Annotated in this window: 49 protein-coding genes (2 of these 49 only partly in view); 23 read left to right on the forward strand and 26 right to left on the reverse strand. The window is 34.2% G+C overall.

The genetic code is table 11. The features are described 5' to 3' along the window. The 7 genes from HQN62_RS10095 to HQN62_RS10125 form a co-directional block, all read right to left on the reverse strand. Window positions 1-790: the 5' portion of an ammonium transporter gene (locus HQN62_RS10095; RefSeq protein ID WP_173504272.1), read on the reverse strand. 527 nt of this gene lie to the left of the window's left edge; 790 of the gene's 1,317 nt are visible here — the first part of the coding sequence; it begins with the start codon at window positions 788-790; its stop codon lies off the left edge, out of view. Window positions 791-1,133: 343 nt separating this feature from the next. After that, window positions 1,134-2,204, reverse strand: a complete 1,071-nt coding sequence (locus HQN62_RS10100) for an aminotransferase class I/II-fold pyridoxal phosphate-dependent enzyme (protein WP_173504273.1) — start codon at window positions 2,202-2,204, stop codon at window positions 1,134-1,136. A gap of 4 nt (window positions 2,205-2,208) precedes the next feature. Then, window positions 2,209-3,225 (reverse strand): dipeptide epimerase, encoded by a 1,017-nt coding sequence (locus HQN62_RS10105; RefSeq protein WP_173504274.1) that lies wholly within the window; start codon window positions 3,223-3,225, stop codon window positions 2,209-2,211. Between the two features lie 102 nt (window positions 3,226-3,327). After that, complete coding sequence (locus tag HQN62_RS10110; protein ID WP_173504275.1) at window positions 3,328-3,705, reverse strand: PH domain-containing protein; 378 nt, start codon at window positions 3,703-3,705, stop codon at window positions 3,328-3,330. Between the two features lie 309 nt (window positions 3,706-4,014). Further along, entirely contained in the window at window positions 4,015-4,446 is a 432-nt protein-coding gene (locus HQN62_RS10115) for a hypothetical protein (RefSeq protein ID WP_173504276.1), read from the reverse strand. Next, window positions 4,443-4,943: a GNAT family N-acetyltransferase gene (locus HQN62_RS10120; RefSeq protein ID WP_173504277.1), complete on the reverse strand. Its 501-nt coding sequence runs from the start codon at window positions 4,941-4,943 to the stop codon at window positions 4,443-4,445. Before HQN62_RS10120 ends, HQN62_RS10115 begins: the two co-directional genes overlap by 4 nt. 131 nt (window positions 4,944-5,074) lie before the next feature. After that, a complete protein-coding gene (locus HQN62_RS10125; protein WP_173504278.1) occupies window positions 5,075-5,695 on the reverse strand; it encodes a hypothetical protein in 621 nt (206 codons plus the stop codon). An 88-nt stretch (window positions 5,696-5,783) separates the two neighbouring features. Here HQN62_RS10125 and HQN62_RS10130 point away from each other — a divergent pair, with 88 nt between their 5' ends. From HQN62_RS10130 to HQN62_RS10145, 4 genes are all read left to right on the forward strand, one after another. Continuing rightward, window positions 5,784-6,347, forward strand: coding sequence for a CPBP family intramembrane glutamic endopeptidase (locus tag HQN62_RS10130; RefSeq protein WP_173504279.1), 564 nt, complete (start codon window positions 5,784-5,786; stop codon window positions 6,345-6,347). A 12-nt stretch (window positions 6,348-6,359) separates the two neighbouring features. After that, window positions 6,360-6,503: a hypothetical protein gene (locus tag HQN62_RS10135; protein WP_173502860.1), complete on the forward strand. Its 144-nt coding sequence runs from the start codon at window positions 6,360-6,362 to the stop codon at window positions 6,501-6,503. A 164-nt stretch (window positions 6,504-6,667) separates the two neighbouring features. Then, window positions 6,668-7,645: a Gfo/Idh/MocA family protein gene (locus HQN62_RS10140; RefSeq protein WP_173504280.1), complete on the forward strand. Its 978-nt coding sequence runs from the start codon at window positions 6,668-6,670 to the stop codon at window positions 7,643-7,645. 102 nt (window positions 7,646-7,747) lie between these two features. Beyond that, window positions 7,748-9,283, forward strand: coding sequence for a YifB family Mg chelatase-like AAA ATPase (locus HQN62_RS10145; protein WP_173504281.1), 1,536 nt, complete (start codon window positions 7,748-7,750; stop codon window positions 9,281-9,283). A gap of 260 nt (window positions 9,284-9,543) precedes the next feature. Here the strand turns inward: HQN62_RS10145 and HQN62_RS10150 are convergent, their stop codons facing one another. The 8 genes from HQN62_RS10150 to panB form a co-directional block, all read right to left on the reverse strand. Further along, entirely contained in the window at window positions 9,544-10,653 is a 1,110-nt protein-coding gene (locus tag HQN62_RS10150; protein WP_173504282.1) for a hypothetical protein, read from the reverse strand. A 462-nt stretch (window positions 10,654-11,115) separates the two neighbouring features. Continuing rightward, window positions 11,116-12,405, reverse strand: coding sequence for a DEAD/DEAH box helicase (locus HQN62_RS10155; RefSeq protein WP_173504283.1), 1,290 nt, complete (start codon window positions 12,403-12,405; stop codon window positions 11,116-11,118). 377 nt (window positions 12,406-12,782) lie between these two features. Next, window positions 12,783-13,643, reverse strand: coding sequence for a KPN_02809 family neutral zinc metallopeptidase (gene ypfJ, locus HQN62_RS10160; RefSeq protein WP_173504284.1), 861 nt, complete (start codon window positions 13,641-13,643; stop codon window positions 12,783-12,785). Between the two features lie 77 nt (window positions 13,644-13,720). Beyond that, complete coding sequence (locus HQN62_RS10165; protein WP_165818077.1) at window positions 13,721-17,113, reverse strand: PAS domain S-box protein; 3,393 nt, start codon at window positions 17,111-17,113, stop codon at window positions 13,721-13,723. Between the two features lie 745 nt (window positions 17,114-17,858). Continuing rightward, on the reverse strand, window positions 17,859-18,626 hold the full coding sequence (locus HQN62_RS10170; protein WP_173504285.1) for a hypothetical protein: 768 nt from the start codon (window positions 18,624-18,626) through the stop codon (window positions 17,859-17,861). A 561-nt stretch (window positions 18,627-19,187) separates the two neighbouring features. Next, on the reverse strand, window positions 19,188-20,516 hold the full coding sequence (locus HQN62_RS10175) for an aldehyde dehydrogenase (RefSeq protein WP_116795352.1): 1,329 nt from the start codon (window positions 20,514-20,516) through the stop codon (window positions 19,188-19,190). Between the two features lie 72 nt (window positions 20,517-20,588). After that, window positions 20,589-21,284, reverse strand: coding sequence for an RluA family pseudouridine synthase (locus HQN62_RS10180; protein WP_173504286.1), 696 nt, complete (start codon window positions 21,282-21,284; stop codon window positions 20,589-20,591). 39 nt (window positions 21,285-21,323) lie between these two features. Beyond that, window positions 21,324-22,142 carry a 3-methyl-2-oxobutanoate hydroxymethyltransferase gene (gene panB / locus HQN62_RS10185; protein WP_116795350.1) on the reverse strand — a complete coding sequence of 273 codons (819 nt, stop codon included), beginning with the start codon at window positions 22,140-22,142 and terminating at the stop codon, window positions 21,324-21,326. Window positions 22,143-22,359: 217 nt separating this feature from the next. Here panB and HQN62_RS10190 point away from each other — a divergent pair, with 217 nt between their 5' ends. Continuing rightward, window positions 22,360-23,703 (forward strand): sigma-54-dependent transcriptional regulator, encoded by a 1,344-nt coding sequence (locus tag HQN62_RS10190; protein ID WP_173505559.1) that lies wholly within the window; start codon window positions 22,360-22,362, stop codon window positions 23,701-23,703. Window positions 23,704-23,798: 95 nt separating this feature from the next. On the opposite strand, the gene HQN62_RS10195 is transcribed toward HQN62_RS10190, so the two are convergent. Then, window positions 23,799-24,332 (reverse strand): hypothetical protein, encoded by a 534-nt coding sequence (locus tag HQN62_RS10195; RefSeq protein ID WP_173504287.1) that lies wholly within the window; start codon window positions 24,330-24,332, stop codon window positions 23,799-23,801. Between the two features lie 349 nt (window positions 24,333-24,681). Here HQN62_RS10195 and HQN62_RS10200 point away from each other — a divergent pair, with 349 nt between their 5' ends. The 11 genes from HQN62_RS10200 to HQN62_RS10250 all read left to right on the forward strand — a co-directional run bounded on the left by HQN62_RS10200 (window position 24,682) and on the right by HQN62_RS10250 (window position 38,091). Further along, on the forward strand, window positions 24,682-24,963 hold the full coding sequence (locus tag HQN62_RS10200; RefSeq protein ID WP_173504288.1) for a DUF7674 family protein: 282 nt from the start codon (window positions 24,682-24,684) through the stop codon (window positions 24,961-24,963). Window positions 24,964-25,076: 113 nt separating this feature from the next. Next, window positions 25,077-25,154 (forward strand): K(+)-transporting ATPase subunit F, encoded by a 78-nt coding sequence (gene kdpF, locus HQN62_RS10205; RefSeq protein WP_111410498.1) that lies wholly within the window; start codon window positions 25,077-25,079, stop codon window positions 25,152-25,154. Window positions 25,155-25,270: 116 nt separating this feature from the next. After that, window positions 25,271-26,992 (forward strand): potassium-transporting ATPase subunit KdpA, encoded by a 1,722-nt coding sequence (gene kdpA, locus HQN62_RS10210; protein ID WP_173504289.1) that lies wholly within the window; start codon window positions 25,271-25,273, stop codon window positions 26,990-26,992. Window positions 26,993-27,004: 12 nt separating this feature from the next. Further along, the gene (gene kdpB, locus HQN62_RS10215) at window positions 27,005-29,038 is read left to right on the forward strand and encodes a potassium-transporting ATPase subunit KdpB (protein WP_173504290.1); all 2,034 of its coding nucleotides are present in this window, start codon (window positions 27,005-27,007) and stop codon (window positions 29,036-29,038) included. A gap of 273 nt (window positions 29,039-29,311) precedes the next feature. After that, window positions 29,312-29,866, forward strand: coding sequence for a K(+)-transporting ATPase subunit C (locus HQN62_RS10220; RefSeq protein ID WP_173504291.1), 555 nt, complete (start codon window positions 29,312-29,314; stop codon window positions 29,864-29,866). A 78-nt stretch (window positions 29,867-29,944) separates the two neighbouring features. After that, entirely contained in the window at window positions 29,945-31,021 is a 1,077-nt protein-coding gene (locus HQN62_RS10225; RefSeq protein WP_173504292.1) for a porin, read from the forward strand. Window positions 31,022-31,148: 127 nt separating this feature from the next. Further along, window positions 31,149-32,276, forward strand: coding sequence for a sensor protein KdpD (locus HQN62_RS10230; RefSeq protein ID WP_173504293.1), 1,128 nt, complete (start codon window positions 31,149-31,151; stop codon window positions 32,274-32,276). Window positions 32,277-32,359: 83 nt separating this feature from the next. Next, window positions 32,360-34,096, forward strand: a complete 1,737-nt coding sequence (locus tag HQN62_RS10235) for a HAMP domain-containing sensor histidine kinase (RefSeq protein WP_173504294.1) — start codon at window positions 32,360-32,362, stop codon at window positions 34,094-34,096. Between the two features lie 149 nt (window positions 34,097-34,245). After that, window positions 34,246-35,358, forward strand: a complete 1,113-nt coding sequence (locus HQN62_RS10240; protein WP_173504295.1) for a sensor histidine kinase — start codon at window positions 34,246-34,248, stop codon at window positions 35,356-35,358. Continuing rightward, window positions 35,351-36,037, forward strand: a complete 687-nt coding sequence (locus tag HQN62_RS10245) for a response regulator (RefSeq protein ID WP_173504296.1) — start codon at window positions 35,351-35,353, stop codon at window positions 36,035-36,037. The genes HQN62_RS10240 and HQN62_RS10245 overlap by 8 nt, the downstream gene beginning before the upstream one ends. Before the next feature lie 110 nt (window positions 36,038-36,147). Next, on the forward strand, window positions 36,148-38,091 hold the full coding sequence (locus HQN62_RS10250) for a KUP/HAK/KT family potassium transporter (RefSeq protein ID WP_173504297.1): 1,944 nt from the start codon (window positions 36,148-36,150) through the stop codon (window positions 38,089-38,091). Between the two features lie 227 nt (window positions 38,092-38,318). Here the strand turns inward: HQN62_RS10250 and HQN62_RS10255 are convergent, their stop codons facing one another. Then, on the reverse strand, window positions 38,319-39,746 hold the full coding sequence (locus tag HQN62_RS10255) for an L-serine ammonia-lyase (RefSeq protein ID WP_173504298.1): 1,428 nt from the start codon (window positions 39,744-39,746) through the stop codon (window positions 38,319-38,321). A gap of 212 nt (window positions 39,747-39,958) precedes the next feature. After that, window positions 39,959-40,366, reverse strand: coding sequence for a hypothetical protein (locus tag HQN62_RS10260; protein WP_243412020.1), 408 nt, complete (start codon window positions 40,364-40,366; stop codon window positions 39,959-39,961). A 323-nt stretch (window positions 40,367-40,689) separates the two neighbouring features. Between HQN62_RS10260 and HQN62_RS10265 the strand changes: the two genes are divergently transcribed. Beyond that, window positions 40,690-40,857: a hypothetical protein gene (locus tag HQN62_RS10265; RefSeq protein WP_116795336.1), complete on the forward strand. Its 168-nt coding sequence runs from the start codon at window positions 40,690-40,692 to the stop codon at window positions 40,855-40,857. 74 nt (window positions 40,858-40,931) lie between these two features. On the opposite strand, the gene HQN62_RS10270 is transcribed toward HQN62_RS10265, so the two are convergent. Further along, window positions 40,932-43,373 carry a TonB-dependent receptor gene (locus HQN62_RS10270; RefSeq protein ID WP_173504299.1) on the reverse strand — a complete coding sequence of 814 codons (2,442 nt, stop codon included), beginning with the start codon at window positions 43,371-43,373 and terminating at the stop codon, window positions 40,932-40,934. Between the two features lie 81 nt (window positions 43,374-43,454). Continuing rightward, on the reverse strand, window positions 43,455-43,796 hold the full coding sequence (arsC, locus tag HQN62_RS10275; protein ID WP_173504300.1) for an arsenate reductase (glutaredoxin): 342 nt from the start codon (window positions 43,794-43,796) through the stop codon (window positions 43,455-43,457). Window positions 43,797-43,902: 106 nt separating this feature from the next. Here arsC and HQN62_RS10280 point away from each other — a divergent pair, with 106 nt between their 5' ends. Further along, on the forward strand, window positions 43,903-44,820 hold the full coding sequence (locus HQN62_RS10280; protein WP_173504301.1) for a CPBP family intramembrane glutamic endopeptidase: 918 nt from the start codon (window positions 43,903-43,905) through the stop codon (window positions 44,818-44,820). A 36-nt stretch (window positions 44,821-44,856) separates the two neighbouring features. Continuing rightward, a complete protein-coding gene (locus HQN62_RS10285; RefSeq protein WP_173504302.1) occupies window positions 44,857-45,909 on the forward strand; it encodes an AMP-binding protein in 1,053 nt (350 codons plus the stop codon). 81 nt (window positions 45,910-45,990) lie between these two features. Here HQN62_RS10285 and HQN62_RS10290 read toward each other — a convergent pair whose 3' ends face one another. The 3 genes from HQN62_RS10290 to glgP form a co-directional block, all read right to left on the reverse strand. Further along, window positions 45,991-46,422, reverse strand: a complete 432-nt coding sequence (locus HQN62_RS10290) for a DoxX family protein (RefSeq protein ID WP_173504303.1) — start codon at window positions 46,420-46,422, stop codon at window positions 45,991-45,993. Window positions 46,423-46,709: 287 nt separating this feature from the next. After that, window positions 46,710-48,338 carry an acyl-CoA carboxylase subunit beta gene (locus HQN62_RS10295; RefSeq protein ID WP_173504304.1) on the reverse strand — a complete coding sequence of 543 codons (1,629 nt, stop codon included), beginning with the start codon at window positions 48,336-48,338 and terminating at the stop codon, window positions 46,710-46,712. A 184-nt stretch (window positions 48,339-48,522) separates the two neighbouring features. Continuing rightward, the gene (glgP, locus tag HQN62_RS10300) at window positions 48,523-50,187 is read right to left on the reverse strand and encodes an alpha-glucan family phosphorylase (protein WP_173504305.1); all 1,665 of its coding nucleotides are present in this window, start codon (window positions 50,185-50,187) and stop codon (window positions 48,523-48,525) included. A gap of 324 nt (window positions 50,188-50,511) precedes the next feature. Here glgP and HQN62_RS10305 point away from each other — a divergent pair, with 324 nt between their 5' ends. Further along, complete coding sequence (locus tag HQN62_RS10305) at window positions 50,512-51,414, forward strand: phospholipase A (RefSeq protein WP_254454427.1); 903 nt, start codon at window positions 50,512-50,514, stop codon at window positions 51,412-51,414. Window positions 51,415-51,510: 96 nt separating this feature from the next. On the opposite strand, the gene prfB is transcribed toward HQN62_RS10305, so the two are convergent. Next, window positions 51,511-52,609 (reverse strand): peptide chain release factor 2 gene (gene prfB / locus HQN62_RS10310; RefSeq protein WP_116795328.1). Its coding sequence is split into 2 segments (ribosomal slippage): window positions 51,511-52,545 and window positions 52,547-52,609, totalling 1,098 coding nucleotides; the frame shifts between segments, so codons are not numbered across the junction. A 174-nt stretch (window positions 52,610-52,783) separates the two neighbouring features. Here prfB and HQN62_RS10315 point away from each other — a divergent pair. Further along, entirely contained in the window at window positions 52,784-53,809 is a 1,026-nt protein-coding gene (locus tag HQN62_RS10315) for a threonine aldolase family protein (protein WP_173504306.1), read from the forward strand. Here HQN62_RS10315 and HQN62_RS10320 read toward each other — a convergent pair. Further along, window positions 53,806-54,243: a GNAT family N-acetyltransferase gene (locus HQN62_RS10320; protein WP_173504307.1), complete on the reverse strand. Its 438-nt coding sequence runs from the start codon at window positions 54,241-54,243 to the stop codon at window positions 53,806-53,808. The genes HQN62_RS10315 and HQN62_RS10320 overlap by 4 nt on opposite strands. A 92-nt stretch (window positions 54,244-54,335) precedes the next feature. After that, entirely contained in the window at window positions 54,336-54,656 is a 321-nt protein-coding gene (locus HQN62_RS10325) for a YbaB/EbfC family nucleoid-associated protein (protein ID WP_116795325.1), read from the reverse strand. 139 nt (window positions 54,657-54,795) lie between these two features. Between HQN62_RS10325 and HQN62_RS10330 the strand changes: the two genes are divergently transcribed. After that, complete coding sequence (locus HQN62_RS10330; RefSeq protein ID WP_173504308.1) at window positions 54,796-56,856, forward strand: S9 family peptidase; 2,061 nt, start codon at window positions 54,796-54,798, stop codon at window positions 56,854-56,856. 73 nt (window positions 56,857-56,929) lie between these two features. Beyond that, on the forward strand, window positions 56,930-57,671 hold the 5' portion of the coding sequence (gene capA / locus HQN62_RS10335; protein WP_116795323.1) for a cysteate synthase. The gene runs 299 nt beyond the window's last position; 742 of the gene's 1,041 nt are visible here — the first part of the coding sequence; it begins with the start codon at window positions 56,930-56,932; its stop codon lies beyond the right edge, outside the window.

The raw sequence follows: 57,671 nt of genomic DNA on the forward strand, positions 1-57,671 counted from the left end.
CTTGTGCGGCAAGACCATTTGCACCCATGGCGGATCCTGCATTGAATCCAAACCAGCCAAACCATAATAAACCAGTTCCTAATAATACATAAGTGATACGTGCTGGATTTGCTTTTGGTACTTTGCGTTTTCCAAGAAACATAGCGCCGGCAAGAGCTGCCCATCCTGCACTCATGTGTACAACTGTTCCTCCTGCGAAATCCAGTACTCCTAAGTTGTATAGTAATCCGTCAGGATGCCAAGTCATGTGAGCCAATGGTGTATAAACGAATAAAATGAATAAGACCATGAATAAAAGGTACGCCCAAAAACGAATGCGTTCGGCAAAAGCTCCTGTTACAATGGCGGGAGTTATAATGGCAAATTTAGCCTGAAATAATGCGAATAATAAAAAAGGTATTGTTGGTGCCAATTTCCATGAGGTACCGATACCTACGCCTTGAAAAAAGAGATTAGGTAGAGGATTTCCAATTATGCCTCCTATAGATGGACCAAATGATAGGCCAAAAGCAATCAGTACCCATAAAACAGTCACTATAATCATTGCCATAAAACTTTGAAGCATAGTGCTGATGACATTTTTTTTGCCGACCATACCACCATAAAAGAAACCTAATCCGGGAGTCATTAATAATACCAATGCCGAAGCTACCAGCATCCATGCAGTATCTCCAGTATCGAATTTTGAAATTTCAGAAAGCTTGGTTGGGTTTTTTGTTAAAAAGTAATTAGAGCAATAGGATAGTACCAAAATCGTGATGAGAATCACACTTAAAACTATTTTTCGCATTTTGAATTATTTTATTATTTTTTTTGATGCAAAAATAAAAAATCATTTCAATCACCCTCTTAAAATAGATGTGTGTTTGTTATTTTTATCATTTTTGTATTTTAGACCCCCTATATTTTTAGTGGGTGATGTAAAAATCATTAAAAAATAACAATAATTTAATTTTGAAGGTCTTTTTACCCTCTATGTAAAAGCTGACTTATATAAAATGTAGCTGTTTCTTTCAATTTATTGTGGGATTATCAGTTTGAAGTTATAGATCTAATAATTGTGTTGTACATTGTTATAAAAAATTACGATGCTTGTAATTAATTCCAATCTATTGGATCAGAATTATATAAAACTACAGTACAAATCTGATGTCTCCTTCAAAGCCTGAATTCATTTGCGTAAAAGTATTTAGTTGTTGCACCATTTTATCCAAGTCGGCTTTGGTATGATGGGCACTAATTACAATCCGACTCAGTTTTCCAGAAGCCGTTGGATACGGAAAGGATGTTGGAATAATATTATTGTCCAAGAGCAATTGCAGTAGTTCCTCATGGTCAAAATAAATTGCGGGGTAATTTTGGGTAAACGTAAAAGCAGCGTTGTGAATTAAATGCTTGGCAACATAATTTAAATTGTCTTTTAGTTGCTGTCTTTGCAAATGATAAAGTGTCTGTGCATTTACAAAGGTTTCCAAAAAAGCAGGATTCATTCCGGAGGCTCCCACAAAATTTTGCTGTTTTTTTATTGCGTCTATAAATTGAGAATCCCCAGCAATAATACCTCCGGAAAGCCCCATGGCTTTTCCCAAGGATGCAATAATTATTTTGCGATGAACATTTGGAAGTTCATACTGATTTAAAACACCCTGTCCTTGGTCGCCTAAAATTCCGATGCTATGAGATTCATCAAGCAGTAAAGTAATTTCTTTATCCTTAGGAATATTTTGCAGAATACTCAAATCAATGGGAGTAACTTCCAGAGACGGAATAGCATCGGCAACAATTCCTATTCTTGAAACCGTTGGATCTAAAAGAAACGGATTCAGTTTCCCGTTTTGAATTAACGGCAGTGAAAAAGGATGTAACAATGCGGGGTGTGTATTAGGGAAATGAAAGACCAAATCGGTGGTATGCTGTAGTTGTTCCAAAGCCAGTTTTCCTGCCAACATCCCTGAGGAAATTGTAACAGCTGCTTCAGTACCAATTTGTTTAGCAATTAAATCTTCTGCTGTTTTGTAAATCTCCAACTGGATGTTTGCCGAACGGGAACTTCCATAGCTCGTTCCCCATTTTTGGAGGCTAGCCAGCAGAATATTTTGAAACTCGGGTAGGGTAGTGACACCCAAATAATTGGTGCCACCAAAGTACAGAAACTCTTCTCCGTCCTTATAAAATACTCTATTCGGGATCTCTTTTACCTCCATTAAGTTATCTGTTTATTAAAGAAGCACCTATTCCATTCGAATCGGCATAATGAATAATTCCGTCTGTAATCGTAACGCCGGTGGCAATATCTTCAGATAATAACAAAGCGCCATCCATATCCACATAATCCAACTCGGGTAATAAATGAGCAATAGCCGAAATACCGACCGTGGATTCCGTCATACAACCCACCATTGTTTTCATGCCATAGTGTTTGGCTTCAGCAATCATTCTTCGGGCGGGTGTGAGACCACCACATTTTACTAGCTTTATGTTCACCCCGTGAAAATGGTTGTGACATTTGGCAACATCTTCCTCTGCAATACAACTTTCATCGGCAATAATTGGCAAGACAGAGTGCTTGAAAACCTCTTTATGCGCTGCCCATTGGTCAGCTTTCATAGGTTGTTCCAAGAATTCTACTCCCAGTTTTTTCAAGGCAATTGCATTATTAATGGTTTCAGTAACCGTCCAACCACAATTGGCATCGATCCGGAAACGCGCATCGGTATGTCTGCGCAATTCGGTAACAATGGCAATGTCGTCTTTGGTTCCTAGTTTGATTTTATAGATTGGCCAGGGCATTTCTTTTAGCTTCATCACCATTTTATCCAATTTGTCAATCCCAATCGTATAATCGGTTTTAGGATTGTGCAAAGGAGAATTCCCCCAAAGTTCATATAGTTTTTTGCCTTTTTTCTTGGCATACAAATCATTGTAAGCCATATCCAAAGCGCACAACGCAAACATATCATTCTTTAATAAAGCCGAAGCACTATCCCAGAATTCCTCAGGAGTTTCGTCATTATGTGATTCTATAAACGGAATAATAGCTTCCAAATGAGCCCTCATACTATCCACGGTAATATTATAATACGGATTTGAAGTAGCCTCGCCAAAACCCGAAAATCCCTCACTTTGCAATTCCACAATCAGTGTAGGCTGTATATCGTGCGACTCTCGCGAAATCGTGAAAGTGTGCTTTAAGTTTAGCTTAAAAGTGCGAATGATTATTTTCATAGGAGGTAGGTTTTAAAAGAGTTGAGATTAAAGAAACAAGATGAAAGAAGAAAGAGTCAAGACAAAAATCTTTATTCTTTTATCTATTTTCTTGTCTTAAAATTATTTCAAAATATGTTGACTCAGGATTTGATACACTTCATTGATGTTATTCCCGCCTTTACCAAATTGTTTAGAAATAGGAGCATCTTCACCAGCTAGCCAAATTTTCAATTCGGCATCCATGTCCAGAATTCCGGCACTTTCTTTCGAGAATTTTTTAATGGATGAATACGGAATCGAAAGATAATCCACCTTACTGCCTACCAATTGTTTTTCGACCAAAATCAGTCTTTTATTCGTAAAAACAAACATATCTTTAATCACCTTGTATCCTTTTTCGATTCTTTCGCCCTCTATCAATAAAGGTTCAAATTCCTTCGAAAGATTTTCAAGATTTACTTCCGATGCATTGCCCAAAATGGCATTAAATAGTCCCATGGTATTTTTTTATAATTATTTAAATCAAATTTAAAGAATTTACTTGTTTTAGCCTTGCAATTTGCCATAAAATCATAAATGGGTTTTAAGGCGTCAGTTCGTAAAAGCTCGTTTGGGCGTAACCCTGCGAAACAAAGGGGCTTATTTATAGTGCCGCTTATACAGCCCCTTTGTTCCGAAGGGTCGGGCTATCCATGCTACTTTGGTAGCTTATTTCTATCCCTTACGCGAGCACACAAGATCTTAGTATTGAAGAGACAAGTGAGATATTATTAAAGATAATCTTTGAGGCATCATCAAAGAGACAACCTAATTTTTAATGAATTTCACTACTGAATATATCGAATTAAAAATTAACAGAAGGATGCTAATTAAAAAAATGGTAAGAAACCCTATTGGTAAATAAACGGCTTGTAATTCGGAAACAAAGGGATGTGCAAAATAATATCCAGGAGAATAGTGCTGGGTAACTATATCATATGTCATGAAGTAAATTATGGGTAATGCAAAAAACAGTAGTTGAATCCAAAGTAATTTTTTCGAAACGAATTTTTGGAAAGTAAATGATAAAATGGCAGGAATTAAAAACAGTAACAATAAAACAATTCCAAAGTCAGAAGAACTTATTATATAATAAGTGTCATAAATATTAATTACTTGGTCTTTATGACTGATAAATGATATTAAAGCTAAAATTATTCCTAGAAAAATAAAAATTGTAATAGGGAATTGTTTTTTCATATGTTTTGTCTTAATTCGTATTCAATTTCGTCATCGTCCAAATCTGCAATTTTTCTAAAGTTAAGGTTCTCTATAAGTTTTATTGCTTTCTCGTTTTGTTTAGTTGTTATGGCATAAATTCGTTTGAACCCGATAGTATTTATTCCAAAGTCTATGGCTAATAACATAGCCGAAGTCATAAAACCTTGCCCACGGTATTGCGGTAATAAAACGCAACCAAGTTCCCCCGTTTCTTGGTCAAGTCCACGATAGTAACCACAAGTCCCGATAATTTTATTTGTTGAATTGTCTGCAATACCCCAATGAATAGAATTCCCTTCAAGATAGTCTTTGTTTATTTTATCTTGCATCTCATTCGCTTCTTGAAAGGTTGTTGCCTGAATAGCATCATAAAACGAAATTTCAATAAGGTCTTCAATATCTGTAGTTGTAATTTCTCTCAGCGAAATTTTGTCGCCAGAGATAATTGGGAAAATGGCGTATGGAGGTAGACTCATTTTGTATGTAACTAGATCTTTATATATTTTCTGCTAAACGAAAATACGAATTTAAAAAGAAAGTTATTGAACATTCTCGCAATCAAAAGTCAATGTGAAATCTTCAGGATACTTAAAAAAAATACTGTAGATCAATAATAAGTTGGAGAGAAAAGTATTTCTTCTTTATTGTTTGTTTTAGTTGAAACTCTAGTCTCTTTTAAACAAGTGCCTTTTTCATCTCTGGTTTCACAGTTTATTAAAACTTCATCAATAAGTTTATCAGTTTTGTCCTTGATTATAATTTCAGAGAGTTCCTTGTTGCTATAATAAAAAGACTGTGTGTGGAAAGGTGTAAAATTATCTACTATTTTATCAATAGTTCCATTTGTATTATAATGATAAATAGCTTCATTTTGTTTGTATTGTTTTCTAGTATAACAGCTGATGCGTTCTCGTTGTTTAGGTTTCCAACGTGTTTTACAGTAATAAGGTTCTTTATCTGGATACGATTCCACTACAAACCATAATTTCTTTTTGGTTTCTTGTAGTAGATTACCTAATGAATCAACAGTTTTGGAGTTTTTGATTCGGCCATTTCTAGTAAAGATCATATGTTTTTTATGCCAAAGCTTTTTCTGATTATTTACAACTAGATATATTTCTTCGGTTGCTGATTTTATTCCTTCTGGAAGCAGTCGTTTCTTAGTATCCTTTTTTGTAGCGCATGATTGTATTGTTAAGAGTAGAATAATAAAAAATAAAACTCTCATAATCGTAAAGTTTAATTAGATACTAAGTTATGGATTTTAAATTCGTATTTTCGTTTACCATAAAATTCGCTAACAGAAAACTAACAAGATGAATGAAGAAATAAAATTAGCGTTAATTAGAGTAGTTCCTTTTGTGATGATTTTGGGCGGTTTGTTTGTTGCCACCAAAAGAGGAAAAATTGACCGAGCAGCAGATTTAGGTTTACAAAAACCAAGTTCAATGACTCATTTTTTCTTTTGGACTTTTGGATTTCTGAGCTTTATTCTACTGATAGAATTTTTTCTTAATAAATCGGGAATTTTAGAAATAGATAAATGGAATCATCCATTCTTTTCTTCGATAATAAGAATTGTTGGTGCTGTAATTCTGGCGCCAATATCAGAGGAACTTATTTTCAGAGGTTTGCTTTTGAGTAAACTTTCCAAAAAAGTTAATATGCATCTTGCTATTTTAATACAGGCCTGTTTCTTTGTTTTACTTCATAATTTCGCCTATCAAAATACATTGACATCCAACATTGGCATTGTTCAGGCTCTAACCGATGCTTCATTATTTGGCTATGCCAGACATTACACAAAATCAATTTACACACCAATTACTATGCACGTTACAGGAAACATAATTGCGACATTGGAACGGTTTATTTTTTAAATGATGGATTGTATGTTAGTAAATAAATTTTCAGCAGCGATTAAAATAATCAGCCAAAATTCAAATAATAGGAATGAATCCATTGATAAGAATGTTTTGAGAGCCGTAAACTTTTTACTCGGAAAAGAAAGACTCATCGGTAGAGACAAACCTTAAGTTTAACCACAAAGTCCACAAATGAATCTGTAGGAACACTAAGCTTTGTGAACTTTGAGTAATTCTTTGTGAACTTTGCGGTTAATTTTTATGGTAACCATATCAAATGCAGTTTATTTTTTCTTCAAAACAATTATATTTACTGTGTTCAAAAAAAAGTTTCAATGGGAAATAATATAAAAATAAAATGGGGAATCGTAGGTTTGGGAAAGATTGCCAATCATTTTGCCAGGGAATTACAATTGGTGGAATCGGCTGAACTTTGTGGAGTAGCTTCTAGGAATCTTGACAAAGCCCAAGAATTTGCCAATAATTTCCAATGTTCAAAAGCTTACGGTTCGTATGATGAACTTTTTAAAGACGAAAATGTCGATATTCTTTATATTGCCACACCACACGATTCCCACGCTGAGCTAACCATCAAGGCGTTGCAAAACAACAAGCATGTGCTGTGCGAAAAGCCAATAGCTTTGCATTATCAAGATGCTTTGCAAATGATAACAACGGCCAAAAAGCATAACAAATTTTTCATGGAGGCGTTCTGGACTCGTTTCAATCCTTCGGTTCGGGAAGCGCTGCATCACGTTCAAAACGGAGTAATTGGTGATGTGAAATACCTTAATGCTGATTTTGCCTTTGCTGCCGAAAATCTGGAAGGCAACCGAATGACCGATATAAAACTCGGAGGTGGTTCATTGATGGATGTTGGTGTTTATCCATTGTTTTTGGCTTATTTGATGTTGGGAATTCCTAAGGAGATTGTAGCTAAATCCAATTTTCATTCCACTGGTGCCGACTTGCAAACGTCCATCATTTTGCAATATGAAACAGCGCAAGCAATATTACATTCCAGTTTTTTATCAACTTCTAATTTAAAAGCTTCGATAAGTGGTACACATGGCCGAATTAATCTTAACTCACCTTGGTATATGACGGAATCCTATACTTTGATTCAAGACGGACATAAAGAAAAATTCAAAAGACCAACACTTGGCAAAGGCTATACCTACGAAATAGAGGAATGTCATTTCTGCATTAGGACAAATAAAATAGAAAGTGAATTTTGGTCGCATCAAAATAGTTTAGAACTCATTACAATTGTAGATGAAGTGAGGAAACAAATAGGGTTGATGTATTCTTGATTTAAGTGTTACGAAGCATAAAAATGTGTATAAGTAAGAATTTGATTAAATATTTTTGGTTTGAAGTAAAATAGTATTTACATTTAAACAAAACTATTTTATATGTTAATCAAAGTTTACGGAAGTGCCGTTTTTGGAGTAGAAGCCACCACGATTACTGTTGAAGTTAATATTGATAAAGGCGTAGGCTACCACTTGGTAGGTTTACCGGATAATGCCATAAAAGAAAGCAGTTACCGCATTGCTGCTGCTTTGAAAAATAATGGGTATAATCTTCCGGTTAAAAAAATAACCATTAATATGGCTCCCGCCGATTTACGGAAGGAAGGTTCTGCCTATGATTTGACCCTTGCCATAGGGATTCTTGCCGCATCAGGACAAATCAAATCAGATGAGGTAGACAAATATCTCATTATGGGAGAACTTTCGCTTGACGGAAGTTTACAGCCTATAAAAGGAGGACTTCCCATTGCCATTAAAGCCAAAGAAGAAGGTTTTAAAGGTTTTTTTCTGCCCAAACAAAACGTAAAAGAAGCGGCTATTGTTGCCGGTCTTGACGTTTATGGTGTGGAAAATGTATTGGAAGTCATTGATTTTTTTGAAGGAAAAGGAACACTTGAGCCTACGGTTATTAATACACGGGATGAATTTTATAAAACCTTAGATTTCCCAGAATTTGATTTTTCCGAAGTACGCGGACAAGAATCCATTAAACGCTGTATGGAAATTGCGGCTGCCGGTGGACATAATATTATTTTAATAGGTCCTCCTGGTTCCGGAAAGACGATGATTGCCAAACGATTGCCGAGTATTTTGCCTCCAATGACTTTGAAAGAAGCTTTGGAAACTACAAAAATTCACAGTGTCGCCGGAAAAGTAAAAGATGTGGGATTAATGAATCAGCGTCCGTTTCGGAGCCCTCATCATACGGCTTCGAGTGTAGCACTTGTGGGCGGGGGTAGTTATCCGCAACCCGGCGAAATTTCGTTGGCACACAATGGGGTTTTGTTCTTGGATGAATTGCCCGAATTTAAACGTGAAGTGCTGGAGGTAATGCGACAACCATTGGAAGATAGGGAAGTAACCATTTCGAGGGCGAAATTTACAATAACGTATCCCTCGTCATTTATGTTGGTGGCAAGTATGAACCCGAGTCCGAGCGGATTTTTCAATGACCCAGATTCTCCCAATACTTCATCGCCTCATGAAATGACCCGCTATTTGAGTAAAATTTCCGGTCCCTTATTGGATAGAATTGATATTCATATAGAAGTGACACCTGTTCCTTTTGATAAATTAACCGAAAAAAGAAACGGGGAAAGTAGCGTAGAAATAAGAAAACGCGTTACTGCTGCACGTGAGATTCAGTCTAAGAGATTCGAAGAAATGGATTATATACATTACAATGCCCAAATGGGTTCGAAACAAATACGCGAGCATTGCGCACTTGATGATGCTTCACTACAATTATTGAAAACTGCCATGGAAAGATTGAATCTTTCGGCCCGTGCTTTTGACAGAATCCTGAAAGTCTCCAGAACCATAGCCGATTTGGAAGGAGCAGAAGTGGTTGGCTCAGGACATATTGCCGAAGCTATTCAATATAGAAGTTTGGATCGTGATGGGTGGTTGGGGTAATATCTATTGCTATTTAAACTGGAATGGGAACGGATTGCAAATCTGCGCTATCGGGTAAAAAACCTCTAAAAGCTTTTAAACTCTTAGAGGTCGCAAATTTATTACTAAAATTTGTTTCTTTTTATCTAGCCTTTTTTTTAAAAAATTTAAACATCAAATACAATAAATACAGTACAAACACATAGGCTGTAATTATTATAATTTGCCAGAAAAATAACGGCCACTCGAATTCATTAAATATCTTTTCCATAAATTATTATTTAATTTTGTCTTACTCCTGAAATAATTTTACCATTTGTATTATTTATCTGTACTACAAATGTAACATCTTTTGAATATACATTACCAATACTTTGAATCCCCGTATTATAAGACAATGTACCTATAACCGTTAAAGTTGTAGTAACACCTACAGTATTTTGAATATAAGTACTTTGACTCCAAGTATAACCAGCAGTTAGTCCCCAAGAGTTTGTTGTAACATTTTGAATAGTATATTTTGTCCCAGTATTTTGAACAATAACCATTTTAATACCAGTCCAAGGCAATAGGTTGAAACTTGCCGTTGCAATCATTTGATTTTGTTGTAAAGCATATATAATTTCATATATATTCGCACTAGTTGAATTTAAACTATTTACAAAATCTTGTTCAGCTTTACTTAAAGTTGTAGTTCTACCACCTCCACCTGCTGGGGCTACACTACTTCCTCCACCTGAACCACCACCACTTGGACCAAATGAGGAACTTATGCTGAAATCTCTACTTATAGAAAGAGAATTTGATGCTGACCCACTACTTACAATAACTTCATCTAACGGTATTGGGGCTTCTTTGCCAGTAGTACTGTGTTCTTTACTACCTCCATTTGAAATAACTCTAATTTTTATTGCTCCGACAAATTTACCGTCAATAAATTTTGAACCATTAATAAACCCTTTATTTAAATCCCAATTAATTGCATAACCATTAAAAGTATCTAAATTAGCAAATACATCCTCTTTGGTGATTTTTTTTTGGTCAGGAAATAACTCGTGTACTACAGCATTATACCCTTGATTCGATTGGTATAAATATAGCATTTTTTCGCCTTTATAATTTTTGTTTTCAGTATTTTCGGTGATAGGTAGTTTTATTAACTCAGTACCATCCTCTTGTATTACTTTTGAAGCTACTTCCCAATGATAATTAACATCTTTAAACATTGGGTCAATATAGACTTTCGTTTTATAATCATCAAACCATTTTTTGGCTTCAATAATTTTATTGTCCTGAGCTATCTGCTGAGTATCTATTGATGGATTATCCGTTTCGCAACTAAATAAACCCAATAGACAGCTAAATAATAATAATCTTGTAAATCTCTTCATAGTTTTTAATTAAAATATTATTTATCAAATATAACTTACAAATATAATTAAAAATGACAGAATAAGACAAAAAAGTATAAGAGTAAGGTATTTTTTTTACAAATAAATGATGCTGGGTATTAGTTGAAATTGTTTTCTTGTGTTATTGGTGAAGGAGTAGATGTGGTTGGTTCATCCCATATTGCAGAAGCGATTCAATATAGAAGTTTGGATCGCGATGGGTGGTTGGGGTAGACCATTACAGATTTTAGAAAATTTTAAAGAACTAAGAACCGTGTATTTTAGCCCCGATAGAAACGAAAATCCTTGTGGGGGCAGGCATTTTGCCCCCATAAGATTACTTCACTTAGTATTCATTTTCATTGGAGTTCAGTGAACTTCGTTTGTAGTGGATAGCGGGAGTTAACTTCAAAAGAAACGAAAATATTCTGCTCCTAAAAAATAACTCCCGTTTTAGATAATTTATCTATTAGAACGCCTGTCATTATTTTGACTTGGACGTCTTGGACCAAAACTATTATTTACGCTTCTATTTGGAGTATCCGTTTTTGGTTTTTTGGGAGTTGAATTGCGTTGCTGTCTCCCTTGGCCTTGTTTGATAGGCTCGGTTGATGCGTTAGGATCTGGTTCAAAACCTTTAATGTTTTCTTTGGGCAATTTCAGGCCAACCAATTTTTCTATATCGCGTAAAAAAACAGTTTCGTCAGGACTAAATAAAGAAATAGCTTCGCCACTCGCTCCGGCTCTTCCTGTTCTACCTATTCGGTGAACGTAATCTTCTGGAATATTCGGCAATTCAAAGTTGATAACATGTGGTAACAACGGAATATCCAAACCTCTAGCGGCAATATCTGTAGCGACCAAAGCGGTTAGGCTTCCGTTTTTGAAACCGGCTAAGGCTTTGGTTCGTGCCCCTTGACCTTTATTACCATGAATGGCTGCTGCTTTTATACCAGAACTAATCATACTTTCAGTCAGCTTGTTGGCGCCCTGTTTGGTGCGTGTAAACACTAAAATCTGTTTCCAGTTGCCCTCTGTAATAAGTTTAATTATCAATTCTGTTTTTTTCTCTTTGGCTACAGGATATATTTTTTGAATAATAGCATCAACAGTTGTGTTTTCGGGAGTGGCTTCAACCTGAACAGGTTTGTGCAAGATACCCATTGCCAGTTTTTTAATGTCTTTGGAGAAGGTTGCCGAAAATAACAAGTTTTGTCTTTTTGGAGGCAATACTTTCATAACGCGCTCAATGTCTCGTAAAAAGCCCATATCCAGCATGCGGTCTGCTTCATCCAAAACCAAAATTTCAACTTTTGAAAGCGAAATTAAACCTTGATTTTGCAAATCGATTAATCTACCAGGAGTAGCGACTAAAATATCCACACCCTGACGCAATTGACTAACCTGTGGATTTTGGTTTACACCGCCAAAAATTACGGTGCTGCGTAAATCTAAAAATTCACTGTATTCTTTTATATTAGCCAATATTTGTGCAGCTAGTTCTCGTGTTGGGGTTAATATTAAGGCACGAATGGGTCTGTGGCTTAAGTGTTTTCCTTGTGATAATAATTGTAATATTGGAAGTGTAAAGCCTGCTGTTTTTCCTGTTCCTGTCTGTGCAGATGCTAAAACGTCTTTACCTTCTAAAATTGGTGGAATTGCTTTTTGTTGTATTGGGGAAGGGTTTGTGTACCCTTTTTTGCTGATGGCTTTTAATAAAGCATCAGATAAGCCTAATGAGTTGAATGACATAAAAAGTGTTTATGGAGTAAACACTATATATTTAGTTTACTCCTTTAATTTGGCGCAAAGGTACTGCTAATTTATTTGATCTGCCTTTTATTGCTTTACTTGTTTAATTTGAGATAGATGGGATGTTGTTGTAAGTTGTTGGAACTTGTAGTTTGATTAATGTTATTTGGAGCAGAAACATTTGATGTTTCATCAACAGTTGTCCCGCTTTTCGTTTCAATCTTTTGTGCCGAACCCCGGCACAAAAGGATTTCTACTGCAATCGGGGCTAGGCGAGATATTTTATTTTTTTATCATCATCAAAAAGAAAACAATAATTGCACTCAGTCTATTGAATTTATATTGTCATTGCTATTGCCATTGAAATTGAATCTCTTTTAATTCATTTCTGAAAAAGTATCTCCTTTTTTGAAATCTCCTGACACAAAACCTCTTTTGAACCAATACATTCGTTGGTCGGAGGTACCGTGGGTAAAGGAATCAGGAATTACTTGACCTTGCATTTTTTTCTGGATTGCATCATCGCCAACAGCATTTGCGGCGCTCAATGCTTCCTCAATGTCGCCCTCTTCGAGCATGGCATTTTTATTTTCGTTATAATGTGTCCAAAGACCTGCATAAAAGTCAGCTTGCAATTCTAAAGCAACAGAAAGTTTATTGCCTTCTTTTTCGCTTTTGTTTTGTTGTAATTGATGCACTTTCCCGGAAGTTCCCAATAAGGTTTGTATGTGGTGTCCAAATTCGTGTGCGATTACGTATGCGACTGCAAAATCCCCTCCTTTAGCTCCGAACTTAGTTCTAAGTTCTTCAAAAAAAGACATATCCATATAAATGGTTCTGTCTCCGGGACAATAAAAAGGACCGGAAGCCGAACTGGCTCCTCCGCAAGCTGTTTCAACCTGGCCACTAAAAAGAATAAGTTTTGGGGCTTCGAATGTCAAGTTGTTTTCTTCAAATATTTGAGTCCAAACATCTTCATTATCCGCCATTAGCGTTTTGACAAATTCGCCTTCTGTCTTTTCGGCGTCGGTCAAAGTTCTACTTTCGGTTTGTGTGGTTTGCTGTTGGTTGAATTGCTCTAAAATGGGTGTTATCATTTGAGCATTTTCACCGCCAAAAACATTTACAAGTAAAATAATAATTCCGATTATTCCTCCGCCAATAACGGTTTTACCTCCAGAGGACATGCCTCTGCGGTCTTCTACATTATCGCTTTGTCTTCTGCCAATCCATTTCATATCTAGATAGTATTAGTTTTATAAGAATAAGGTATTGCCATTCTCCATCAACTTATGATTTTGGAATCAGGGCAATTTTATAATGCGTTGCTTTTATCTTTTAACCATTTTTCTAAAATATCTTCAAGTGTTTTCTTTACAATTGGTTTGGGGACATAATCATTCATGCCTACTTCTATACATTTTTCTTTCTCGCCCATAACGGTTCCCGCAGTAAGGGCGATAATAATGGTGTCTTTAAATTTTTCGATTTCTCGAATTTGTTTAGTGGCTTCATAACCATTAACTAAAGGCATTTGAATGTCCATTAAAACGATATCTGGAATGACTTCCAATGCTTTTGCAAGAGCCTTTTCGCCATCAATAGATTCATAAATTTTACATTTTGGAATAATCTGTTTGACTAATGTTTTAGTCAAAAGCATATTGATTTTGTTATCTTCAACAATCAATATTTTTGGCTCTTCATTTTCTAAGGTTAATGTACGATTTTCTGTGATACTTTTTTCTGCATCTGCCACTTTTTTTTGTTTTGATTTATTGCTGCTTTTTAGCTTTATATCAAAGAAAAAGGTACTGCCTATATTGAATTGACTGTTAATCTGTAGTTTACTATTCATTAATCCCAGTAGTTGATTGGAAATAGTCAATCCCAATCCTGTTCCCCCAAATTTTTTGGTGGTTGAACTGTCTTCCTGTGAAAAGGCCTGAAAAATTATTTTCTGGTTGTTTTTTCGAATTCCGATTCCGGTGTCTTTTACTGAAAAACGTAATACGGTTTGACTTTTTTGAATTTCTAATGCTGAAATAGTAAGGTCAATTTTTCCTTTATGGGTAAATTTGACGGCGTTGGTTAATAGATTGATAAGTACTTGTTTTAAACGGATATAATCAACCCAAATGTATTTTGGCACATTTTTCTCGATAATATAGTTTATCTCCAGATTTTTGGAATGGGCTTGATAATTGATTAATTCTTTTATTTGAAGAATTATATCGTCTACACAGTATTTTTCTATATTGAGTTCTAGTTTTCCTGATTCAATTTTTGAAAAATCCAGAATGTCATTTACCACTTCCAATAAAATATTAGCCGATTGGTTAATGGTGTTCATGTACTGTTTTTGAGTATTTTCCAGTTTAGAATTCATTAATAGATCAGTATAGCCAATGATTCCGTTTAAGGGAGTTCGTATTTCATGACTCATATTTGCAAGAAATTCCGATTTGGCTTTATTTGCAGCTTCTGCCAATTCTTTCTCCTTGACGATGGATTCATTTTTTTTCTTTTCGGTAATATCAATTAAGATACCTTCCATGAAAGCAATTTCACCATTCTTTACAATTGAATCCCCAAATTCTTCTACCCAAACTATGGAACCATTTTTATGAATAATTCGATAGATAACATGCAATGGCTTTTTTTCTTCTAAAGCAATCTTATTTTTCGATAAAACGTTTTCTAAATCTTCGGGAAGGATTAAGTCTACAAAGTATATTTTATTTTCTAAGAAATCAGATTTCGGATAACCTGTCAATTTTTCTATTTCGTCATTTAGATAAATTTTGGTGTATTTTTCATCATAATTAGATAGAAAAACAGTTCCTGGGATGTTATTGGCAAGTAATCGGAATCGTTCTTCACTCTCTTCAATAATGGCTTCATTTATGTTTCTTTCTATTGAAGAGGATATGTTTTTTACCAATAAATGTAAAATGGAAATTTCATCGCTGCTCCAAATACGTTCTTTGGTTGAATCATCAAATACAAAAAAACCATCAAATTCATTTTTGATAAAAACTGGAAATAATAGCATTGAATCTGGGTTCAAACTTTTTAAAAATGATTTTATGTTTTCATTCTGAATTTTATCCTTAATACTTTCAAAAAATTGTTGAGGGGATAAATCTTTTATATTATTGTCAAATTCAGAAAATGAAAGATTCTGTAATTTAGGATGTACCGTGTCAAAATCTTGTAGCTCATTTGTCCACATACATTTTTGGTCAAATAAATGAGTTTTTGGATCTTTCTTAAAATAGGAAATGCGTTCTGATAAAGTCACTTTTCCAAGCTCATTTATGATTCCCATAATTAGTTTGCTGGTGCTTTTTTGTAATAAAAATTCATTTGTGTTTTTATTGATAACTAAAAGCAATTCGCTTTTATAAGCAAGTCTTTGTCCTATTTCCAAGCGCATTTGAGAGGTTAATGCGATTACAATTAAATCAGAGATAGATTTGGCAAAATTAATATCCTCATTGTCCCAGTTTTTAATATTTTCTGTGGATTCATAAGAAAGAATACCTTTTAATTCTCCATCAATAAAAATAGGAGTATCAAGTGTTGAAAATACGTTATTAGTATTTACATAATTACTTTTTATCTCATTATTGAAAGCATAAGATATAATATCGGATTGAACAACTTGAAGTTTATTTTCAATTTTTTCGAAATAATCTAAATTTTCATTTCTATAAAATCGAAGCCCGCTTTCTATTGTGTTTGTTTTCGATATATAAAGTTTATCGCATATTATTTTGTCAGTGTCATATATCCAATAACTTGCTCTAGTTACTTCCAATTCTACAGATGTAATTTTTAGGATATTAATAATTGTTTGGTTAAAATCATCACCATTAGAGTGGTTAATGACTGCTAAATCTTTCAGTGTTTTACTGTATTTTTCTATTTTTTCCTGTCTTTTGTTTTTTTCTTCGTCTAAGTTTTTAAATAATGTAATATCTCTCGCAATACCCGAATATCCTGATATTTCTCCAAAACTATTTTTTCGAACAAAAACATTTTGCGATATCCAAATTGCTTCACCATTTTTTTTGATGATTGGGAACTCAAGGGTAGTATAATTCTCCTCGTAATATTGAATGTTTCTATAAAAACTCATTGTATTGGTTACATAGTCTTTATGAATAATGGATTGGAAATCTTTAGTGAGAAATTCTTCTTTGGAGTACCCCAACGTTTTTATACCATAATCATTTACGAAAGTAAAGTTTCCTTGGTAATCTGCTTCAAAAATGATGTCTACAGCAGTCTGAATTAATGTTTCATACTGGTTTCTTATTTTTATTTCATTAGTTATATCTTGGCCTATCCCGATAATGGAGTCTTCCGAAAATTGTTTGTCAATCCATTGGATAAATTTATATTCACCATTTTTGCATTTTAATTTTCTAACGTATAGTCGATTGTCTATAAAATTTGTATGATAATCAATGCCAATAAATTCAGGATCTTCTGTTAGTTTCCAAAATCCCATTCCCATTACCTCTCCAGGAGTATAACCTAAAATAGGAATAATGGTATCACTGCAAAAAGTAACTTCCCCTTTTTTGTTAGTGGCTATTGTGAGCGAGTTCCCTTTGTTTACAATTTCATTGGTAAAATTAAATTTCTCTTGGATTTTTGTTATTGAAACGTGTCTTATATGGTTTATGATAAATACCATAATACCATAATTGATTAGTATAATAGCCCTTTTGACAGGAACTAAATCAAAAGCAAAAATTAAGAACAAATAAATAAAGACAAAGCCTGAAAATACCCAATATTTTTTTATTGGTTTGATTATAATATATGAAAAGAAAAATAAAACTATAAATGCATAAGTAGGAATAATATCATTCTGTAGGAATATAATGTTGTATCCAATTAACAGCGAATATAGATAAAATAGGAAAATATAAATAGTTCTAATTCTATCATACAAGTATTTTGATTTTTCGCTTATTAAAAATAATAACAGAAAAAAACAGCCTATTGAAAAATTGTTGATTAATAGACTTTTGGGTCTGACATGAAATAATTCAAAGAAGATCTCTAAAAATGGAATTATTAACCCCAGAAATAATAAATAAAGTTGGTATTCCCTTTTGTCTGCTTCTTCTGCAGGAAGATTATCTATGTTTTTTAAAATAGAGTTTATTTTGGTGTTTGAATACAATAGTGCTATTATTAATATAACTAGTATTGCTAACAGGGTTACATTTCTAAAGCTTGTCATTATTATATGCGTTGACTCTAGACTTAATGACATAGGAATACAAACTAAACTTGGTAAAGAAAAGTTGAAGTTTGAGTAGAGCAGTATGTTACAAAATAATAACATAGATTTAGGGGGTAACTATTTGATTAAAATGTTTGCTTCTATGATTTAATTTTTAAAACTTTATTATTCGACAAATTGAAATTATTTATTCTGTTTCTTGTGCATCAATTCCAACAACTGCACTATAAATTGCATAATTCATGGAATACAGAAAGGGTAAGGTAAAAAATACACCAATACAACATCCCATAAAACCTACTAATGAACCGATAAATGCCACAATAATTAACCCGAGTATAACGAAAGGCTGCTTGAAAATAAGCAAAATACTGTATTTTATTGCTTCGATAGCTTTTAAATCACCAAAAATTACCAGTGGAGTAACAAGGAGTGTGATATAAGAAATAAAATAAGTGATTACTTTTCCGAGCAATTCAAGATGAACGTATGATAGTAAAGTAGCTTGAGCAAAACCAATTGCTGAAATTAAAAATGTGGATATAATAATTTCTTTAAGATATGGAAGTCTATAATAGCCAAATAAATCGGAAATATGGAACTCTTCATCTCGGTCTCCACAGTGTGCCATTTTTAAAAATGATGCCTGAAAAGGGCTCAAGATGCAGGATACTATAAGTGCTATACTGCCAAAAACTAAAAAATTAGATTCGGAAAGATTTTCAACGTTCAATTTTTCTGGGGAAAGTTCACGTGTCATTGCAGTGACTCCCATTACAGAGATTAATGATACTCCAATGAAGATGACAAATAAAACGCTAAAAATGAAAAGAACTAATCCAGCATACACTGCTATTTTTTTATAATTTTCGAAGGCATGATTAAATACGTTGGCAAAATCAATTTGGTATCCATTTTTTTCAATATCGTTTAATCTTTCTTTTGTTTGGTTCATTTTGAATAGGTTAATTATGTTGGTTAGTTTGAGCTATATTCTTTCAAAATAGTCTCCATAAATATTATTTTTTTCTCTGATACCAGAATCAAAAATTATTTTGATTTTGAAATCAATGGGCAAATTTACTATTTTTTATTCTTTAAGAGTTAAAATCTCACTTATGGCAAATGTCGCAGTTACTGACAGTCTAATCGTGAAATTTTGAACGGCTAGTGTTTAATTTAATTATACAACAATCCAGATTGAACTTCTTTGGTTTGTCTTTAAAATAGATTTAAATAGTCCGATAATTTAAAAAGCAAAGTACTTGATATATATCAGAATTCCTAAAAAAATAAAAATAAATAGTTGGAATAATTTTGTCTTAAAAAACGGTGGTAAATTCTTCTTCTTTGCTGTAATCAACTTCCTGTTTATGAATGTTTTTGTTTTGAAAAAAAAGTAAAAATCAATACAGAAGCCATGGGTTAAAAATTAATTATATCAACGAGTAGGACTGTTAGTTTTTTTTTTAAAATCTTCTTTATTTTATAGATTTACTAACAAATTTTTTATTTGCTAGAGCCAGTTCAGCAATTTCTTTAAGGTACCTATTTTTTTTGCATAGGGAGCATATCGTAATTCTAAATCCAACCAATTGGCTTTTTTTACAATTCCTTTTTTATGGGAAAAAGTATCAAAACTCAGTTGGCCATGATAAGCACCTATTCCACTATGGCCAACACCTCCAAATGGAAGTCTTTTGTTGGCAAAATGAATAACCGTATCGTTGACACAGCCACCTCCAAATGAAAAGGTGGTGACTATTTTTCTAGCAAATTTTCTATCGTCGCTAAAAACGTATAGTGCTAATGGTTTCTCGTATCTTGAAATGGTTTGCGCTATTTCTTTTTCGTCTCTATAGCTGATTATTGGTAATATTGGCCCAAATATTTCTTCTTCCATCAGTAAACTGTCAAGGGAATTTTCTTCGATTAGGGTTGGTGCAATGTAATGATCTTCGATGTCGGTTTCACCACCAAAAATCACCTTTTCAGGTTCAATCAAACTCATTAATCGTAGACAGTTTTTTTTGTTCACAATTCGAGCAAAATCTGGAGATTCCTTTGGGTTTTTACCATAAGCTTTTGTGATTTCTTTTTTCAAAAACTCTACAAAATGACTTTTCATATCTTCTTGAATCAAAATATAATCCGGGGCAATGCAAGTTTGTCCTGCATTTAAAAATTTTCCCCAAACAATTCTCTTGGCGGCTAACTTCAAATTGGCCGTTTCATCTATAATACAAGGATTTTTTCCACCTAATTCTAGGGTTACTGGAGTGAGGTGCTCGGCGGCTGCTTTGGCAACAATTTTTCCAACAGCAACACTTCCGGTAAAGAAAATATAATCCCAACGTTGTTCCAATAATTTTTGTGCGGTTTCAACACCACCTTCAATTACTTCTACATGCTGATGTTGGAACGCATTTTTGATAATTTTGAGTATTATTGCTGAAGTTTTGGGTGTCAATTCCGAAGGTTTTAAAACCACTTGATTACCAGCAGCAACAGCAGATACCAAAGGACAGATTGCTAATTGAAAAGGATAGTTCCAAGGTGCAATAATCAAAACTTTTCCGTAGGGTTCTTTTACGATATAATCGGTTGACGGGAAATTAAGCACTGAAGGAAATACTTTTCTAATTTTTGACCATTTCCCAATGTTTTTTATGGTGTCTTTTAATTCGGATATAACATAGCTGGTTTCGGTAGCAATCGACTCAAAAGGAGGTTTTTTGAAATCATCATATAACGCCTGAATGATTTCATTTTCATGCTTGATAATTACATCCAACAATTTAATTAAAGCTTCTTTTCTTGAACTAATGTTTAATTTGTAATTCATTGCAAAACAGGTTATTTATATACTGCAAGTTAAATTTTAAAATTCATATATAATATTTTTTTCATTAAAATATTATATAGCTTTCCAAATAACTTCGTCTGGAGTTGGGGCAATAATAGTGATTTCTTCTTTAGAAACGGGATGGATAAAGACCAGTTTCCGGGCATGAAGATGGATTCCTCCATCCGGATTACTTCGGTCAAAACCGTATTTTAGATCCCCTTTTATTGGACAGCCAATGGCAGAGAGCTGTGCTCTTATTTGATGGTGCCTGCCGGTGTGCAATTGAATTTCGAGACCGAAATAATTGTCCAATTCTTTGATGATTTTATACTCCAAACTGGCCAATTTACTATCTGGAACTTCTTTTGAGTGTGCTTTTGAAGTATTATTTTTCTCGTTTCTTTTGATGTAATGAACGAGGGTGTCTTCGTTTTTAGAAGGTCTGTTTTTGACTACCGCCCAATATGTTTTTTGGGTCTCTCTGTTGCTAAATAATTCATTCATGCGAGTCAAGGCTTTGCTGGTACGGGCAAAAACCACGATTCCTGTAGTGGGTCGGTCCAATCGATGTACCACGCCAAGAAATACCTCACCAGGTTTATTGTATTTGTCTTTAATGTATTCTTTGACAACATCGCTCAATGGTTTGTCACCTGTTTTATCTCCTTGCACAATATCACCTACACGTTTATTGACCACGATTAGATGATTGTCTTCGTGCAGGATTTGGAGATTGTTTTTATTTGAAACTATTTTATTCGACAATGGTTAATTGTTTTAGCAAATTTTAATGAATGAAAACTACTAGTATTGTTCTTTCTCGTTTGGAAAATCCTGTGATTTTACATCTTCAACATATTGACTAATCGCAGTTGTCATTCCTTCGTATAAATTCATGTAACGTCTCAAGAAACGAGGACTGAATTCATTATTCATACCCAACATATCATGAATAACCAATACTTGTCCATCTACACCGCCACCGGCACCAATTCCGATAACAGGAATAGATATACTTTTGGCTACTTTTTCAGCTAAATTTGCAGGAACTTTTTCGATAACAATTGCAAAACAACCTAATTTTTCCAGTAATATAGCATCTTCAATTAATTTTTCGGCTTCTTGTTCTTCTTTGGCGCGAACAGTATAAGTACCGAATTTATATATAGATTGTGGAGTTAATCCCAAATGTCCCATAACAGGAATTCCTGCATTCAAGATTTTTTTGATGGATTCTTTGATTTCTTTACCACCTTCCAATTTCACGGCGTGACCACCACTTTCTTTCATAATTCTAATGGAGGAGCGCAACGCTTCCTTAGAATCGGATTGGTAGCTTCCAAAAGGTAAATCAACAACTACTAAAGCTCTTTCTACAGCTCTAACTACGGATGATGCATGATAAATCATTTGATCTAACGTAATAGGTAAAGTCGTTTCATGACCAGCCATAACATTGGAGGCTGAATCTCCAACCAAAATCACATCAATTCCAGAGCTATCCACAATTTTGGCCATTGTATAATCATAAGCCGTAAGCATGGAGATTTTTTCACCATTGGATTTCATCTCGATTAAGGACTTAGTGGTAATTCTTTTGTAATCTTTTTTTATTGCAGACATTGGATTTATAATTTTATTTCCGAAAGGCTCGGTATTGATTTTATTTTGAGAGTGTAAAAGTAATAAATTGAATTTTTTTAAATTGAATTTTTATAAGGAATATCAAAAAGTAGACTGGCGAAATTATGAGATTGCTATTTAAGCAAACTATTTTGAATAATTTCTATAACAAACGGCTAAAAAAACTAATTTTGAAAAACTAAATATAGAAAGCAGAATTTTGAAAAATATCCTCATTATTGACGACGAAGAAAAATTACGGCATCTTCTGGCCCGAATTATAAAATCGGAAGGGTTTGATGTTTTTGAAGCTCCTGATTTAAAGTCAGGTTTCAAGAAATTGGAAACTAATGATATTGATGTTGTTCTATGTGATGTCAAACTTCCCGATGGTAATGGTGTTGATTTTCTTCAAAAAATTAAATCTGCATTTCCATTAACAGAAGTCATTCTCTTGACCGCTTTCGGTAAAATATCCGATGGTGTTCAGGCAATGAAAAACGGAGCTTTCGATTATATTGTAAAAGGAGATGATAATGATAAAATTATTCCTCTGTTGTACAAAGCTTTAGAAAAAGTACAATTGCAAAAGAAAGTCAAGCAACTCGAAAAACGAATTTCCGATAAATATTCTTTTGACGGCATTATAGGAAAATCAAAAGGATTGGAACAAGTAATTGATTTGGCCAAAAAAGTTTCCAAAACAGATTCAACCGTACTTTTAACTGGTGAAACAGGAACAGGAAAAGAAGTTTTTGCACAAGCGATTCACGAAAACAGTAACAGAGCAGGAAAATCGTTTGTAGCATTAAATTGCAGTACTTTCAGTAAGGAAATTTTGGAAAGTGAATTATTTGGGCACAAGCAAGGAGCTTTTACAGGAGCGATAAAAGATAAAAAAGGTTTTATAGAAGAAGCCAATGGCGGAACTTTGTTTCTTGATGAAATTGGTGAAATGCCATTAGAACTTCAAGCCAAATTGTTGAGGGTTCTAGAAACCAATGAGTATATTCAAATTGGTGATACGACTCCCAGAAAATCCAATTTCCGTTTGATAGCCGCTACCAATCGTGATTTAAAAACAGAAAGTGATGAACACCGTTTTCGTTCGGATTTGTATTTTAGATTGAATATTTTCGAAATTAAGATTCCACCGTTGAGGGAAAGAATAAAAGATATTGCGCCTTTAACCAATTATTTTGTCGAGCAATTTTCATCAAGAGGGAATAAGAAGATATTGACCATCGATCCTGATTTTCTTCATAAATTAGAAACCTATCATTGGCCAGGAAATGTCCGTGAATTGAGAAATGTGATTGAACGTTCTGTAATTCTAGTTAATGGCGATGTTTTGACACAGGATGTTTTGCCTTATGAAATACAACATCAAATAGATCATGCAAACAAAACGCTATCGGCATTTTCGATGCAAAGTGTTGAAAAACTCCATATTCAAAAAGTATTGAATTATACCAAAGGTAATAAAGCAGAAGCAGCACGCTTACTCGAAATAGGTGTTGCAACGCTTTATCGAAAATTAGACGAATACAATATTCAATAACAATCTTATTGTTTGAGAAAAGTCTAGCCTGTCATTTTTGATAGGCTTTTTTTATAACCTTGTTATTGTATAAATATCAAGGTTATACAATTTCTTTAATCTTTGCGGTACGTTTTTTTTGAAGTGGAAGTACCATTAGGTAAATTGAGCAGAAGATTAAAAGCAATCAAAAAAGAAAGTGTTCCTAAAATGGCGATGCCGAAATTGGCTTTTTCCGCAGTATGTTTGACAATATCACTTTTCTTTTTGATGGCAAACGTATTTAATTCCAAAATATGAAATATATTTTGACGAATTTGACTTTTCATAGCTTCATCATCCCAGTTTTTTTTCAAAGAAGCGAAATTATTCTGCAGAGTAAAAGTTGCTGTATCTTCACCAACTTCGGTAATATTCCCCATTTGTTTGGTTAGATTAGCTTCAAATTGGGATATTGCTTTTTCTTTATTAGAATTATTTTCGTCTAATGAAAGGAGCATATTTCTAGAATACTCAAGTGTGTTATAATTATCTTCCAAAATGTTTTCAGTATCATTTTTAATCGAAAAATTATAGTATGCACTCACTAATGAAAGTGAAATTATCATTATGAAAAGCAATCCAATTCTTAAGTTAAATTTTATTTTCATTTTCAAAAGTATTATTATGATGCTTGTTCTGTTATTATTGCTTTCTAAGGTAAAGTGTTGATTTTTATAGGTTCTAATTTACAACTCTTAAATTTCTAATCCTAATTTAGGACTATTAACTTTTGAAGTGTTAGCTGTAAGGTAATATAAGCACAATATTTTATGATGAAAAAGTCTTAAAATAAATTTATCGTTTTGAGAAAAGCCTATCATTTTGATAGGCTTTTTTTATGCCCTTTTTTGATGAGAAATAGTTAATTACATTAAAAACAATGTTTTACGATTTTTTAATTTTTTTGGAATGTTTTTTGGCATAGGGGAGAAAGAATAAAATAAACAATTACTAACAATGAAAAATAAAATAGCAACGATTTACGAAAAAGCAGAACGCTTTGCCGAAATCACAAAAATTGCAATTATTACCGGAAATATTAACCGGGCAAAAAAATGTTTGGCGCTTGCCGAACGATTGTTCGAAACAGGAAGCAACGAGACAAAGAATGCCATTTCGAATGTGTATGTTTTTTCGGTTTCTTCTTTTATGGAATTGCGTCATTGCAGTATTTCCAATCTGTTTCCAAAATCGTTGAAGGCAGAATACATCAAGCAAATTAATACCTCTGGAGTTTAAATCTAACCTTAATTTTTAATAATATGATAATCACTATTCTTTTACTCGCATTAGGAGTTTTGCTTTTTGCGATTTGTTTTAAATCCGTCGAATTTTTTGAAAAAATCTAGATCATGACAGCACTATTTATTGTTGCACTTGCCGTATTCGGTTATTTGGTTTATGTATTAATCAAACCCGAAAAGTTTTAAAAATGAAAAAGGCAGATAAAAAAATATCCGTAGTAATTATGGCTTGGGCATTAGCCTTTATAATGCTTATTATGTTTTTATAAGAGCCGAAAAAATTAATTTCTAACAAATAAAATATGAACACAGAGTTTTTTGGAGTCATCAGTATTTTTATCGTCACGATAGTTTTGGCTATTCCTGTTGGAAGGTATATAGCCAAAGTGTATTTGGGAGATAAAACAATGCTTGATGCAATTTTCAATCCAATTGAAAAATTTATTTTCAAAATCAGTGGTATCGATTCCACTGAAGAAATGAACTGGAAGCAACATCTGAAAGCGCTTTTAAGCGTAAACATGGTTTGGTTCTTTCTATGCTTTTTAGTTTTAATTTCTCAAGGAAGTTTACCGCTAAATCCAGACGGGAATCCATCGATGACACCGGATTTGGCATTCAATACCGCCATTTCATTTGTTGTGAACTGTAATTTGCAGCACTATTCAGGTGAATCAGGTCTTTCATATTTAGGTCAGCTTATGTTAATGTTCCTTCAATTTGTTTCTGCAGGTACAGGAATGGCTGCAGCCGCTATGGTTTTTGTAGCCATGAGAGAAAGAACTACTGATAAACTAGGAAATTTTTATAATTTTTTCATCAAAAGTTGTACCCGTATTTTATTGCCACTTTCTGCCATTGTTGCTGTTGTTTTATTATTCAGTGGAACACCAATGACTTTTGAAGGGAAAGATAAAATCGTGACTTTACAAGGCGATACAGTTGAAGTTTCCCGTGGTCCCGCAGCAGCTTTCATCGGAATCAAACATATTGGTACAAACGGTGGTGGTTTTTTTGGAGCCAATTCGGCACATCCATTTGAGAATCCTACTTATTTCACCAATGCAGTTGAATTGTGGGCACAGTTAATCATTCCGTTTGCAATGATTTTTGCCTTAGGTTTTTTCCTTAACAAAAGAAAATTGTCTTATATCGTTTTTGGAGTAATGACGGTTGGGTTTTTAATGCTCGTTATACCTACCATAATCAGTGAACTCAACGGAAACCCTGCCATAGAAAAAATGGGAATTGCTCAAGCAACTGGTGCAATGGAAGGTAAGGAAGTTCGTTTTGGTCCCGCTATTTCAGGATTCTGGAGTATTGCAACGACCGTTATTTCTACAGGTTCTGTCAACAGTATGCACGATAGTTCAATGCCAGTTTCTGGTTCGATGCAGTTATTGGCGATGATGGTCAATGCCTTTTATGGCGGCTGTGGAGTAGGGTGGTTGAATTTTTACATCTTTATAATTCTAGCGGTATTCATTTCAGGTTTAATGGTCGGACGAACACCAGAGTTTTTAGGCAAGAAAATTGAAGCTCGCGAAGTTAAAATCGCTGCTATTATTGCTATTCTACATCCTTTATTGATATTGGCAGGAACAGCTTTAGCTTCTTATTTTGCTGCCAATAATACAGCGATGGGCTACTGGTTTAGTGGAAACGCGACTGGTTGGTTGAATAATCCAAGTCATCACGGATTCTCGGAAATGCTATATGAATTCACATCAAGTGCGGCCAATAACGGTTCTGGTTTTGAAGGTTTAGGTGATAATAATCCATTTTGGAACATCAGTACAGGAATTGTATTGCTGTTGAGTCGTTTCATTCCAATCATTGGGCCACTAGCTATTGCAGGATTATTGGCGAACAAAAAATATATTCCAGAAAGTGCTGGGACTTTAAAAACTGATACTACCATTTTTGGTGTGATGGTTTTTGCTGTAATCGCGATTATTGCGGCGTTGTCTTTCTTTCCAGCTTTGGCACTTGGACCTTTAGCGGAGTACTTTACAATAAAATAATATAAAAAAAAAATGAGTAAAAATAAATCCACTTCATTATTTGAGAGCAAGCAGGTAAAAGAAGCATTAGTGCAGTCTTTTATGAAGCTTAATCCTAAAGTAATGTTCAAAAATCCGGTAATGTTTACCGTAGAAATAGGGACTGCCATTATGTTTGCTGTGTGTATTGCCATTTTGTTTGGTGCACAGGATCAAGGTAGTTTTATCTATAATTTCATTGTTTTCCTAATTTTGTTTGCAACTCTTTTGTTTGCCAATTTTGCCGAAGCAATTGCCGAAGCCAGAGGAAAAGCACAAGCGGACAGTTTGAGAAAAACGCGCGAGGAAACGCCTGCAAGACAACTTTTGGCCAATGGTGAAATCAGAAATGTAAGTTCATCCGCTTTGAAAAAAGGAGATGTTTTTATCTGTGAATCAGGTGATTTGATTGCCACAGATGGCGAAATCATCGAAGGATTGGCAACTATTGATGAAAGTGCCATTACTGGCGAAAGTGCTCCGGTAATACGTGAATCAGGTGGAGACAAATCTTCTGTAACGGGAGGAACCAAAGTATTGTCAGATAAAATTAAAGTCATTGTAACCTCAGAACCAGGAGAAAGTTTCCTTGACAAAATGATTGCTTTGGTAGAAGGAGCAAGCCGTCAAAAAACACCAAACGAAATTGCTTTGACGATTCTTTTGGCTGCGTTTACCTTAATATTCGTGATTGTTTGTGTGACTTTGAAACCGTTTGCTGATTATGCGAATGCACCAATTACGATTGCGGCTTTCATTTCTCTTTTCGTATGTTTAATTCCAACTACTATTGGAGGTTTACTTTCTGCAATTGGAATCGCGGGAATGGACAGAGCGTTGCGTGCTAACGTAATTACGAAGTCAGGAAAAGCAGTGGAAACTGCAGGTGATATTGATGTATTGCTTTTGGATAAAACAGGTACAATTACTATTGGAAACAGAAAAGCAACTAATTTCTATCCTGCAAAAGGAGTTATGCTAGAAGATTTTATTAAGTCTGCGGTATTAAGTTCACTAGCCGATGATACTCCGGAAGGTAAAAGTATTGTGGAATTAGCTGGACCAGATGTATCTCAAAAATTATCTATTGAAGGCGCTACTTTAATCAAATTTACTGCCGAAACCAGAACTTCTGGAGTGGTTTTAAGAGATGGAACCAATATTCGTAAAGGAGCTCAGGATGCGGCAAAAAACATTGCACTTCAAGCAGGTCATATTTTTCCCGAAGATGTTTCTGAAAGAGTTATTGCTATTTCTTCAAAAGGAGGAACGCCATTAGTAGTTATCAAAAATAATGAAGTTCAGGGTGTTATTGAATTGCAGGATATTATTAAAACTGGAATGAGAGAACGTTTTGAACGTTTGAGAAAAATGGGTGTAAAAACGGTGATGGTTACCGGAGATAATCCCTTGACGGCCAAATTTATTGCCGAAGCAGCCGGTGTTGATGATTTTATCGCCGAAGCCAAACCTGAGGATAAAATGAATTACATCAAGAATGAACAACAACTTGGTAAGCTAGTTGCGATGATGGGTGACGGTACGAATGATGCACCCGCTCTTGCTCAAGCAGATGTTGGTGTAGCAATGAACAGTGGTACTCAAGCTGCGAAAGAAGCGGGTAACATGGTCGATCTTGACAATGACCCAACTAAGTTAATTGAAATTATTGAAATCGGAAAACAGCTGTTGATGACTAGAGGAACGCTTACTACTTTCTCAATTGCGAATGACGTTGCCAAATATTTTGCTATTGTTCCTGCGCTTTTCATAGCTTCAATTCCTGCTTTACAAGGATTGAACATTATGCAATTGCACAGTCCGGAAAGTGCCATTTTATCAGCGGTGATATTTAATGCAATTATAATTCCGATATTGATTCCGCTAGCGTTGAGAGGGGTTGATTACAAGCCAATCGGTGCGAGTGCTATTTTGAAAAGAAACCTGTTAATTTATGGCTTGGGAGGAATAATTGTTCCTTTCATCGGAATCAAGTTAATTGATTTGGTAGTTGCTTTATTTATGTAGTAACAAAGGTTCTGAGGTGCTAAGATGCTAAGTTTCTGAGTTCGATTGTTGATTTTTCGGAGCAGAAAGATTAGGCATTTTTGGAAATATTGTCCCGCTATCCGCTACAATCTTGCGGACCGAACACCGGCCCACAAGGATTTTCGCTACTATCGGGGCTAAGGAGAGAGATTTTTGCTTTTTTATTTAACAAAAAGCATTTGCTTTTCAAAAATCTCAGAGACTTAGTATCTCAGCGACTTAGAAACTAAACTTAAAAAAAAAACAAACAAAATGAAAAACATATTTTCAATAGTAAAATTCACCGCATTATTGGTGGTTTTATTCTCCGTTATTTATACTATGGCAATTTTAGGAATTGCACAATTTGCTCCAAATAAGGGTAAAGGAGAAACCATTTCTGTAAATGGAAAAGTAGTGGGGTATCAAAAAATTGGTCAAAAATTTGACAAACCCAATTATTTTTGGGGACGACCATCGGCAGTGGATTACAATGCCGCGGGAAGCGCAGGTAGTAACAAAGGACCAAGCAATCCTGAGTATTTGGCTTTGGTACAAAAAAGAATTGATACGTTTTTGATAGCGCATCCGTATTTGAAAAAATCAGAGATTCCTTCGGATATGGTAACGGCTTCGGGTAGTGGTTTGGATCCAAATATATCACCGGAAGGCGCTTTGATTCAGGTAAAAAGAGTAGCAAAAGTTCGAAATTTATCTGAGGAAAAAGTGAAAGCATTTGTGGAAACCAAAATCAATAAGCCAACTTTAATGGGAACTTCAACAGTAAATGTTTTAGAGTTGAATGTAGCTCTGGATGAGTTGAAATAAAAAAATAACCCTTTCAGATTTACATCCCCGGCCAGGGATCTGAAAGGGCATCGATTAATAAAAATCTAAACAAAAATAATGAAAAAAATAATAGTTACAGCTTTTATAGCTTTTGGTTTTACAACAATTAATGCTCAAGAAGAGTCAAAAAGTCCAATTACGTTTTCAGGTTATGTAGATACTTATTACAGTTATGATTTTGGGAAACCGGATAATCATACGAGACCAGGATTTATTTACAGTTACAATAGAGCGAATGAAGTTAATTTGAATTTAGGGATGGCAAAAGTGAATTATACAAAAGAAAATGTTCGTGGGAATTTGGCACTTATGGCTGGAACGTATGCACAATACAACATGGCAGCAGAACAAGATTTGCTGAAAAACGTTTATGAAGCTAATGTGGGTGTTAAAATTTCAAAAGACAATAATCTTTGGATTGATGCAGGAGTTATGCCTTCACATATTGGATCTGAAAGTGCGATTGGAAAAGACTGTATGACTTTGACCAGAAGTATTGGTGCCGATAACACTCCTTTTTATGAAGCTGGAGTAAAAATCGGGTACACTTCAAAGTCTGAAAAATGGTATTTGGCAGCAATGTATTTAAACGGTTGGCAACGCATTCAAAAAGTTGATGGCAATCATACGCCGGCTTTTGGAACTCAAGTGACTTTTAAACCAACGGCAAAAGTGGCATTAAACTGGAGTACTTATGTTGGAAACGAACAGCCTGATATTGATAAGAAATGGCGCTATTTTAATGATTTTTACGGAACATTTAAATTGACTGATAAAACAACTGTTATTGCTGGTTTTGATATTGGATCACAACAATCTGCAAAAGGAAGCAGCGATTATGATGTTTGGTATACTCCGTCTGCAATCATTCAATACAAGCCAACAGACAAAATTCAATTGGCCGCTAGAGGAGAATATTACCAAGACGAAAAAGGAGTGATAATTCCAACAGGAACACCAAATGGTTTTAAAACCTATGGGTTCTCAGCAAATTTTGATTATTTGCCAACAGAAAATGTAATGTTTAGAATAGAAGCCCGAACTTTGAATAGCAAGGATGATGTCTTTTTGAAGGACAACAATCCAACAAATAATAATGTGTGCATAACTACATCTTTGGCTATATCAATTTAAGGTAAAAAGGCAATAAGAAGAAATTTTTATTGGAAACCATTAAGGAATTAAGTTTAATAGGGCTTAGTTTCTTAATGGTTTAAAAAGTTTTATTTAAAATGAAATGATTCAACTGTTAGTTTAACTTATGGATAACGAAAAAGAAAATAATGTAAAGCACTTTCTGGATTTAATTCAAAAATCACGTAAAGGAAAGTTTAAAGTCTACATTGGGATGAGTGCCGGTGTGGGCAAAACTTTCAGGATGCTACAGGAAGCGCATACGCTGTTGAAAAACGGAATTGATGTGAAAATTGGATATATCGAAACACACGATCGTAAGGAAACACACGATTTGTTGGAGGGATTACCTGTAATTCCACGTCGGACTATTTTTTACAAAGGAAAACAGCTCGAGGAAATGGATGTGCAGGCCATTATCAATTTACGTCCAGAAGTAGTAATAGTTGATGAATTGGCTCACACCAATATCGAAGGTAGTAAAAACGAAAAACGTTGGCAAGATGTTTTGGAGATTCTGGAAGCAGGAATCAATGTAATTTCGGCCGTAAATATTCAGCATATTGAGAGCTTAAACGAAGACGTAAAGCGAATCACCAATGTTGATGTTCTAGAGCGTGTTCCGGATAATGTACTGCGAATGGCAGATGAAGTCGTAAATATCGACTTGACTTCGGAGGATCTAATTGACCGTTTGAAAGAGGGAAAAATTTATACAGCCGATAAAATTCAGACTGCTTTGAGTAATTTTTTTAAGGCTGAGCAAATTTTGCAATTACGGGAATTGGCTTTGCGTGAAGTGGCTAGTCAAGTAGTTCGAAAAGTGGAGAATGAAGTGCCGAAAAATCTAGCTTTGCGACATGAAAAGTTGTTGGCCTGTATTAGCAGTAATGACAGAACGGCTAAAATTGTCATTCGAAAGGCAGCTCGATTAGCTAGTTATTACAACAGTGACTGGTATGTTTTATATGTGGAAACACCAAAAGAAAGCTCAGATAAAATTGCACTTGACAAACAACGGCATTTGATTAATAATTTTAAATTAGCCACACAATTGGGAGCAGAGGTGATTAAAGTTGAGGCTAAAAATATCACAGATGCCATGCTGGAAGTGGTTAAACAAAAAGGTATCACAACGGTTTGTATTGGAAAACCACATTTTAATCTATTTAGAGTAATTTTGTCTACAACCATTTTTAACAGATTATTGAATAAATTATCTTCATCTAATATTGATCTTGTAATTCTATCATAAAATGAAATCGCCATGACTCCAAAATACAAATAGGAATTAAGAATGGCTGTATTATATTTCCAAAATTTAAATATTATCTATATATGAAAATTAAAACTAAATTAAATTTAGGTGTCGGATTGTTATTTGTTATGATAATTATCTTGACTTTAGTCAGTGCTTTTTATATTTTTTCGATAAAAAAAGACACTGAAAATATTTTGAAAGCCAATTATAATACTTTGGAATACTCTCGAAATATGCTGCTTTCATTAGATGAGGTTGATGGCAATGAAGAGAAAGCAATAGCTACATTTGAAACCAATCTGAATAAACAAAATAAGAATGTAACTGAGGTAGGAGAAGGTGACGCAACTCGTAATTTAAAAAAAAGTTTTAATCTTTTAAAAACAAATAGAGCTGATGAAAAATTAAAAAGTCAAATTCGACAAGATATCTTCGAGATTATGAAGTTGAATATGGTTGCTATCAAACAGAAAAGTGATATTGCCAAACACACCGCCGAAACAGCCAATATGTGGATAGCCATAACGGGAACACTATGTTTTTTGATAGCTTTTAATCTGTTGGTAAACTTACCCAATAATATTGCCGACCCCATTAAGGAGCTTACTGCAAGTATTAAAGAAATTGCCAATAAAAATTATTCGGAACGAGTGCATTTTATGAGTCATAGTGAGTTTGGTGATTTGGCAAAATCATTCAATACGATGGCTCAAAAATTGGAGGAGTACCACGATAGCAATCTTTATAAATTGTTGTTTGAAAAGAAAAGACTGGAAACCTTAATCAACAAGATGAATGATCCTATTATCGGATTGGATAATCAGGGAGTGGTTTTATTTGTCAATGATGAAGCTTTGAAAATCATCGGCCTCAAATCTGAAGAAGTACTTGGAAAAACTGCTATAACCCTTGGGTTGACAAATGATTTGATGAAATCATTAATAGATAAAAACATTGAAAATAAGGATAATTTACACGGGCGCAAACCACTTCCGATGAAAATTTTTGCCGATGGAAAAGAAAGTTATTTTGAAAAAGAAAACGTAAATATTACGATTCAGCCCACAGGTGAAGACCAAACTATTGATATTGGAGACGTAATTATTCTGAGAAATATCACTCCATTTAAAGAATTGGATTTTGCCAAAACAAATTTTATAGCGACCATTTCACACGAATTAAAGACACCTATTTCAACTATGAAATTAAGTTTGAATTTATTGGAAAATGAGCAAACAGGGACAATGAATGAAGAGCAAAAACATCTGATAGAAAGCATCAAGGATGATGGTGAGCGCTTACTAAAAATTACAGGAGAGTTATTGGAACTTTCACAGGTTGAAACCGGTAATATTAAACTCAATATTGAAAAAAGCAACCCTTATGAAATCGTGCATTATGCTACCGAAGCGGTAAAAATACAAGCCGAACAAAAGCAAATTGAATTGCTAGTAGAAACTACCGACAATCTTCCAATGGTAAAAGCAGATAGCGAAAAAACGTCTTGGGTGCTGATTAATTTCTTGACAAATGCCATTCGTTATTCTTCTGAAAAAAGTGCCATTAGAGTGAAATTGGAAAGCGATAACCATCAAATTTTGTTTACTGTTATTGATACCGGAAAAGGAATTGACAACCGTTATTTGTCCAAAGTTTTTGATAAATATTTTCAAATACCGGGAAGTCACAAAACGGGAACAGGGTTGGGATTGGCCATATCTAAAGAATTTATTGAAGCTCAAGGCGGTACAATAGGCGTTGAAAGTGAATTGGGTCTTGGAAGCACTTTTTATTTTAAACTATTGAGTGTTTAAGTATAAAAGTTTGTATTCTCTTTGTAGAAACTTAATTCATATTGGTTAATAAATTAAATCTTTATAAAATCTTTATACTCTTGTTTGTTATATTATAAAATACTTACATCATATCCTTTAACTTTGCCTTAACAAATAAAGACTAGGGTATGCGTAGCATTTTGGACCAAATCAAAATAAAAAACCAATATTTAGTAAGTATACTATCTATTGGAACTGTAGCTTCATTGTGTTTGTTTACCCGAGATTATTTAGACTATAAAATTGTTGGTTATCTTTTATTGGTGGTAGTCTCTGTGTTGTCAATGTTTTTGTCAATTTTACCGTTACTTCTTAGTGCCATTTTATGTGCGCTGATATTAAATTTTTTCTTCATTCAACCCTATTACACTTTTCACATTAGTGATGCCGAAGATTCATTGTTATTGGTGCTATTCTTTATTATTGCTCTAGTAAATGCAGTTTTGACTAATAAAATCAGAAGAGCGGAAAAAATATTACAGGTAAAGGAAGTTAGGGTTAATACTATGAAACTTTACAACGCCTTACTTGATTCTTTATCCCACGAATTGAGAACACCTATTTCTACAATAATGGGAGCTATAGATACTATTCAAAGCAAATCAGTGCATATTTCTGAAGAAAATAAAGAAAATTTATATGCCGAAATAGAGAAAGCTTCTTTGAGATTAAATCATCAGGTCGAAAATTTACTGAATATGTCCCGATTAGAGTCGGGGGTTATTGAAGCTAAAATGGATTGGTGCGATCTAGAAGAATTGATTTATAATGTCTTGGATCATTTAAAGGATGACCTGCAATTTCATAAAGTAGTCGTAAAAACAGACGAAAATTTGCCGCTTTTTAAATTGGATTATGGCTTGATGCAACAGATTATTTTTAATTTGGTTTTTAATGCATCACAATATACACCCAAAGGAGCAAAAATAGAAATTAAAGTCTCCTATAATGTGGATGTTGATTTTGAATACAATCCAGATAAATTATACCCTTGTGTAATCACAATTGCAGATGATGGCATTGGTTTTCCAGAAAATGAAATAGACAAAGTGTTTGATAAGTTTTATCGTCTTCAAAATTCCAAAACCGGTGGAACAGGTCTTGGTTTGTCTATCGTGAAAGGATTTGTCGAAGCACAACACGGAAAAGTAACACTCGAAAACAGAGAAGAGGGAGGTTCAGTTTTTACACTAAATTTTCAAACTTTAACTATGAATACCAAAGAAATTTCAAATGAATAATAGTGCTCAAATATTAGTCATTGATGATGAAATTCAAATTAGAAAACTACTTGAAATCACGTTGAATTCAAATGACTATAGAACAATTTTTGCCGTCAATGCAAAAGAAGGATTGTCTATGGTAGCAAATCATCAGCCGGATTTGGTTATTCTTGATTTAGGTTTGCCTGATGAAGACGGACAAGTTGTTTTGAAACGATTACGCGAATGGTATAACAATCCAATTATTATTTTAACGGTGAAAAGTGCCGAAGAAGAGATCGTAAAAGCGCTTGATAATGGAGCCAATGATTATTTGACCAAACCGTTTCGTACTCAAGAATTATTAGCTAGAATCCGAACTGCTTTGCGAAATTTGGGTGCTAATGATTCAGAACCAATTATCGAGTTTGGTGCTGTTTCTATAGATTTTGCTTCCAGAATAGTGAGGCTGTATAATGAAATTCTGAAACTCACAACGACTGAATACAATTTGCTTTCTATTTTTATAAAAAATGAGGGACGAGTATTAACCCATCAATATTTACTGAAACAGGTTTGGGGAAACAGTTATGCCGACCAAACGCAATACCTACGTGTTTTTGTCGCTCAACTTCGAAAGAAAATTGAAGTAGACCCCAATCATCCTAAATTTATTATCACAGAATCCGGTGTAGGATACCGGTTTAACACTAGTTAAAATCAATTAAAATATTCAAAAAAAGAATAAAACTTGAAGTGTGCAAGCATCTCATATAGGGCTTTTTGCGCTCTAAAAAAATGAATTAAAAGAATATAAATTAAAACAAAATGAATAAATCAACGGTTCAAAAAGTAACAGCAGCTTCCCTTTTGGTGGCGCTCGGAATTATTTACGGAGATATAGGAACCAGTCCTTTATATGTTATGAAAGCCATTATAGGGCAAAGAGAAATATCGAAATTATTGGTTTATGGAGGGATTTCGTGTATATTTTGGACACTTACTTTTCAAACAACTTTCAAATATGTATTACTGACACTTTCAGCAGATAATCACGGTGAAGGTGGAGTTTTCTCGCTTTATGCTTTGGTTAAACGATTTGGAAAAGGAAAATTAATAATCCCAACCATTTTGGGTGCTACCACACTTTTGGCAGACGGAATTATTACGCCACCTATTTCTGTAACATCGGCTGTTGAAGGATTGGGTGGTATTGTTCCTAATATTCCAATTTTGCCAATTGTTATTGTTATTATTTCAGGATTATTCTTTTTTCAGCGTTTTGGAACACAAAAAGTCGGATTCTTTTTTGGGCCTGCCATGGTAGTTTGGTTTTCGATGCTTTTTGTATTGGGATTTGCCCAAATCTTGGAACATCCGGCAATCTTGACGGCTTTAAACCCTGTGTATGCTTATGAATTATTAGTCGAATATCCTCACGGATTTTGGTTGCTGGGAGCTGTTTTCCTTTGCACCACTGGAGCCGAAGCTTTGTATTCTGATTTGGGACATTGCGGCAAGAGTAATATTAGAACCACTTGGATCTTTGTAAAAATTGCATTGGTTGTTAATTATTTAGGACAGGCTTCTTGGTTAATGAATCAAAGCAATCATTTCTTGGAAGGAAAAAATCCTTTTTATACCATTATGCCACAATGGTTTTTATTTTCGGGTGTTATTATCTCGACTTTAGCGGCAATTATAGCCTCTCAAGCCTTGATTAGCGGATCATTTACCTTAATTAACGAAGCGGTTTCTCTTAATTTTTGGCCAAGAGTGACCATGAAAAACCCGACTAATTTGAAAGGGCAGATTTATATTCCATCGGTGAATACTATTTTGTGGATTGGATGTATTTTGATGGTTTTGTATTTTAAAACCTCTTCAAATATGGAAGCGGCTTATGGATTTTCGATTACCATAGCGATGCTGATGACTACTGTTCTTCTTAATTATTATTTGATTTATATTAAAAAATTAAACAGAATTTTAATTGCTGTAATCATAACCATTTTTGCAATTATAGAAATTGCTTTTTTTGCGGCCAATATTGTCAAAATTAAAGAACGTTGGATGTTTTTGTTTTTCGAACTATTTATATTTATGACAATGTATGTTTGGTTCTTTTCTCGAAAAATCAATAACAGATTTGTTAAATTCACTAATTTGACAGAGCATACTGCTAGGTTGGAGGAATTGAGTAATGATGTTACCATTCCGAAGTATTCTACACATTTAATTTATTTGTCAAAAGCAGACAGAAATTATGAAATTGAAGAGAAAATTTTGAATTCAATCTTTTCTAAAAAGCCAAAAAGAGCAGATGTGTATTGGTTTTTTCACATCAATAGAACCAATTCTCCTTTTGATTTAAATTATGAAGTTATTGAATTGTTGGATGATAAAGTAATCAAAATTGTATTGAATATTGGTTTCAGAATCCAACCAAAAGTGGAATTGTATTTTAAAAGAATAGTTCAAAATCTAGTTGATAATAAAGAACTGAATTTGCATATTCGTGCCGATGGTTCAACAAAATACAATGCTGAACCTGATTTTAAATTTGTTATAATTGAAAAATTCCTATCTGTCGAAAATGAATTTGCCGTAAGAGATGGACTTTTATTGAATTCCTATTATATATTAAAAAACATGTCACTATCGGATACTAGAGCTTTTGGACTTGACAAAAGTGACGTGGTAATTGAGGAAATTCCTATTGTCTATCAACCAATTTCTAATTTAGAACTGGAAAGGAAAGTGATTAGCTAGCAGTTTTCAGGTAGCAAAAGGTAGTTTGCAGTAAGCAGTAAGCAGTTTTTAAAAAATTTTTTGAAGGCATATTTCGGTTTGCAGTAATCAAAAAAAAGATTTCAGATTAGAAGAATATCCTTCTTGTTCTGAAATCTTTTTTTATTCTTCTATTTTCGGTATTCTAAAATCTGCCTTCTGCTATCTTAGTTCTGCTATCTGAAACCTGAAATCTGCCTTCTAAAACTCTAACAATCTGCCATATTCACGGCAATTGCCAGTCCGCCTTCGGAGGTTTCTTTGTATTTGGAATTCATGTCTTTGGCTGTTTGCCACATGGTGTCAATTACTTTATCAAGAGATACTTTAGCGTTTTTGGCATCAGTTTCCAAGGCAAGTTCGGCGGCATTAATTGCTTTTATGGCACCCATGGTATTTCTTTCGATGCAAGGAATTTGCACCAAACCGCCAATTGGATCGCATGTTAAACCCAAGTGATGCTCCATGGCAATTTCGGCAGCCATTAATACTTGATCTGGAGTTCCTCCCATCAATTCGCATAAAGCACCCGCAGCCATAGCGCTTGAAACACCAATCTCGGCTTGACATCCACCCATTGCTGCAGAAATTGTTGAGCCTTTCTTGAAAATACTGCCTATTTCCCCAGCGACCATTAGAAATTGTTTGATTTCTTTTTCCCCGGCTTGATGGTTTTCAATAACCAAATAGTACATTAAAACCGAAGGAATTACTCCGGCACTTCCGTTTGTTGGAGCAGTTACTACTCGTCCTAAAGCTGCATTTACTTCGTTTACCGCCAATGCAAAACAGCTTACCCATTTTAGAATCTGACGAAATTTAACTTCGGTTTTTCTAATTTCTTCCAGCCATTCTTGAGGATTGGTGTAATTTGCCAAACCAATCAAATTTTGATGCATGTCAAAAGCGCGCCTACGCACATGTAAACCGCCTGGAAGTATGCCTTCGGAATGACAACCGATATACATGCATTCCAACATGGTATTCCAAATGCGCATTAATTCATGGTGAATCTCTGCCTCGGGACGCATTGATTTTTCGTTATCGTAAACGATTTCGGAAATTAATTTATTTTCTTTTGTGCAATAGGCTAAAAGCTCTGTGGCTTTATTGATAGGGAAGGGGAATGCACATTTTATAGCAATTTTCTTTTGGGCATTTTCACGTTCTTCTTTGACAACAAATCCTCCTCCTATAGAATAAAAGGTGGAACTGTATTCGATTTCATCACTGAAATAAGCTGTAAAAGTTAATCCATTGGCGTGGAAAGGAAGAAAGTTTTTATTGAAAACAATGTCTTGAAGAAAATAAAAAGGAATTTGGATTTGGTTTCCCAAATGGATTTCGTTTTTTGCTTCAATCGATTTGATAATTCCGTCAATATCTTGGATAGGGATGTATTCCGGATCCTGACCGCTTAGTCCGAGCATAATGGCCAAATCAGTTGCATGCCCTTTTCCTGTTAATGAAAGAGAACCGTATAAATCAACTTTTACTCTTTTTACCGCATTGATGTCATATTCACTTCTCAGTTCGTTTAAGAAACGTTCAGCCGCACGCCAAGGGCCAAGTGTATGTGAACTTGATGGTCCAACACCAATTTTCAGCATATCAAAAACTGAGATACATTCTTCCATAAAAGTTTAATTTTTTTGATGAACAAATATAATTATTAATTGAACTATAACAGAAAAATTTATATTCAAAAATGATAATTTGATAATATTAGTACGGAATGAGGTTGATACTTTGATGGATTCTTAAAACGGATAAGTATAAGTGATGATTTTTGTATCTTCTTTTGAAGATTAATTACGCTGTATTTATGAGTTGGAATTATTTCAAGGAATTAATTTTTTGAAACTGCGTAATACTCATGGTTGTATTTACCAGCAACACAAAAAGCACCACTAATTAATACTAGATTTTTGATAATGTATTGACCTACCAAAGTTGGACAGTATGGAAAAGAATCAAAACATATTTTAGGCAATATAAAAAGCGGAAAAAAGGTGGCAGCCATATGAAACAGCAAAATTATAATGGTAAAGGGAATTAATTTTTTGAATAAAAAACCTACCCCTATGCATACTTCAACAAATCCTAGTGAGGGAATAAAAATTTCGGGTTTAAACCAAAAAACGGTTTGTTCCACTAGTTCACCAGCGGGGCTCATTCCTATTAATTTTAATGTTCCAAACCATATGTAGACAATTGCTAACGCATATCTCATGAAATCGACACTGTGTTTTTCCATTTTTTTGCTAATTTGAAAATAGAATGAATGGAATGTTTTATTCATAGGGATTTTTTAAAAATTATTACTCTTTTGGAAAAGCAACAGTACGTAAAATAAATTAAAAAAATGAAATAAACCGTCTGTTTTTTGTAATTATTGATGTTTATTTTGTTAAAAAGTAATTAATTTTTTGAATGTCAAGCGGTAAGACCGTTTTGTTTGTTTCTAATTTTTGTTGGTCTAAAATAATTTTAAAATTACGTTATAGTTTTTACCGATTTTATTGGTGCGAAAAGATTTAAAACTTATATTTGTCGCTACATTCAAAAATTCCGGAAAACATGTTTGAATTTCATCAGTATTTAGGCTTTTTACTTTTCTTAACCATCCTTACAATGGGATTTTGGTTAATGTTTTTCCTAGTTGGTTTCGTATCCTATTGGGTAGGTGGAGCTACTTGGGAAGCTTATAAAGAAAAGAAAGCAAAACAAAAAGAAGAAGAAGCTTAGTCTTATTTTTACTTTACAAAAAAAAAAAGGATTCGTAATTACGAATCCTTTTTTTATTATATCTGGTCTGAAGATTATCCTGGGAAATCGGCGTCTCCACCACCTTCATTTTTAGGTTGTGTCTTTTCTTTATCACTTTTAGATTTGTTGAAACGATAGGTGAATGATAAATTGAATTGACGTTTACGAAATTGCATTTCACTATACGATGTTTGGTTTTCAAGATACGTATACGATCTCATGATTCTAGTGTTGAAAATATCACTAATATTGAACGCTAATGTTGCTTTGTCTTTCATTAGATCTTTGCTGAAAGCAGTGTTCATGCTAAACTGACCTAAGTTTTTACCTTGTGCCGTTTTTTGTTCACCATTGTAGGTAGCATTCAATTGCCAGTCGATTTTGTATGGTAATGTTAGTTTTGAATTCACTCTTGCAAACCAAGTATTGGCTTGGTTGTCAAGATTCTGAACTACAAGTACACCATTAGTATCAGTATAGCTGTGCTCTCCAGTTGTTTTTACATTATACAAATTGAAATTACTGTTTATTCTCCATATTTTGAATGGGTTGTAATTTAAAGTAAACTCAAAACCGAATTTTTGTTCTTTTCCTAAGTTAATAGGTTGGCTTTTAATAACTGGAATTCCATTTACTTCATCGCCCGTTGGAGATCGCACAAAGCTGAAAACATCTTTTGTGTTTTCAAAATAAGCAGATGTATTAAAAGTTACTTTGTCCCAACGCTTGATATATCCAATATCAAATTTGTCAGTTAGGGAAGGATCTAGATCAGGATTTCCTTGAAAAATATTAACATTACTTGAATAGTTTACAGCAGGGTTCATGAAACGTCCTCTTGGTCTTGTTAAACGTTTGCTGTAGCTTGTAGTGAAGTTACTTTGATCTGAAATTTGATAACTGATAAAAGCACTTGGAAACAAGTTGTTGTATTTTTTAGTATTAAAATCGTTGGTGTCTAATAAGTTTACATGAACATTAGTGTCTTCCCAACGTAAACCAAATAAATAAGAAAATTTATTTTTTTTGAAACCATACTGTGTATAAACAGCATTGATGTTTTCTTTGTATTCTAAAGTATTTGATAAATTATCTATTCTTACTCCTTGATCGTCAAGAACATAATATTCGTTGTTTAAATCGCCAAAATTACCTTTATATCCAGCTTCAAACTGACTTCCTTCCCCTAGCGGTAGTACATAATCAGCCTGAAATTGTGCTTGTTTCTGAACTTGATTATTTAAGGTATTGTTATAATTGTTAGAACCGGTAATAATACTTTGGCTATCATCAGTATTTCTTGAAATAGAACCATCAACGGTAAGTTTGTGTCCTTTGTCGTTGAAGTTTTTGATTAAGTTTGAAGTATATGAGACGTTTTCACTACCAGTATCTCCATTGTTCAGTCGGTAAGTTGAAGCTGTGAAAATATGAGCTGCATCATAGTTGTTGTAGTTGATTAAATCTTTGTCATCGCCAGTGTTTTTTTCGTAATTGATTGCATTTGTCCAATAAGTATTTGGCGCCACGGTCCATTCAACACCAGCTCTTCCATTAAAACCATCTCTGGTTCTCTTTGTATCACGATCTTCATCTAAAAAGTTTTTAATAGAACCGTCTTCGTTAAAATATTCTGAATTAGTTTTACCGCCGCCTTCATTTGTTCTGTGATTGTAGCCTGCAGTAGTGAAGTAGTTTAATTTTTCTGTTTTATAATTCACATTGGCGCTTAAACCATAAGTCTCAGGAATACCTGTTGACGCTATAATAGTTCCATTAAAGCCTTGGTTTTTTCCTTTTTTAAGGATGATATTGATTATTCCAGAACCACCTTCCGCATCATATCGGGCTGATGGATTAGTGATAACTTCAACTTTATCAATGGCATCAGCAGGAAGTTGTCTTAAAGCTTCTGCAATATTTACAGCGTAGGACGGTCTTCCATCAATTAAAATTCGGACATTATCACTTCCTCTCAAGCTTACATTTCCTTCGGTATCAACAGAAACAGAAGGAACATTGTCTAAAACGTCGCTTACAGTTCCACCTTTTACCATCATATCCTGGCCAACGTTGTACACCTTTTTGTCCAGTTTGATTTCAACAGATGATTTTTCGGCACGAACAACTACTTCGTTCAGTTGTGAAGCATCATCTTCAAGTGCAATGGTACCCAGTGAAGTTTTTTTGGTTATGTTTTTTCCTTTTATCTCGATTGATTTAAACGAAATGAATTCAATAGTAATATCATAATTTCCTGGAACTACATCAGCTTCAAATTCCCCTTTTTTATTTGTAATTCCACCAGAAAGGGCTTTAGGATTTTTTTGATTTTTTAAGGTGACAGTAGCATCTTCTAGAGGTTGATTGCTATTTTTGTCTACAATTTTTCCAGTCACTTTGATTTTGCTAAATGTCAGAGGGCCTTGTTGAGCAAAGTTAGACAGTCCAAAAAGTAAAAAGAAAAGAACTAGAGTGAGGTTTAATTTTTTCATTAGTAATAAATAAGATTTCTCCATTGGATTGAGAAAACTTTAAAAGGTTTAAAGTTGATTTTGCTAAAATTATGTTAATATCTATATGAATGGAATTACCTTCTCTAAATCCCGGCCGATAATTGCTTTATTTCCATTAACCACTATTGGTCGTTCAATAAGAATTGGATTTTCAACCATCGCCTGAATGATTTCATTTTCAGTCAATGTTTTTGCTTTGAAATTTTCTATCCAGATAGCTTCTTTTTGACGTACTAATTCTATTGGTGTTAGATTCAGTTTTTGAAGTAGCGTGGTCAATTCAGCTGCGCTTGGTGGAGTGTTGAGATAATTGATGATTTCAATTTCTTTATTGGATTCTTTCAAAAGGAGTAAGCAGTTTCTTGATTTTCCGCAACGTTGATTGTGGTATATTTGTATCATTTTTGTAGGTAAGATTTGGTTTATACTAAAATAAAAAACTACTTTAGTTCGAGCAAAAATAAGATTTGAAATGCCATTTTAATTAAAATTATAGAAAAAATAACAAATGTTTATAGAACAAGGAATTGACGGAAATAATAAATTTTGGAAATATATCTTAGGCTCAATATTTATAATTGGGGCTTCTTTTGTGGGACAATTGCCAATGTTGGGATTATTGTTGTTTCAAACATCTTTTAGAGGAAAAGTTTATCCAACCACTGATGAAGAATTAATGCATTTTTTTGAGCCAAATTTGAATTTGTTTTTACTACTTATTTCATTTGTGTTTGCTTTAGGTGGAATTTATTTTACTGTCCGCTTTTTGCATAAGCAAGAATTTATATCCATTGTTACATCCAGAAAAAAAATGGATTGGAGAAGAGTGTTTTTCTCTTTTTTTGTATGGTCACTATTTACAGTACTTTCAACACTGTTGATGTGTTATTTGAATCCAGCTGATTTTAAAATCAATTTTCAATTTATTCCTTTCTTGATTTTGGTCGTGATTGCCACTCTTTTGGTACCAATTCAAACCAGTGTAGAAGAATTAGTCTTTCGTGGTTATTTAATGCAGGGTTTTGCCAATTTATCCAGAAATAAATGGTTTCCGTTATTGATGACATCCAGTATTTTTGGATTAATGCATTTTTTTAATCCTGAAGTAGCCAAGATGGGGAATATAATTATGATTTACTATATTGGTACAGGCCTTTTGTTAGGGATAATAACTTTAATGGATGACGGAATGGAATTGGCTTTGGGTTTTCATGCTGCAAATAATTTAATTGGAGCATTATTGGTAACCTCAGATTGGTCTGCTTTTCAAACTTACTCTATTTTTAAAGATGTCTCAGAACCCAAGGCTGGACTTGATATTATCTTCCCTGTTGTTGTTATTTATCCTCTACTTTTGCTTATATTTGGCTTAAAATACAATTGGTCTGGTTGGAAAGAAAAACTAACGGGAAGTATTGTAAAATAGTCTAAATTAAATACCCAAAAAATCAAAACAACCATTATGGATAATACAGTAACATACAAGAATGTGCACAACCATTTTAAATTAAATGGATTTCATTTGACAAAAGAAGATTTATGCAGAATAGCTTATAGTTTTATAAAAGAAGGAGAAGATTTTGAGCAGTCGGTTGGTGATTTTTTATTGGACTGGTTTGATGACAAACCATATATCGATATGTACACTTCAGGCACAACAGGAAATCCTAAATCCATTAGGATTGAGAAAGATGCAATGGTTAAATCAGCTATAGCAACTGGAGATTTTTTTGATCTTCAACCTGGGAATAGAGTTTTGCATTGTTTGCCTGCTAATTATGTTGCGGGCAAAATGATGTTTGTCCGTTCTTTTATCTTAGGTTTGGATATGGATTTTGTGCCGCCAAGCTCTCATCCTTTAGAACATAATGATCAAAAGTATGATTTTGCCGCTATGGTGCCGCTCCAAGCCAAGAATTCAATTGACAAATTATCGAATATTAAAAAGATAATAATTGGTGGAGTAAAAATTCATAAATCATTGGAACAGGAATTGATTAAATTACCAGTCGATATTTATGAAACCTATGGAATGACAGAAACAATTACGCATATTGCTGCCAAGAAAGTTGGAGTGGAAGCTTTTACCACATTGCCGCATGTAACAGTTTCTGTTAACGAGAATCAATGTTTGGAAATTGTGGCCAAAAATATTGGAAACGAAAAAATTGTTACCAATGATATCGTAAAATTGATTTCGGATAATCAGTTTATCTGGTTGGGACGTTTTGATAACGTAATCAATAGTGGAGGAATAAAAATTATGCCCGAGCAAGTGGAGGCTAAATTATCTACGCTAATACCAAGACGCTATTTTGTGAATGGAGAGCCAGATGAAACTTTGGGAGAAAAAGTTGTTCTTTATGTTGAAGGTTCACCAATGGATATTGACCATTCTGTATTTGATGTTTTGGATAAATATGAAAAACCGAAAGAAATTGTTTTTATTCCTAAATTTAAAGAAACGGCTACCGGTAAAATTATGAGAGAAGAAAGCAAAAATATAGCTGTGTAAATAAAAACTAATAGTTACAAAACAAAAGAGAGAGGATGTTTATTCCTCTCTTTTTTGTTTTGATATAAATTTTGGTTGGAATTATTTTTGCATTTTAAAAAAATAATCTGCCGAATTTTTTCCGCTGCCATAGATTAGAAAAAATATGCATACGGCTAGTGTTAGTATTGCTAATAGTAAATTTTGGTGATGCATATGTCCCATAAAGTTAATAATAATGGCGCAAATCAAAATAGGTAATTGTGATATAATGGCCCAGCGTGTCAATAAGCCAAAGAAAATTAAAATACCACCGATTAAATGTGCTGGCGCTATATAATGAATTAGAAACATACCGCCTCCAATATGGTCTATTTGGTCTATTGGTGATAATAAATCAGCTAAATATTGGATGTTTGAAAAAAAATAGACTCCTTTTATAAATAAAAACACACCAAGAGCCATTCGTAATAAATCAACAGGTAAATAAGTATGTGCATTTGCCCACTTATTTAAGGTTTTTACATTGTTCATAATGCCTTAAGTTTTAAATTAGTTACACTAAGTTATTAATAATTAATGATATATAGGTAGTTTTTTATGGAATTTATTGATAATATCTCTTTTATTTGATATTGTAATTATAGTATTAATAAAAATGTATTGATGAAAATATTCTACTTGATTGTTTACTGTTTTTTTAAAGGAGATTTGTTTTAAGTCTTGTGTTATGAATTGGATGTTTTTATTTTTTTACAAAAATAAAACTCCCAATAAGTCGGGAGTTTTATTAATTTTTAAAATGCCTAATTAATTTAGGATTAAACCTGAATTACTCCCAAATTAAATTTCTTTTTGATAGGGGAGTGATTAGCAGCTTCGATACCCATAGAGATCCAAGTTCTAGTTTCTAGCGGGTCAATAATGGCATCTGTCCACAAATGTGCTGCAGCATAATATGGTGAAACTTGTTCGTCATAACGGGCCTTGATTTTGGCAAATAATTCAGCTTCTTTGGCTTCGTCCACAATTTCTCCTTGTCCTTTTAGAGAAGAAGCTTCAATCTGTGCTAATACTTTTGCGGCTTGCGTACCTCCCATTACAGCTAGTTCAGCACTTGGCCAAGCAAAGATTAATCGCGGGTCGAATGCTTTTCCGCACATTGCATAATTTCCTGCTCCATAAGAATTCCCTACTACAACAGTGAATTTTGGTACTACCGAATTAGAAACGGCATTCACCATTTTTGCGCCGTCTTTTATGATTCCTCCATGTTCTGATTTGGAACCTACCATAAAACCGGTAACATCCTGAACAAAAACCAATGGGATTTTCTTTTGGTTGCAATTGGCAATAAAACGGGTGGCTTTATCTGCCGAATCCGAATAGATTACACCACCAAACTGCATTTCACCTTTGGTTGTTTTAACCACTTTTCTTTGATTGGCAACAATTCCCACAGCCCAGCCGTCAATTCTGGCATAGCCTGTGATAAGCGATTGTCCGTATCCTTCTTTGTAAGCTTCAAATTCAGAATTATCTACCAATCGATTGATGATTTCCATCATATCGTATTGCTCGTTTCTGGCTTTTGGCAAAATGCCAAAGATTTCTTTTTCATCCAAAGCAGGTTTTTCTGCTTTAATGCGATTGAATCCTGCTTTGTCAAAATCACCGATTTTATCGACAATATTTTTTATTTTGTCCAAAGCATCTTTGTCGTCTTTTGCCTTGTAATCTGTTACTCCAGAAATCTCACAATGTGTTGTTGCCCCGCCCAAAGTCTCATTATCGATGCTTTCGCCAATGGCAGCTTTGACCAAATAACTTCCGGCCAAGAAAATACTGCCAGTTTTGTCCACGATTAGAGCTTCATCACTCATTATGGGAAGGTAGGCACCACCTGCAACACAACTGCCCATTACGGCTGCAATTTGCGTAATCCCCATACTGCTCATTATAGCGTTGTTCCTAAAAATACGACCAAAATGTTCCTTGTCTGGAAAAATTTCGTCTTGCAATGGCAAATAAACACCAGCACTATCAACTAAATAAATGATTGGTAATCGATTTTCCATTGCAATTTCCTGAGCCCTTAGATTTTTCTTTGCAGTAATAGGAAACCAAGCACCCGCTTTTACTGTGGCATCATTGGCTACAACAATGCATTGCTTTCCTTTTATGTATCCTATTTTGACAATTACACCTCCTGATGGGCATCCTCCATGTTCAACGTACATTTTTTTTCCTGCAAAAGCACCAATCTCAATAGATTTAGCATTCTCGTCCAAAAGATAATCAATACGCTCTCGAGCGGTCATTTTTCCTTCGGCGTGAAGTTTTTCGATTCTTTTTTCGCCACCTCCGAGTTTGACTTTGGCAAATTTTTGTCTGAGTTCAGACAGTAAAAGTTTATTGTGATCTTCGTTTTTATTGAAGTTTAAATCCATAGGTGTAAAATGTATTTTTTGTAACGAGTGCTAATTTACGAAAACGATTGAAATTTTTTGAATTATATGAAAAATTTTAAATTTTTAGCAATTTAATGTTCTTTAAAATCATATAAAAATAAAAACCTCGTATTTTTTTAGATAACGAGGTTTAGTGATTAATTTCAATTCTAGAATGAATAATTTAATTGTACATTTTGGTATAATATTCATCTACCATTCGAGCAGAATCAAAAAAGGGTACAATTTGTTTCATACTAGTTTCTACTAAATCCCACCATTTTTCGGGAGTGTCGTAATACAGAGGTAATATTTCATCTTCCAGCATTCTATATAAATTATCTAAATCCATTTGGTCTTGTTGATATGTAGGTAAATTGTGATCGACAATTGGTAATACAAATGAATTTTTGGTTTCATTTAAATCTTTGAATTCACGAACCCATCCGTCATTAGTCGAAAAATTAATAGAACCATTCATAGCGGCAGTTACTCCCGATGTTCCAGAAGCTTCTCTGGTTACTCTTGGATTGTTTAACCAAACATCGGATCCTTTTTTTAATTGGCGGGATAATTTTAATTCATGACCGATAAGTACTGCCATACTTTTGAATTCTTTACTAATGTGTGAAAGATTGTCAAAATTATGAATGGCTCCATAGTCCGTTGGGTACGGCTTACCGGCAAATATTATTTGAATAGGTCTTTTAGTATCAGTCATTAAACTTTTGAACTTTTCAATATTTCTAGTAATTAAATCTGGTCTTTTGTAATCGGCAAAGCGTCTTGCCCATACAATAGTAAGAACTTCAGGATCAAATATTTTTCCAGTTTGATCGGCCACGACTTCAAAAAGTTTAGTTTTTAATCTCTTTTTTCGATTGATTAATTCTTCTCGGTCTTTACTGGCATGGGCATCGTCCAGCCAAGGATCTACCCAGTATTTTTTATTTTGGGCATTAGTAATATGTGTTATTGGGCAAATTCCACTGAAATCTTTCCACATGTCTCTAGAAACTTCGCCATGTAATTTTGACACTCCATTTGCTTTGTGGCTCAATCGTAATGCTACGAGTGAATGATTGAAAGTATTATCGTGGATACCAGTTATTTCTCTAACGGTTTCCAATGGTATGCCGTCGAAGAAACTTAAGTTTTCCAGTAAATAAATATCGTGTTTCTCATTTCCGGCTTCTTCGGGAGTGTGGGTGGTAAAAACCATTTTTTCTCTAATTTTCCCAACGCTTTTATATTTGTTGTACAAATGAAAAACAGAAGAAACGGCATGCGCTTCATTTAAATGATAAATATCCGGCTCGTAGTCCAAGGCGTCCAGTAATTTGGCTCCACCGAGTCCTAGAACCATTGTTTGGGCTATTTTGGCACTTGGATCTGAATCGTATAGCCTGAATGTTGTTGATTTGGCTAGATAATCATTTTCGGGTAAATCTGTGGAAAGAAAAAACATGGGTACAGTTCCAAAGATTTCCGGTTTTAAGAAATAAGCTCTAATCCAAACATCGTGATTGTTTATTTTTATGGTGAATCGTATGTTGGTATCTTCAAGAAAACTGTAGTTTTTCTCTCTGAAAAGCGCACCCATAGAAAGATCTTCTTTTAGGTATTGGTCATAATATCCTTTTTTCCACAAAATTCCGATTCCGATCAAGTTTTGTTTCAAATCATATGCAGAACGCATGTGTGATCCTGCCAAAAAACCTAATCCTCCAGAATAGATTTTGAGACATTGGTCAATGGCAAATTCCATAGAAAAATAAACTGCCGATTTTTTGTATTTTTTATCAAATGCGTATGGATGTCTGTATTTTTCGGGTAAACTCTTACTCATATTGTGTAGGTATTTAAAGTTTGATACCTAACAAATTTAAATAATTTGTTTTTGAAATTGTGCTTTTGGATGTTATATATTATGCTTGTATGGTGTTATTTATCAGTTTCTTGAGCGATATCGTTTTAGAGATAGTTATTGTAAAATTTGAAACGGATTTTAAATCTAAAGAGCTTATTTATATCTTGAATTTTTAAATTATTCTTAATTGCTTTTTATGAATTAAAATGGCTTAAACTAAAACGTGAATTATATAAGCTTTAGAACTAAATATATAACAGTAAGTCTTTTTTCGGATTCTACCTTTGAATAAATTTCAAAGCTGTGCTAAAAACATTCTCATTCATTTTATTTTTCCTTTCTATTTTTTCATCAAATGCTCAGGTTCAAGCTTTATTCAATGATAAAGTTGAACTCAAAACCATGGTTGCCCGTTGGGAATTAGATTCAACCGCGGCAAGAGGGACTTTTTTGGTTACTCCCTACAAAGCAATTTATGTTTTACCTTTTGTGTGGACGAGTAATCCAAATGAGCAACCCCATTCTGGAAATCCTTCACCAGAATATATCCCGCCAGCGAAGGTTGATTATGATGTTGTCGAAATGAAATTTCAGTTGAGTTTTAAAACTAAAATTTTGCAGGGATTTTTATGGGGACATGCCGATTTGTGGGTGGCTTATACCCAAATATCGCATTGGCAAATATATAATACAGAATTATCACGCCCATTCAGAGAAATTAATTACGAACCCGAAATCATTCTTAATTTTCCTGTTAAGTTTAATGTATTTGGGTTTAAAACCCGAATGATTGGGGTTTCATTTGATCACGAGTCAAACGGAAAAAGTTATCCCAATACCAGAAGTTGGAATAGGGTTATTATGATGACTGGTTTTGAGCGGAAAAATTGGAATATTTACATCAGGCCTTGGTATGTAATTCCAGAATCAAAAGGTGATAATCCCGATATATCAAATTATATTGGTAATGCAGATGTGAATATTATTTATACAAAAAATAAAAGTGTTCTTACTTTTATCGGAAGTCATAATTTTAGTTTTGATGGAAATATGAGAGGAAGTTCTACTTTTTCCTGGGCTTATCCCATAAAAGGAAATCTTAGAGGTTATTTGCAGGTTTCTCACGGTTATGGAAATTCACTGATTGATTATAATCACGATCAAACTACTGTAGGAGTTGGGGTTTCATTGATTGAATGGCAGTAGGGTATTGACTCTTTTAGAGTTCATTATAAAGACAAAATAAAAATGCCTTTCAATATTTTGAAAGGCATTTTTTGGTATAAGATTGTTTGTTAAGTACTATTCCTCTTCACGCTGTCCCATCATCATCAGGTAGGCTTTTAGGAATCCGTCGATGTTTCCGTTCATAACGCTGTCAACGTCGCTGGTTTCATGTCCAGTTCTTACGTCTTTTACCAGTTTATATGGTTGCATTACGTAATTACGTATTTGTGATCCCCATTCGATTTTCATTTTTCCGGCTTCAATATCGCTGCGTTGCTCTTGTTGTTTTTTAAGCTCAATTTCATATAATTGAGAACGCAACATTTGCATAGCACGAGTTCGGTTGTCGTGTTGTGAACGCGTTTCTGAACACTGTATCTGAATTCCGGTTGGTTTGTGGGTCAATTGCACTTTGGTTTCAACCTTGTTTACGTTTTGACCTCCAGCGCCACTGGAACGGGCGGTTACAATTTCAATATCGGCAGGGTTGATTTCAATCTCAATGGTGTCGTCAACAAGCGGATAAACATAAACCGAAGCAAATGATGTATGCCTTTTGGCGTTACTGTCGAAAGGAGAAATACGTACCAATCGGTGAACACCGTTTTCGCCTTTAAGATATCCAAAAGAATAGTCACCTTCAATTTCAAGTGTTACGGTTTTTATGCCCGCAGCATCGCCTTTTTGAAAATTCAGTTCCCTGATTTTGTAACCTTCTTTTTCGGCCCACATCATGTACATACGCATGAGCATTTCGGCCCAATCACAACTTTCGGTACCACCCGCTCCGGCCGTAATTTGAAGTACAGCACTCAAAGAATCGCCTTCTTCCGAAAGCATATTTTTGAATTCTATAGCTTCAATATGTGCTTGAGTTGAGTTGTACTGATCGTCTAATTCTTCGGGAGTTAGCTCTCCTTCTTTGTAAAAATCATAAGCAAGTTGCAACTCGTCTGTCATCTCGACAGCTTTGTTGTAATCTTCAATCCATTTTTTTTTGCTCCGAAGGTTTTTTACAAGAATCTCGGCTTCTTTGGCGTTGTTCCAAAAGTCGGGAGCAAAGGTTTTTTCTTCTTCGTTGGCAATTTCGATAAGCTTGGCATCAACGTCAAAGATACCTCCTCAACGCACCAAGGCGTTCCACAATACCTTTTATTTGTTCGGTAGTTGTCATAAATTATAGTAGTTTTGTGTCGAAAATTATTGGGTTAGCAGTATTAGCCCTGATAGCAGTGGAAATCCTTTTCTATTTTTTCTTTAAAATAGAAAAGATTGCAACGAATAGCAGGAATAGCTCCTAATAATTTTACTAGTTTTGAATGCAAAAATAGGATATAGTTTTTAGATTATGGAAATAAATTTGATTAGCGATACGATTACCAAACCATCGGTTGAAATGTTGCAATACATGTTTAACGCTCAAGTGGGGGATGATGTGTACAAGCAAGATCCAACTGTTATTGCACTTGAAGCGAGATTGGCTGGGATGTTTGGTATGGAGGCGGGGCTTTTTTTTCCGTCAGGGACTATGGCAAATCAAACTGCGATTAAATTGCATACGCAGCCTGGGGAGCAATTGATTGCCGATAAATATGCCCACGTGTATCATTATGAAGGTGGCGGTGTTTCGTTTAACAGCGGAGTTTCTTGCTGTTTACTGGATGGAGATAGAGGAATGATTACGGCCGAGCAAGTAGCCGGAGCGATAAATGACCCTGAGTTTTACCATAGCCCGTTAACGAGTTTGGTTTGTGTGGAAAACACCACGAATAAAGGGGGTGGAGCTTGTTATGACTTGGAAGAATTAAAGAAAATAAAAGCAGTTTGCGATGCGAATAATTTAAAATTCCATTTGGATGGTGCCCGAATTTGGAATGCCGTGGTAGCCAAAAAGCAGCACCCAAGAGAGTTTGGGGCATTGTTTGATACGATTTCAGTTTGTTTATCGAAAGGATTGGGAGCGCCAATTGGTTCGGTTCTTTTGGCTGATAAAGCAACTATTCATAGAGCATTGCGTATTCGAAAAATATTGGGTGGTGGTATGCGTCAAGTGGGATATCTTGCGGCTGCAGGGAATTTTGCATTGGATAATAATATTGCCAAATTAGTAGATGATCACAGAAGAGCCAGAGAAATTGCTGAAGTTTTGTCACGCCAACTATGGATAGGTAAAATAGAGCCGGTAGAAACTAATATTCTGATTTTTGCGCTTCGTGAAGGCTTAAATGAAAAAGTTTTTATCGAGAAATTAAAAGAGAAAAATATTTTGATTAGCGCATTGGGACACGGAAAACTGCGAATTGTGACGCATCTTGATTACAAAGAAGTGATGCATACTTATGTTTTGGAAACATTGCAGAAGATTACTCTTTAAGGTGTTTTCATAAAATAGGAATATTCATTTTCATCATATATTGCAAAGCCTAGATCCTTATAAAGAGTTTGGGCTTTGTTTATTTTAAGAACACTAAGTTTTACTGGGATTTTCTTTGTGGATGATTCTTGGAGAATGGATTTTATTATTTGTCTTCCAATACCTATGTTTTGATAATTTGGAGCAACTTGAATTTGATGGATTTCAATTTCGGTGTTGCTTTCGGAAACTTTTAGAAGTCCGATTTTTTGCTCGTTTAACAGAATTATTTTGGCGTGTTCAAAATGATGGTTTATTCGACTTAAAAGATTCTCTTCGTTTACTTTCTTTCCAGCTTTAATGTAGTGTTCTACCATTGTCTCTTTGCGAAGCCAAAGGAGAAATTCAAGATCTTCCTTGGTTGCCTTTTTGAAAGTTAACGCTTCTTGATTCATGAGAGTAGAAAGGTTTGTTTTAAGTTTCAGGTTTCAAGTTTCACGTTTGGAACATGAAACTTGAAACATGTTTTTAACCTGAAACAAAATATTTATTTAAACATATCTTCCATTCCTGGAATCATTGGCATATCCATTTTGGCAACGGCATCTAGTTCTGATTGGTTGATTTTTGCTGCTTTTTCTATCGCTTTATTCAGTACCAAAATCAAGTAATCTTCCAGTTGCTCCTTGTCTTCCAATAGTGAATCATCGATGGCGATTGATTTAATTTTGGTATTGGCGGTCAAAGTGACTTTCAATAAGTTGTCGCTACTTTGTTCGTCAATTAGTACGGTGTCTAAACGTTTTTTAGTATCTTCGATTTTTTGTTGGGTTTCTCTAAGTTTACCCATCATTCCCATTAAATCCATTTTGGTGATTTTTAAATTATTGAAGGACAAAATTACTGAATTAGATTTTTATATACGTTAAATAAGGTTTAAAACGAATTCGTTTTAAAATCGCTTTGTGTTATTTTTGCATTTTAAATACTAAAACCCCTCGCAAACAATGCCAGAAAATAGTTTACCTCCCATAGCCAAAATAATTCCTAAGAAATTAAAGAAATTTGGCGAAGTCAGAATCGATAATTATTTTTGGTTAAACGATAGGGAAAACCCCGAGGTTATTGATTATTTGAATCAAGAAAATGCCTATTATCAAGAAAAAACGGCGCATACCAAAGATTTTCAGGCAGCCCTTTTCGAAGAAATGAAAAGTCGGATTAAGGAAGATGACCAATCGGTTCCTTATTTGTACAATGGGTATTATTATATTACCCGATATGAAAAAGGGCAGGATTACCCGATTTATTCCCGAAAAAAGGAAAGTCTTTCGGCAAAGGAAGAAATACTCTTCAATTGCAATGAAATGGCAAAGGACAAGCCTTATTTTCAGTTGGGAGCATTGAGTATTAGCCCGGATAATAAATTGGCGCTTTTTAGTTATGATATCGTTGGGAGAAGAATTTATACCATTCAGATAAAAAATCTGGAAACCAATGAAATTCTTGAAGATAAAATAGAAAATGTTACTGGAAGCGCCGTTTGGGCGAATGATAACAAAACCATATTTTACTCGGATCAAGATGATGTTACTTTGCGTTCGCATAAAATTTTCAAACATAAATTAGGTGCAAAACAAGCTGACGATGTATTAGTTTATTTTGAAGAAGATGAAACTTTTAATGTAGAAATAGCAAAGTCCAAGTCACAAAAGTATTTGGCGATTGAATCTGATAGTACTTTGACCACAGAATATCAAATTCTGGATGCTGATAATCCTGACGGCGAATTTAAAATTTTCCAAAAAAGGGTTAGAGGAATGGAATACAGTATCAGTCATTTTGGGGATAGTTTTTATATTTTGACAAATAAAGATCAGGCAGAGAATTTTAAATTGATGAAAACTCCAGTTGGCAAGACTTCAAAAGCTAATTGGGTTGAAGTCATTGCACACAGAAAAGATGTTTTGCTGGAAGATATTGAGATATTCAAAGACTTTTTGGTAGTTGAGGAACGTGAAAACGGCTTGAATAAAATCCGAATTATGCCTTGGAGTGGAGAAGGGGAGTATTATCTTCCTTTTGAAAGTGAAACCTATACCGCTTATACGAGTTCTAATGTTGATTTTGATACCGATATATTGCGTTATGGATATCAGTCGATGACAACCCCTTCTTCGATTATTGATTTCAATATGAAGACTAAAGTCAAAGAAATCAAAAAAGAGCAAGAAGTACTTGGTGGAAAATTTGATAAAAATAATTATACTGAGGAACGTGTTTGGGCAACAGCAACAGATGGTGTAAAAATACCTATTTCGATGGTTTATAGAAAGGGTTTAAAGAAAGATGGCACAAATCCATTGCTTCAATATGCTTATGGTTCTTACGGCCATTCTATGGATGCTACATTTTCGTCGACAAGGCTGACTTTACTGGACAGAGGCTTTATTTTTGCCATTGCGCACATACGAGGCGGCGAAGATTTGGGAAGACAATGGTATGAAGATGGAAAATTATTGAAAAAGAAAAATACATTTACTGATTTTATAGATTGTTCAAAATTTTTAATAGCCGAAAAATACACTTCACCACAACATTTGTATGCCGAAGGAGGTTCGGCCGGTGGTTTGTTGATGGGAGTTGTTGTCAATGAAGCTCCTGAATTATACAAGGGGGTTATCGCACAAGTAGCTTTTGTGGACGTTATAACTACGATGCTTGACGATAGTATTCCACTTACAACGGGAGAATATGATGAATGGGGGAATCCGAATGTTCGAAAATATTATGACTATATGCTTTCCTATTCCCCATACGATAATGTATTGCCACAAAAATATCCAAATATGTATGTGTCAACAGGATTACATGATTCTCAGGTACAGTATTGGGAACCAGCTAAATGGGTGGCTAAATTACGTGCTTTGAAAACAGATAATAATCTCCTGTTTTTGGATACAAATATGGATGCAGGGCATGGAGGAGCATCTGGTCGCTTTGAAGCCATTAAGGAATTAGCAAAAGAGTATAGTTTTTTATTAGATTTAGAGAAAATTGAAAACTAATTAGATTTTTTTTGTTAGATTTGCATCATATCGGGGTAAATTAAAAAAATGCTCTTAGATAAACTATTTTTTTATGAAAGAAGAAATAAATGCTTATAATAATGTTTTAGAGTTAATAGGTAATACTCCACTTATTAGGCTAAATAGTATAACCGAGAATTTAAAGGGTAATTTCTACGCTAAGGTTGAGTCCTTTAATCCGGGTCATTCTTCGAAAGATAGAATTGCTTTATATATTATCGAAGAAGCAGAAAAGCAAGGAATTTTATCACCTGGAGATACCATAATCGAAACTACCTCTGGAAATACCGGTTTTAGTTTGGCAATGGTTAGTATTATAAAAGGATACAATTGTATACTGGCGGTAAGTTCAAAATCTTCAAAAGATAAGATTGATATGTTAAGGAGCTTGGGGGCGAAAGTATATGTTTGCCCGGCACACGTTTCTGCAGACGACGATCGATCTTATTATAATGTAGCCAAGCGCTTGCATGAAGAAACTAAAGGATCTGTTTATATCAATCAATATTTTAATCAATTAAATATTGATGCACATTATAAGTCGACTGGACCAGAAATTTGGAAACAAACAAATGGTCACATTACACATCTAGTAGCTTGTAGCGGAACTGGAGGAACAATTTCTGGGACGGCTAAGTACTTGAAAGAGCAAAATCCTAATGTTAAGATACTTGGTGTTGATGCTTTTGGTTCTGTTTTAAAAAAATACCACGAAACTAAAGAATTTGATAATGATGAAATCTACCCTTATAGAATAGAAGGTTTAGGGAAAAATTTGATCCCATCTGCTACAG

Source organism: Flavobacterium sp. M31R6, from assembly GCF_013284035.1.
Lineage (GTDB): Bacteria > Bacteroidota > Bacteroidia > Flavobacteriales > Flavobacteriaceae > Flavobacterium.

Bases quoted from the DNA above. Each gene is read 5' to 3' on its own strand.
- HQN62_RS10100 (WP_173504273.1), bottom strand. From the start codon at position 2,204: ATGGAGGTAAAAGAGATCCCGAATAGAGTATTTTATAAGGACGGAGAA.
- HQN62_RS10105 (WP_173504274.1), bottom strand. From the start codon at position 3,225: ATGAAAATAATCATTCGCACTTTTAAGCTAAACTTAAAGCACACTTTC.
- HQN62_RS10110 (WP_173504275.1), bottom strand. From the start codon at position 3,705: ATGGGACTATTTAATGCCATTTTGGGCAATGCATCGGAAGTAAATCTT.
- HQN62_RS10115 (WP_173504276.1), bottom strand. From the start codon at position 4,446: ATGAAAAAACAATTCCCTATTACAATTTTTATTTTTCTAGGAATAATT.
- HQN62_RS10120 (WP_173504277.1), bottom strand. From the start codon at position 4,943: ATGAGTCTACCTCCATACGCCATTTTCCCAATTATCTCTGGCGACAAA.
- HQN62_RS10125 (WP_173504278.1), bottom strand. From the start codon at position 5,695: ATGAGAGTTTTATTTTTTATTATTCTACTCTTAACAATACAATCATGC.
- HQN62_RS10130 (WP_173504279.1), top strand. From the start codon at position 5,784: ATGAATGAAGAAATAAAATTAGCGTTAATTAGAGTAGTTCCTTTTGTG.
- HQN62_RS10135 (WP_173502860.1), top strand. From the start codon at position 6,360: ATGTTAGTAAATAAATTTTCAGCAGCGATTAAAATAATCAGCCAAAAT.
- HQN62_RS10140 (WP_173504280.1), top strand. From the start codon at position 6,668: ATGGGAAATAATATAAAAATAAAATGGGGAATCGTAGGTTTGGGAAAG.
- HQN62_RS10145 (WP_173504281.1), top strand. From the start codon at position 7,748: ATGTTAATCAAAGTTTACGGAAGTGCCGTTTTTGGAGTAGAAGCCACC.
- HQN62_RS10150 (WP_173504282.1), bottom strand. From the start codon at position 10,653: ATGAAGAGATTTACAAGATTATTATTATTTAGCTGTCTATTGGGTTTA.
- HQN62_RS10155 (WP_173504283.1), bottom strand. From the start codon at position 12,405: ATGTCATTCAACTCATTAGGCTTATCTGATGCTTTATTAAAAGCCATC.
- ypfJ (WP_173504284.1), bottom strand. From the start codon at position 13,643: ATGAAATGGATTGGCAGAAGACAAAGCGATAATGTAGAAGACCGCAGA.
- HQN62_RS10165 (WP_165818077.1), bottom strand. From the start codon at position 17,113: ATGGTATTTATCATAAACCATATAAGACACGTTTCAATAACAAAAATC.
- HQN62_RS10170 (WP_173504285.1), bottom strand. From the start codon at position 18,626: ATGAACCAAACAAAAGAAAGATTAAACGATATTGAAAAAAATGGATAC.
- HQN62_RS10175 (WP_116795352.1), bottom strand. From the start codon at position 20,516: ATGAATTACAAATTAAACATTAGTTCAAGAAAAGAAGCTTTAATTAAA.
- panB (WP_116795350.1), bottom strand. From the start codon at position 22,142: ATGTCTGCAATAAAAAAAGATTACAAAAGAATTACCACTAAGTCCTTA.
- HQN62_RS10195 (WP_173504287.1), bottom strand. From the start codon at position 24,332: ATGAAAATAAAATTTAACTTAAGAATTGGATTGCTTTTCATAATGATA.
- HQN62_RS10200 (WP_173504288.1), top strand. From the start codon at position 24,682: ATGAAAAATAAAATAGCAACGATTTACGAAAAAGCAGAACGCTTTGCC.
- kdpF (WP_111410498.1), top strand. From the start codon at position 25,077: ATGACAGCACTATTTATTGTTGCACTTGCCGTATTCGGTTATTTGGTT.
- kdpA (WP_173504289.1), top strand. From the start codon at position 25,271: ATGAACACAGAGTTTTTTGGAGTCATCAGTATTTTTATCGTCACGATA.
- kdpB (WP_173504290.1), top strand. From the start codon at position 27,005: ATGAGTAAAAATAAATCCACTTCATTATTTGAGAGCAAGCAGGTAAAA.
- HQN62_RS10220 (WP_173504291.1), top strand. From the start codon at position 29,312: ATGAAAAACATATTTTCAATAGTAAAATTCACCGCATTATTGGTGGTT.
- HQN62_RS10225 (WP_173504292.1), top strand. From the start codon at position 29,945: ATGAAAAAAATAATAGTTACAGCTTTTATAGCTTTTGGTTTTACAACA.
- HQN62_RS10230 (WP_173504293.1), top strand. From the start codon at position 31,149: ATGGATAACGAAAAAGAAAATAATGTAAAGCACTTTCTGGATTTAATT.
- HQN62_RS10235 (WP_173504294.1), top strand. From the start codon at position 32,360: ATGAAAATTAAAACTAAATTAAATTTAGGTGTCGGATTGTTATTTGTT.
- HQN62_RS10240 (WP_173504295.1), top strand. From the start codon at position 34,246: ATGCGTAGCATTTTGGACCAAATCAAAATAAAAAACCAATATTTAGTA.
- HQN62_RS10245 (WP_173504296.1), top strand. From the start codon at position 35,351: ATGAATAATAGTGCTCAAATATTAGTCATTGATGATGAAATTCAAATT.
- HQN62_RS10250 (WP_173504297.1), top strand. From the start codon at position 36,148: ATGAATAAATCAACGGTTCAAAAAGTAACAGCAGCTTCCCTTTTGGTG.
- HQN62_RS10255 (WP_173504298.1), bottom strand. From the start codon at position 39,746: ATGGAAGAATGTATCTCAGTTTTTGATATGCTGAAAATTGGTGTTGGA.
- HQN62_RS10260 (WP_243412020.1), bottom strand. From the start codon at position 40,366: ATGGAAAAACACAGTGTCGATTTCATGAGATATGCGTTAGCAATTGTC.
- HQN62_RS10265 (WP_116795336.1), top strand. From the start codon at position 40,690: ATGTTTGAATTTCATCAGTATTTAGGCTTTTTACTTTTCTTAACCATC.
- HQN62_RS10270 (WP_173504299.1), bottom strand. From the start codon at position 43,373: ATGAAAAAATTAAACCTCACTCTAGTTCTTTTCTTTTTACTTTTTGGA.
- arsC (WP_173504300.1), bottom strand. From the start codon at position 43,796: ATGATACAAATATACCACAATCAACGTTGCGGAAAATCAAGAAACTGC.
- HQN62_RS10280 (WP_173504301.1), top strand. From the start codon at position 43,903: ATGTTTATAGAACAAGGAATTGACGGAAATAATAAATTTTGGAAATAT.
- HQN62_RS10285 (WP_173504302.1), top strand. From the start codon at position 44,857: ATGGATAATACAGTAACATACAAGAATGTGCACAACCATTTTAAATTA.
- HQN62_RS10290 (WP_173504303.1), bottom strand. From the start codon at position 46,422: ATGAACAATGTAAAAACCTTAAATAAGTGGGCAAATGCACATACTTAT.
- HQN62_RS10295 (WP_173504304.1), bottom strand. From the start codon at position 48,338: ATGGATTTAAACTTCAATAAAAACGAAGATCACAATAAACTTTTACTG.
- glgP (WP_173504305.1), bottom strand. From the start codon at position 50,187: ATGAGTAAGAGTTTACCCGAAAAATACAGACATCCATACGCATTTGAT.
- HQN62_RS10315 (WP_173504306.1), top strand. From the start codon at position 52,784: ATGGAAATAAATTTGATTAGCGATACGATTACCAAACCATCGGTTGAA.
- HQN62_RS10320 (WP_173504307.1), bottom strand. From the start codon at position 54,243: ATGAATCAAGAAGCGTTAACTTTCAAAAAGGCAACCAAGGAAGATCTT.
- HQN62_RS10325 (WP_116795325.1), bottom strand. From the start codon at position 54,656: ATGGATTTAATGGGAATGATGGGTAAACTTAGAGAAACCCAACAAAAA.
- HQN62_RS10330 (WP_173504308.1), top strand. From the start codon at position 54,796: ATGCCAGAAAATAGTTTACCTCCCATAGCCAAAATAATTCCTAAGAAA.